The sequence below is a fragment of the Caballeronia sp. AZ7_KS35 genome, from assembly GCF_023631045.1.
GTDB classification, from domain to species: domain Bacteria; phylum Pseudomonadota; class Gammaproteobacteria; order Burkholderiales; family Burkholderiaceae; genus Caballeronia; species Caballeronia zhejiangensis.
On the sequence record NZ_JALQDV010000039.1, the window covers coordinates 114176 to 169588 of the forward strand.

A 55413-nucleotide genomic window follows, 5' to 3' on the forward strand; every position below is an offset into this window, starting at 1 on the left:
CTCTTTCTGGCGACGCGCCTCGTGCTGATGACGCCAGGTCCGGGCCGCATCGAAGAGGTGCACGAACTGCCCTTCTCACGGAACTACGTTCGCAGCCGCGATGCGCGTGCCGTCAAATCGTCGCCCGCGTTCATCGAATGGCGGGAGCGGCTGACGCGCCGCCTGCATCGCACCGAGACGGAGGCGGCGTGAACCGGCCCGCTCACGATGTCCCGCTGCCGAACGCCCCAAGCGCATCGCCAGCCACGCGACGCGTCACCCGCACGAAGCATCGCGCGCGCTATCGCGGAATGCCGGGCGCGGGGCCGACCGCGCTGCCCAGCGCGCTGTGCGTCGCGACGCTCGCGGCATTGTGGTGGGCGGCCACGCATTTCCACTGGCTGCCGCCGCTCTTTCTGCCTTCGCCCGAGGCGGTCTGGCAGGCGTTCATCGACGCGTTGCACGGACGGCTTCAGGGCGGATTGCCGCTCTCGGAGCATCTCTTGTGGAGCGCGATCCGCGTGTTCGGCGCGTTCGCGCTCGCGGTTGTCACGGCGGTGCCGGTCGGAATTCTGATGGGCGTGAGCCGCATCGCGCGCGGCGTGCTCGATCCGCCGCTCGAGTTCTATCGGCCGCTGCCGCCGCTCGCGTATCTACCGCTCGTCGTCATCTACTTTGGTATCGATGAAACCGCGAAGATCGTCGTCATCTGGCTCGCCTGCTTCGCGCCGATCGCGATGGCCGCGCGCGCCGGCGTCAGGAGCGCGACTGCCGAGCAGGTGAACGCCGCGTGGTCGCTCGGCGCGAACTTCGGGCAAGTCGTGCGGTTCGTCGTGCTGCCCGCCGCGCTGCCCGAAATACTGACGGGCCTGCGCATCGCCGTGGGCTTCGGCTGGACCACGCTCGTCGCCGCCGAAATGGTCGCCGCGACCGCCGGCCTGGGTCAGATGGTGCTCAACGCGTCGAGCTTTCTGCGCACCGACGTGGTGGTGATGGGCATCGTGCTGATCGGCGCGATCGCGTGGATTTTCGACTTCGGCATGCGCGCGCTGGAGCAGCGGCTCGTGCCGTGGAAAGGACGCTGAGCCGCAAGGGCCTGGCGTCGCGGCGAACTTGGAATCGGCTGGACTCCTGATCCAGTAAGGGTTCCCTATCCGGCAATAAGGAAAATTAATTATTGACGTACTGCTGCTGAAAGGCAGAATCTCTCGGAAACAATCCTAATAAGTATTTCAGCGGCGCGACACGCTGAGAACAGATTTCCTTCCGCCATGCGTTGACGTGGTCTCTATACATGGAGAACAAAATGAGAAGGATACGAGGGATGGTCCTGGCTATTTCATCAGGAGTATTGATCAGTGCATGCGGCGGCGACGCCGGCTCCGATGTCTCAGGCCAGAGCACGAAAAGCATCGCAGGACAGCCGGCTTCACAGACCGAATCGACGACCAAGGGCTACGCGTTGTCGACCGTCATCTGGAGTCGCGTTCCCATCGGCGTGTGCTGGGACATGAACAACGCGGATTTCGCGCGCTTCGCGTCGGCACGAAACTGGAGCCGCCTCGCAGTTCAGGAAACCTGGGAACAGCATTCGGGCGTGCGTTTCACAGGCTGGCAGCAATGCACGAATGACCCCAATTACTTCGGGATCCGAATCAGCGTCGATGACAGCGCGCAGAGCGGGCCGCATACTTTCGGCCTCGGCGCGATGCTGAACAACGCGGTCGGCGGAATGGCGCTCAACTTCACGTTCAGGAACTGGAGTCGAAGTTGCCAGGGACGCGAAGAATACTGCATACGCCGCATCGCCGCGCACGAATTCGGTCACGCGCTGGGCTTCGCGCACGAGCAGAACCGGCCCGACACGCCTTCGACCTGCAACGAGCCCGCGCAGGGCACGAACGGCGACACGACGATCGGCGCGTGGGATGTCGCTTCGATCATGAATTACTGCAATCCCGAATGGAACGGTGACGGCAAGCTGAGCGCCACCGACATCGACATGGTGCAGAAATACTATGGGCCGCCGCCTTCCACTCAGACGGTGTACACGCTGACGCGTGCGCAGGCGCCGGCGCGGATTACCGCCTACGAGTTTCCTTCGCGCGCTGTGAAGGCGTCGATCGATCTTTCGCTGGGCGGCGACTATCAGCGCGTCGATCAGATGTTCGCAAGCGCCGACGGCAAGCGGCTGCACGTGCTGATGGAGCGAAATTCGACGTCCGTCGATCTCGCCACCATCGACACCGCGAGCAACAAGGTCGTGCGCGTCACGCCCATCGGTCCGATGTTGACGACGTTCACCGGCTATGGTTTTCAGCCCGCGTTGACCGGAAATCAGGTCTATCTGTGGAACAAAAATATCATCGACGTCGTCGATACGGATTCGGGAACGCTCGTCAGAAAGCTCGTGCTGCCGAAAGAATTCAGCGTCATCAAGATCGCGACGGCCGCCAATGACAGCGAGCACATCTTCGCGCTCGCGAACGAGCGGGGAACGAGGCTGGAGGTGCTGCGCATCGAATCGGCGAGCGGCTTCATCAGGGGCGGCTATCCGGCCGGTTCGGCGCCGGCGGCGCCGCGCGATGAGTTCACCGTCACGCCGGATGCGAAGAAAGCGTATTTCGTCGGATTCGCGTCGCCGAATGCACAGGGCAATCTCACGGAGATGGACCTGGAGAGCGGCTTCACGCGCGTGCTGACCGATCTGCCGGAGAAGAATCCGAAGTTCATCGCGGCGATCAACAATCAGCAAATTCTCTTCGCCGATGACAATGCCAACAGCCCGAGCTCGGTCATCCTCTACGACGTGACGAGCAGAAGCAAGACGACCGCGCTGAGTTCGTCGAAGTCGATGGCGTATCTCCAGTACGAGCCGAAAACGAAATCCATTCTTCTGGAGCAGGACGGCGTCTGGTCCGTCAATCAGTTGAGGCAGCGCGCGGACGGAAAATACAGAGACGTCGATCTCGGCCTGCGATCGTTCAGCAGCGGTTCGGCGTATGGCGGCGTCGCTCCGTTCGTGCTCGTGACGCGTTGATGTTCAAGGCGGCGCGCCAGTGGCATGATTGTCGGGTCGACCCGATCGTGCAGCGCTGGCCCGGAGGTGGCACATGTCCGTCTTTCTCGAAGTCGAGCACGTCACGACCTATCGCTACAACACGCCGGTGGAATTCTCGCCGCATCGCGTGATGTTCCGGCCGCGCGCCGCGCACGATATCCGCGTGCTGTCGGCGACGCTCGCGGCCGCTCCGCACAGCACGCAGTACTGGATGCACGACGTGTTTTCCAATTCGGTCGCGGTCGTCGAGCCGCGCGTGCCCGCCGACACGCTCGAACTGCGCGCGCGTTTCGTCATCGAGCATTTCGGCATCAGGAATCTGGAGTTGCCGGTCGCGCCCGAAGCCGAGAATTATCCGTTTCAGTACGCCGACGAGGACCGGCTCGATCTGGCGTCTTTCCTGCCGCCGCAGTATCCCGACGATCAGCCGATGCTGCGCGACTGGGTCGCGCAGTTTCTGCCCCGGCGCGGCGTCACGCACACGCGCGACATTCTGGGGAACATCAACGCCGCCATTCGCAGCGACTTTCAGTATCAGTCGCGCGACGCGATGGGCACGCAGCGTCCGTCGGAGACACTGAACCGGCGCAGCGGCACCTGTCGCGATTTCGCGCTGCTGATGATGGAAGTCGTGCGCGGACTCGGACTGGCCGCGCGCTTCGTGTCCGGGTATTTGTACGATCAGGCGCTCGACACGCCCGCTGCGCCGGCCGTCCGCAACACGGGGCTGCAGCAGGGCGCGCGACAGATCGAGAGCCGCGACGAGCCGCTCGTCGTCGGCGCGGGCGCGACGCACGCGTGGCTGCACGTCTTTTTGCCGGGCGCGGGCTGGGTGCCCTACGATCCGACGAACTCGCTCGTCGGCGGCACCGATCTGATCCGCGTCGCGTACACGCGCAAGCCCGAACAGGCGGCGCCGGTGTCCGGATCGTGGTTCGGCGCCGCGGAGGACTTCGCCGGGATGGACGTCAGCGTCAGCGTGCGGCGCATCGAGCCGCCGAGCGAGCCGTTGGCGTCGGCGGCGATCAAAACGGACTGATCCCCGACATGCCGCCATCGACGGCTAGATCGGCGCCGGTCATGTATTGCGATGCATCCGTCGCAAGGAAAAGGACCGCCGATGCGATCTCGGCGGGGTCGGCCGGACGCTTCATCGGGATGACTTTCGCCCACTCCAGCAATTGCGTCTCCGACATGCCCAAGCTGTCGAAGATCGGCGTGTTCGCGACGCCCGGCGAAATACTGTTGACGCGTATGCCGAGCTCGACGAATTCGGCGGCGAAGCTTTTGGCCAGAGAAACGACAGCCGCCTTCGACGCGCAATATGCGGAGAAATTTTTCGTGCCCTGATTGGCCGCGAGCGATGCCACGAGAACGATCGATGCCGGCCGCGCGAGCGAAGGCAGCGCTTCGCGCACCGTCGCATACACGCCGCCGACGTTGATGTTCAAGACATCGGTGAATTGTTCCAGCGAGGTTTCGCGCACGGGCGTCTGCCGGGAAATGCCGGCGTTGGCGACCAGAACGTCGATCTCGCGCTGAAAATGCTCGACTGCGGTTTTGTAGAGACGCTGCATGTCGGCCGGACTGGCGGCGTCGGCCACGACGCACAGCGCATTCTCGCCGAGCGTTTGCGCGGCCTGACGCAGCTTCTCCTGGTTGCGTCCGCTGATCACGACGCGGGCGCCCTCCGACACGAACCGTTGCGCGGTGGCGAACCCGATGCCCGAGCTTGCGCCGGTCACGACCGCCAGTTTTTTATCGAGCAGCATCGTTTCATCCTTGCAGGTTGATGACGAGGGCGCGACCCGAGCGAAGCGCGCGCGTCGAATGCCCCGAGCCTTTCAGATCGCCTGCGACGAACACCGAGCCTTCCGCGAAGCGCCGCGCGATGTCCCCGTCCTGCACCGCGATTTCAAGCTCGCCTTCGAGGACGACGACATACTGGCGCGACGGCGGATTATGACGATCGAGAAAATAGCCTTCGTCGAACTCATGCACCAGCACGCTCTCGCATGGCTGCGGCGGCGATAGCGTCACCGAAATGCCGTTGAACGGCACGGCGACGGTTTCGAACACGCGAATGGTCCTGAATGCCGAGTGCCCGTCGGCGTCGGTGTAGATCTCAGCGCAGTCCATGACGTCTCCTTGTCGACGATCCGCTTCGAAAATGTCACGCCACCGCTCCCTGGCCCATGCGTTCGCGCACCGCGCCGCAATGTTCGACGAGCTTGCCGCGCGTGGCGACGAATCGTTTGAGCGGCGTATCGATGTCGTAGAACCAGATGTTCGCGACGAACCCGTACAGCGCGGCATCGATGCTCGCGGGCGCGTCGCCGAACATGAACGGACCGTCGCCGAGCAGATTCGCTATTGCCTGGAGACTCGCGATGCCGCGTGCATACACGGCGTCCGGCTCGTATCTGCCGATGCCCTGATATCGATAGCGTTCGAAGTTGTATTTGCGCGCGCCTTCGAGCGCGTCGGCGCCGATGTCCGGATGCTGCGTCAGGAGCGCATCGCGAAACTGCGGCCAGTAGCGGTCGTCGCGCCAGCGCGAGTACGACATCACCCAGTAAAGATCGTCGAGCGTGCGGCGGACCAGCAGATCGAGATCGCGCTGCGCGGCGCCCAGCGCGTCGTCCAGTTCGATTGCGTGCTTGCTCTTCAGATGCGCGATGATCGCATCGCTGTCGCCGATGGTTTCATCGCCGTCGACGAGATACGGCAACTGCCCGCGCGGCGCGGCGCTCGTGTCCAGCACGTGACGATGCTCGAATGGCAGGGCCGCGAGCTTCAGGAACGCGAACACCTTCAATCCGAACGGATTGTTGTCTTCGAGGCCGAACAACTGAGGATACGAATAGAGCGTGATCATCGACGTCTCCGTGCGTCCTCCAGCAAGGACGCGCCAAGTTCGTTACGATTCCCGGTTGGCCTTGCATCTTCCCGTCACGCGTCGCGCCGCTTCCGCGCGCCGCCACACACGAAAAATACTATGCCCACGCCGCCTCATGCCATCGGTTTTACACTCGATCCGCTCGATCGCGTATCGGAGAAGCGCGACGATGAAACCTACGTCGCCGGCCTGCGCGACGATCCCGCCACGCGCTTTCTGCTGTTCGTGAACAACGTGCCGCTGTTCAAGCGCGCGAACGGTCACGATCCGCTTTTCGTCGCCCAGGAAATCGCGGCGCTCGGCGCGCCCGCGCAGACGGTTCTTCTCGGCCGCGACGCCGACCGCCGCGCGCTGTTCGCCCATTCCTTCGATGCAGAAACGCCGAGCCTCGCCGATGTCGAAGCGGTCGAACTGCGCCCCATCGCGATGCAGGGTCTCGTGTCGCCGCCGCTCGTCAGCGCGCTCGGCGAAGCGCGATCGATGCTCGACTGGCATCGCCGGCATCGCTTCTGCGCGAACTGCGGCCATCCGACCGATTCGGCGGGCGCGGGCTGGCGGCGCATCTGTCCGAACTGCAAGGCGCAGCATTTTCCGCGTGTCGACCCCGTGGTCATCATGCTCGTCACGGAGGGCGAACGCTGCCTGCTCGGGCGTCAGCCGCAATTTCTGCCGGGGATGTATTCGTCGCTTGCGGGCTTCGTCGAGCCGGGCGAGACTTTCGAGCACGCGGTGTATCGCGAAGTGCTGGAGGAAGCGGGCATCCGCTGCACGGACGTGCGCTATTTCGCGTCGCAGCCGTGGCCGTTTCCTTCATCGTTGATGATCGGATGCTTCGCGCGCGCCGTCACGACCGATATCACCATCGACAGGAACGAGCTCGAAGATGCGCGCTGGTTCACGCGCGAGGAGATCCGCGCGATGCTCGACGGCACGCACGAACAGGGACTTTCCGCGCCGAAGCCCTTCGCGATCGCGCATCATCTGCTGAAGGCGTTCGCGACGCGCGAGGTGGACTGAGTGGGCAGCTTCGCGGCGCGGCTCCGGCGATCGGTGCAGAATCCGAACCTGTGTTGCGCGGGGCGCGGCGAGAGCATTCATCAGACATCGGGTGAACGACATGAACATGAAAGGCGGCATGCATATCTGGCTGATCCGGCATGGTGAGACCGAGTGGAGCAAGTCGGGCCAGCACACCGGCACGACCGACATTCCGCTCACCGACGAAGGACGCAGACAGGCGCGGGCGCTCGCGCCGGTGCTCGCGTCGCAGTCTTTCGACTTAGTTTTGACGAGCCCGATGGGCCGCGCGATCGAAACCTGCCGGCTCGCGGGTCTGGGCGATCGCGCGACGGTGGAGTCCGAGCTTCACGAGTGGAATTACGGCATCTACGAAGGCCGCACCACGCCGGAAATCCGTGAAGAGGCGCCGGACTGGTCGGTGTGGTCATCGCCGATTCCGGAGGGCGAAAATCTCGCGGATGTCGGCAGGCGCGCGCAGGCGCTCATCGACAAGCTGCTCGCGACGAATGCGATGAACATCGCACTTTTTTCGCACGCGCATTTTTCGCGTGTGTTCGGGGCGCAGTGGGCGACGGGATCGCCGGCTCTTGGGGCGCATCTCGCGATGGATACCGCCGCGATGAGTGTGCTCGGATTTGAGCGCGACGTCCGCGCCATTGTTAAGTGGAATCTCTTGCCTTTTTGATGTTTTTTGCGATAGGTCCCGTGATCGTGTCGGCCTTTTCTTTCGCCGGATCCCGTTTTCGTGTCGGTGCATTAGGACAGGGGCAACGCCAATAGACCGACACCAACACGGGATCCGGCGAAGAACCATAAAAACCATCATCAGCAAAAAGCCCATACCAACGGTGCCTGCGAAGTTCCTGCGATCCGCCATCAAAACCCCGTCTCCCGCTCTACTTGACGTTGAGCTGAACCGATGCGATCAGTTCCGACAAACCGAGCCAGAGAATTTGCACGCCGATACAAAAGATGATGAACGCGAAAAGGCGCATGGCAATCTGCGTTCCGACGGCGCCAAGCAGGCGCTCCAAATGCCCCGCGAATCGCACGCACACATAGATGCTCGCGCACAGAACGACAAGCCCGACGCCCACGCCGGCGAGATGCACCGGCTGCAGCCCATGACGCGGCGAGCCCGTGCCGAGCGCGATGGCGACCGCGATCGCACCCGGCCCGACGGTGATCGGCAGCGTCAGCGGATAGAACGCCTTCGCACGCAGCGACGCGCCGCCGCGCGGCGTGGGCGCGGGTTCGGCGCCGTCGTCGTCATCGGGCGTCTGAAGCAGGCTCCAGCCCGCCATCGCGACGACGAAACCGCCCGCCACGCGCAACACCGGAATCGAGATCCCGAAAAACGTCAGCACATAAGCGCCGATCAAAAGCGACGCGAGCAAGATCACGAAACTGTTGATGCAGATGCGCCGCGCGAGCTCGGCGCGATCGGCGTCGCCGATATGCGGCAGCATGCTCAGCACGACGAGCGCCGTCGCGGGAGGATTGATGATCGGGAACAATCCGGCGACGATCACAAGGACCGTCTTGGCGAATTCGTTGAGCATGCGCGTCGTTGTCCGTCGTTCGTTGGCGTGCTGCAAGCCCGGACATTGTGCACGCTAAGCCGGCGCGCGTGCGCGCAATGACGGTCCGATCAGACGAACGGTGCGGTGAGAATCAGCGTGCATTCGGTGAGAAACGAGCCGATCCCGACGCCGATCAGCACGCGCGCGACGATCGTCCATACGCGCCGATCGACATTGCCCGCGCAGCGCCACGCGAGCGTGCACCACAGCAGATACAGCGCCGAGCACACGGCGAATACGCCGAGCATGCCGGGCCAGAACCAGACGGTGATCAGCAGAAATGTTTCGGGAGTGACGCCGCTCGTCCAGAGGTCGAGATAGACGAACCACCACGCGAGGTGGATCGGCACGCCCAACAGCCACCAGACTTTCCAGAAGCGTTCTTCTCCGCGCCAGGCCTTGCGCAACATGCGTCGTCGTGAGTGGAAAGAGGCACGCATTTTACTCCACGCGTTGCGCGCCCTTTCCGCGCCTTCAGGCCGACAGGCTGCGGCGTTTCGCTTCCATGCGCGTGATGAGCCGCTGCAGCACGTTCTCCGCGGCGGCCGAAAGCCGCACGAAGCGAAAGCCGACGACGTAACGCACATCGCCGCGCGGCGTCGTCACGGAGCGCGGCGACACGAGTTCGAGATCGACGGGCAAGGCCGCGCCCGGACCGAGATGAAGCACGACATCGCGGAACACGGTGCCGCGCTCCGTTTCCGCGAGACGCGGCGTGTCCATGCGCAGCGCGATGCCACCGAGCGACAGGTCGTGCACTTCGTGGCGGAACGCTTCGCCGTCGGCGAATGCACCTTTCGCGTAGAAGGGTTCGAGAACCGGCGTCGGCACGCGGAAGTATTCGCGACGCTGGAACTGATAGAGCTTCTCGGGGAACGGCACTTCGAACGCCTGACGTCCTTCGTGGGTCACGGCGCGCGCGGCGAGCGTCGTGAATTCGACGCGCACGCCGTCCGGCGCACCCTTGAAATACAACTGCCGCGCTTCGAGCAGCACACGATTGTCCGCCTCGACGCCGCCCCAGTCGAACACGATGCACGCTTCGCGCGCGTCGGTTTTCAGCAGTTGCGTAACGATCTGTCCGCGCCCGCTCGTCACGGTGAGCATGTCGCCCCGCTGCACGAGCGTTCGCAGAACGATCGATATTTCGGATGGCGTGTGTCGCGCGAAGCGCTCATGATCTTCCGCGAATTTTTCGATGTCTGTCGTTTGCGGCAACGGCTCGGCGAGCATGATGGTCCAATCTAGTTATCAGTTTGGGACAGCGAGCGACGACTACCTGCTTTGCCTTATGTTGCCCGAAAAAAAACGGCTTCAGTACATCGGTAACGACTAGATTTTCACGGCAATTCAGCGTTTTGCAGAGCAGCAAACCATTTGTCTTACGGATAACTTTCTAAAAAAGAGAAGGCCGGGCGCGAACACCCGGCCTTCTCGCGCTTCATGCGACACGCGTCACGCGAGCGTATCGAGTTCGCTTGCGAGCGCGCGGCGTCGGATCGGCGCGAGCGCAGCGCCCATGCGTTCGCCCTGCGCCTCGCTGATGAGGCTCATCAGGATTTCGCCGAAGCGCGGTTCGTCCACGCCCGAGATGATGTACTGCCACCGATACGCATCGACCAGTCCCGCATGCACGCGCGCCTCTTCGTCGGCGGAAAGCGCGCGGTCGAGTTGCGATACGAAGTAATGCGCGTCGGCGGCGGCTTGCGCCTGCATCATCCCGTCGATGGCCGCGACTAGCTCGATCAGATCGCCGATCGCGGCATCGCGCGCGTCGTCGTCGAGCCGCGCGTCTTCGCGCATCCACTCGAGTTCGTCGATGATCGCGTGCTGCGACTCCTCCTTCCAGTGGAACAGGAAGATGTCCTTGAATAGCGGCGACAAGCTCGCGTCGCTTTCCATGCTCTGCCGGTAATGCACCTGCGTGACGATTTCGACGCAACACGTCAGCGCGAGAATCGACCACGTCGATTTGCCGAGCACGAACGCGGCAACCTCGTCGGCCTGCGCGATGAAGCGATAGCCCGGCGGCAGCGTTTGCGCGGCGAGCGCTTCCACGCGGCGAAACAATTCCTGATGCTTCAGCTCTTCGTCGGTGAACCGCACGATCGCTTCGAGCGCGGTCTGATCGCCGAGCGCATGATCGCGGCCGACCTCGAGCATCTTCGCGCCGACGAAACGCTCGATCATGCCGAACATGTTGGCGTACGTGCGGCCCTGAACCTGCGACATCAGACGGCGCTCGCGCGCGTCGAGGAACGGCAGACGATGCACTTCGGATAGTCCGTCGGGCATGAACTTGTGCGCGGGATCGAAATGACGGCCGCGCAATACGTCGCGATCGATATCCCAGCGGATGCGGCGGGACACTTCGATGCACTTCGCATAACGTTGCTGCGGGGTGATTTTCCTGGATTGAGACTCGTGCTGAACGGCTTCCATGTGCGAACTCCGGAACGACTCTGCGTCGATGACTCTGATGAATGCGCGCCCTGCAATCCGCGCGCTGCGTCGAACAGGTCTGCGTAGGGTCGTGCGCCGCGTCACCGTTCTGCGAATCATTCTCTGCAACGGCCCGCTCTCGCACATGAGGCGCATGTCCCGGCTGGGCACCGGGACACGGCATTTGGCGGCAATGAAGGGGGACGCAGGTCCCGAAGCGCTCAGGCGGCGGGCGCGTCGAAGCCCGCGCGGCGCGCGAGCACGATGGCCTGCGCGCGGTTTTCGACTTCGAGCTTCGCGAAAATGCTGGTGATGTGATTGCGCACGGTCTTCTCGCTCAACGCGAGTCGCGCGGCGATCTGCGCGTTGTCGCGCCCGCCCGCGAGCAATTCGACGATATCGCGCTCACGCGGCGTCAGCGCGGAGAACGCCGGATCGCTCACGTTCGATGACGGCAGAAACCCCCGCACTTCCTCGCGCCAGCGTTGCCACGCAGGCTCGGATTCGAGCGTGATGTGATTTTCGCTATCGAGCGGCACGAAGCGCGCGCCGGCAATCTGCCCGGCGAGCAGGCGGCTTTCGTCGAACGGCACGCGCGCATCGCCGCTCGCGTGCAGCACGAGCGTCGGACATTGCACGCGCGGCAGCAGCGCCACCACGTCGATCTCGTTGAACACGCGCATGATGCGCGCGGCGTTGCGCGGCGTGGTCGTCAGACGTTCGAGTTCGTTGAACCAGTGATGCTGCTCCGGCGTGCCGCCGGGAATGAACTGCGTCGTGAAGAACTGGCGAAACGCCGGATTCTGCTTGCCCCAACCGAGTTCGGCGAGCTTCACGAGCATTTCGGCTTCCTCGTGCAACGCCGGATCGCACGAGCGTTTCAAACGGCCGCGCGCGTAGCCGCCATGCAGCACGAGATGCGTGACCCGCTCCGGATGCGCGACCGCATACGCGATGGCAATCGACGCGCCCTGCGAAATTCCCAGCAGCGGAAAGCGTTCGAGGCCGCTCGCATCGGCGACGGTTTCGAGATCGCGCAGCCAGGCGTCGAAGGAAATTTCGCCGACGTCGCGATCGGAGAGACCGCAGCCGCGCTGATCGTAGCGAATCAGCGTGTGACGGCCGCACAGTTCGAGCATCAGATGGTTCCAGACCGGGCTCGTGAAATCGAGCTCCAGATGACTGAGCCAGTTCGCCGCCTTGATGAGCGGCGGGCCGGAGCCGCACGTCGCGTACGCGATGCGCACGCCGTCGCTCGCCGTGCAAAGGCGGATATGCTGCCGAGGCGTGGACGGGCGCGGCATCATCGGAACGATGTGTAAGTAGGGACTACCTAAAAAATCGATGCACGCGCGGCGGCTCGCGCGATCGCTCATGCTTGCGCGTAAAGCTTTGGAAAGTCAAGGAATAGACAGTCAGGGACGGCGCGCGCCGCGCATCTGGCTCGTCAGGTCGCCGTGATGCATGATGAGCGCGCGCAGCGACGGCCACATATGCATGTAATGCACCATGAAGCTGTCGCGCGACTGAAGCTGATACGGCGTGTTGATGGTCGCGCAATCGAGCAGATGGCACGAGTCGGCAAGGCCATGCCGTGCGAGCACCTTGATGAACACGTCCTGGTCGCCGCCGCTCGCATAGGTCGACGATTTATCCGCGATCGCGCCGATGCTCTGCTCGATTTCCGTCAGCACGTCGAGGTTTTGCGGCGTGTTGCGAAAACCCATGATGCCCGAGTTGAACTGCCAGCTTACGTCCGTCGCGAGCACGCGATCCCGCTTCTCGCATAGCGGTTCGAGCCGCCGGCTCTGATCGGCGACGAGCACGTCGGCATCGATCCAGAAGACCCATTCGTGTTCCGGCAAATGGCGCAGCAACACCCAGGGCTTGATCCAGTTGCCGCTCGCGCCCGCGCCCGCTTCGGCCGGCACGTCGCGATAGAGATGCAGCGCGTAGCCGTGACGCTCGCAATAGCGGCGCACGTTGCGCTCGGCGATCGCGCCGTATTCGCGGATATTCGGCGTATGAAGCATCGCGAGCGCGATGGACGCGCTTCGGTTCGACGCTTCGTAGCGTGTTTCATCGGCTTCCGGCTGCGGCAAGGCGAGATACGGCAGGCCGCGCGCCTGACACTCGTTGATGTGCTCCGCGAACAGATCGCGCAAGTCGGCGAAGACCGGCTGATTCTTCGGCGCATCGGGCATATCGGCGAGCGCAAGAGAGAACGCGGGCCATTCCGCCCATATCGGCGACACGTTCAGCGCCGCGAGCACAACGGGATGATGGCCTTCGATCGCCTCAGTGAACGGCCGAGGTCCTAGCGCACTCAGCAGCTGCGCTTCGCTCGCGAGCGCCCTGCCGAACCTGGCGCCCTCGCAGATGCGTTGAACCCGCTCGCGCGCGGCCGCCGTGTTGCGCCAAAGCTGAAACGCCGCCATGACGTCGCCGGGGTCATCGTCACGATACGAGACGATCCAATCGCGGTTTTCCCCGCGCATGAGCGTCTCGCACGGAATGTCGCGTAACAGCAGGCAATCCTGCGTGATCAGCAACACGAGATCGCCCTCGGCACACGCGCGCAGCTTGCGCAACAACACCTGATACTTCAACAGCATCCGCAGATGTGCCCAGCCGATCGCGGCCGTATCGACATACTCGTGCGGATAAGCAAGACGCGCGCAATAGCGGCGATGATTTTCGAACGACGCGCGCGCGGTGTCGTCGGCAAAAAAACTGATGACGTGAGTCGTCATGGCGATGCTCCAAAATGCCGCGTGTCGGGGATTTTGGTCCCGTCATCGGCGCGCGGGCAAGCGCAAGGACACTTTGTTTCGTCGTCGATTGTGACGGCTGCGAACGTTTCGCTCAGCGCTTCGCGCGCAGCGGCAGCGTCGCGATGAACTGATCGACCGCCGCGAAAAGCGCCGCACGCCGCACGCCGTCCTGCGCCTGAATCGACAGACCCGCGAACAATGTCATGCACAGCGCGGCGAGCGCCTGAACATCGGTGCGCGTGTCGAGCTCGCCATTTTCGACGCCCTGCGCGAGCCGCGCCGCGACGATCGACGCGACCTTGCGCCGGCGCTTCTGCATCTCGGCGCGCAATTGCGCGTGCTCGCCGCCGACGGACATCGCGCCCAGAAAGATCATGCAGCCACGCGGAGTCTTCCTGCCGGTGAACAATTCGACGCTCGCGCGGAACATCGCGCGCAGGCCGTCGCGCACGGATTCGTGCGCCTGCAACTGCCTGAGCGCCGCGCCGCCTTCGGCTTCCGTGTACAGCTCGACCGCCTCCCGATACAGATCTTCCTTGCTGCCGAACGCGGCATAGAGGCTCGGCGAATTGATGCCCATTGCTTCGACGAGATCGGCCATCGAACAGGTGTCGTAGCCTTTCGCCCAGAACAGTTCCATCGCGTTTCGCAACGCCGCTTCGCGGTCGAATGCGCGCGGCCGGCCGCGCGCCCTGTGCTGCGTCTCGTGCATTTCCGACGACATGTCTCACTCCTTTTCGATGCCGGCGATTAGTGCGTCCATCGAAATTCTGAATTATGTGTCGATCGTAACAAAATAACTGGACGCTGTCGCGCGCCGATGCTTAAATATCTGTATCGATCGTCACATAAACATCGGAACCATCTCAGGAGTGTCGCCATGAAATCGACTTTGTCCGCGCTCGCAGCCGCTTTGCTGCTGGCAAGCCCGCTGGTGTCGTTTGCGCAAGCCACGGAAACGGCTGCATCGCCTGCGCCGTATTCGGTGTTCGTCGATCAACCCACCGGCTTCACGTTCGTGAAAATGCCGTCGGGCTGGAAGTTCGTCGGCGCGGTCTCGCAGGAAGAGGCGCAGCATGTGCCGGCGAACGTGTTGACGTCGGTGTTGCCCGCGGATTCCGCGCGCAAGATCGACACGGCGTCAGTCAGATAGGCGTTGGGCTGGAAACCGCATCGATTTCGATATCGAGCAAAGCCGAGCTCATCGACTTGCCGTGCGCGTCGAGCGCGAGCGAACGCGTGACGCCGCCGCCGAGCGCATCGCGCAAAACGAAATTGAACGCGTGCAAGAGCGGCAGTTCGTAACGCACGACATCGCCCTTCACGACATCGGCGAGATGCGCTTTCACGCGCTCGGGCGTCAGTTGCGCGCGCAGATGCGCGTAGTGCTTCGCGTCGAAGCAGATCACCGACACGTTCGACGTGTTGCCTTTGTCGCCGGTGCGGCCGTGCGCCAGTTCACGCAGTTTCATCGCTTGCCTCCACGAATTCGAAAAGGGGCTTCACGTGTTCGCGCGCGAGCAGCACGGACTGCACCGCGATGACTTCCCGCGTCGCCTTCGTCACGCCGCCGCCGCCCGCCGGGCCGTTGGTATAGAGCGTTTCGATCTCGTTGCCGATGCGCGCCGCCTCCTTCGCGCTCGACGTGCGTCCCGCGACGCGCACGCGCACTTCATACGGCTCTTCGGCGTTCGATGCGAGCGCGTCGCCGTAAAGCGAATTGACGCCGATGAGGTCGAAGCGCAGTTCGCTCGTATCGATGCACATGATCGACAGCCGTTCGCGCGCGATATCGAGCGCGAGCCGCGCGCGTGCGACCGCGCCCGGACCGCCGTAGGAAATCTGACCTTCGCCGATATAGCCATCGACATAGGCGACCGATGTCTTCAGCGTATCCGTGCGCGCGTGGCCGCGTCCGCCGGTCACGCGCACGCGGTCGCGCGCTTCCTGCGCGACGCGAACTTGCGTGAAATCCGCGACGACGTCCGGCTGAAAATAACGCGCCGGATCGTGAATCTCATAGAGCAGTTGTTCCTTGCACGTCGCTTCGGTCACGCAGCCGCCTGCGTGCGGCACCTTCGTCACGATGACAGAACCATCCGCGCTCACTTCGCCGATCGGGAAGCCGAGACGCGCGAGATCGTTCACGTCCTTGTAACCGGGATCGGCAAAATAGCCGCCCGTCACCTGACCCGCGCATTCGAGCAAATGACCGACGACGGTCGCCTGTCCGAGCGTCGTCCAGTCGTCCATCTTCCAGCCGAATTCGTGGATGAGCGGCGCGGTGAATAGCGACGGATCCGCCACGCGGCCGGTCAGCACGATGTCCGCGCCCGCCGCGAGCGCAGCGACGATCGGCGCCGCGCCGAGATACGCATTCGCCGACACGATGCGGTCCGCGTACGCGCTCACATCGTCGCCGGATTCCTCGAAGCGCAGACGCGAACGCAAAACGACATCGAGCACGTCGTCGCCGGTGACGGCTGCGATTTTCAATCCGTCAAGGCCGAGCTCGCGCGCGATCCTCGCGGTCTTCTTCGCCGCCGCACGCGGATTCGCCGCGCCCATGTTCGAGATGATCCGCACGCCATTTTTCGCCGCGACGGGCAGCACGGCGCGCATGCGCGTTTCGAGCAACGGGTCGTAACCGAGTTCGGGATCGTTGCGGCGCGACTGCTGCGCGATCGCGATCGTGCGTTCGGCAAGGCATTCGAACACGAGATAGTCGAGCGCGCCGTGCTCCGCGAGTTCGACGGCAGGCTCGATGCGATCGCCCGAATAACCCGCGCCCGCGCCGATTCTGATGATGTCTTTCATGGTGCTTTTCCTTTACAGCGGGAACACGCCCAGCACGACGCACGCGATCGTCATGACGACCGACGCGCCGAACAGCAGCGGGAACGTGAACTTCTGATGATCCGCGAGATCGATGCCGCACAAGCCGACGACGAGAAACGTCGCGGGCGTGAGCGGGCTCACGGGAAAGCCGGTCGTCATCTGCCCGAGGAGCGCCGCCTGGCCGACATGCACCGCCGGCACGCCGAGTTGCGACGCCACTTCGGCGATCACCGGCAACACGCCGAAATAGAACGAATCGGGATCGAAAAGCATCGAGAGCGGCATCGACAGCAGGCCGAGCACGACCGGAATGTGGCCGGCAAAAGCGGGCGGCACGAAACCGACCGCCGCCTGCGCCATCGCCTTCAACATGCCGCTGCCTTGCATGATGCCGGTGAACACGCCCGCCGCGAGCAGAATGCCGGCCATCATCAACGCGGCGCGAGCGTGCGCGTCGATGCGCTTTCGCTGCATGTCGACGTTCGGGTAATTCACGATCAGCGCAATGCACAGCCCGACCATGAACATGATGGCGGGCGGAATCTTTTCGCCCATCGCGACCATCGTGCCGAGCACGACGACCGTCAGCACGATGTTGAACCAGAAATTCTTCGGGCGGCGCAGCGACTGTTCTTCGGGCGTCAGTTCGCGCTTCGGAAGCGGAATCGCGCCGTTCGCGCTCGAATAGCCGAGACGCTTTTCCTCGCGGCGGCCGAGCCACCACGCCATGCCGAACACGAACACGAGCCCGACGGCCTGCACCGGAATCAGCGGATTGAACAGCGATGAAATCGGCAGATGCAGCGACGCCGATGCGCGGATCATCGGCCCGGTCCACGGCAGAAAGTTGATGCCCGCCGCCATCGAAACGGCCGCGGCGAGCACGCGCTTGTCCATGTTCAGGCGATCGTAGAGCGGCAGCATCGCGGGAATCGTGACGAGAAAGCAGACGGCGCCCGAGCCGTCCAGATGAATCAGCAGCGCGAGCAGCGTCGTGCCCATCACGATGCGCGTCGGTTTCGTGCCGACCGCGCGCAGGATGCGATCGATGATCGGATCGAGCGTGCCCGCGTCCGTGATCGTGCCGAAGTAAAGGATCGCGAACACGAACATACCGACGACCGGCGCGAGGCTCTTCAATCCGTCGATGACGAACCTGCTCGTCGAAAGCCCGAAGCCGCCGATCAGCGACGCCACGATCGGCACGATGATGAGCGCGACGAGCGGCGACATCCGTTTGGAAAGGATCGCCCCGAGCAGGACGACGATGGTGGCGAGGCCGAGCATCGGCAGCATGAACGTGTCTCCGAATTGTCTTTTGATGCGGTCTAGAGTAAGTTCGGAGCGGCAATTACACAATTGAAACGATTTGATCGCAGCTATCACGGACCATAATGGATCTGAATCTTCGCGATATCCGCGCGCTCGTCGCCGTGGCCGAGGCGGGCAGTTTCACGCGCGCCGCCGAACGCCTGCATTTGTCGCAACCCGCGCTGACCGTGCAGATACGCCGCTTGGAGGAAGCCGTCGGCGCGCGGCTTTTCGACCGCAACAGCCGCAACGTCGCGCTGACGCCGACCGGACGCGAACTGCTGCCGCTCCTGCGCAAGTCGTTGCGCGACATGGAGAACGTGCTGCGCGATGCCCGCGCGATGGGCATCGGCGAAAGCGGCACGATCCGCATCGCGTGCCTGCCGACGTTCGCGGCGAGCGTGTTGCCTGAGTTGATCATCGGCATGAAGCGCGAGGTGCCGCGCGTCGCATTTCAGATTCGCGACGTCGTGGCGAGCACCGTGAATGCGCTCGTGCGCAGCGAGGAAGCCGATATCGGGCTGACCGGCGGCGATGTGGCCGATCCGTTGCTTGAAGTGCTGCATGCGGGCGTGGACCGGCTCGTCGCGGTGTGTCCGAAGGCGCATGCGCTCGCGAAGAAACGCCGCATCGCGCTCGACGAGCTCGCGCATTCGCCGCTCGTGCTCACCGCGCCAGGCACGAGCGTGCGCGCGGTCGTCGACGCCGCGCTCAGCGAGACGCGCGAAACGCTCGAGATAGCGTGCGAGCCGACTTACATGATGACCGCCGTCGCGATGGTGCGCGGCGGCCTCGGCGTGACGATCCTGCCGGAAACCGCGCGCGAGGTGCGCGCGGAACCGGGGCTCGTCGCGAAACCGATCGACCATCCGGCGTTCGTGCGGCCGATCGCCATCGTGAAGAAGCGCGGCAGGACGCTGCCGGCAGTGACGGAACGCTTCGTCGAAAGCATGCGCGAGGCGATGACATCGCCCCGCTGATACAGGCTTACTTTTCCATCGTCGCCATGTCGATCACGAAGCGATACTTCACGTCGCTCTTCAACATGCGCTCGTAAGCCTTGTTGACTTCGTCCATGCGAATCATCTCGATGTCGGACGTGATGCCGTGCTTGCCGCAGAAATCGAGCATTTCCTGCGTTTCCGCGATGCCGCCGATCAGCGAGCCCGCGAGCGAGCGGCGCTTGAAGATCATGTTCATCACCGAAGGCGACGGATGCGGATGCTCCGGCGCGCCGACGAGCGTCATGGTGCCGTCACGCTTGAGAAGCGACATGAACTGATCGAGATCGTGCGACGCGGCGACCGTGTTCAAGATGAAATCGAAGCTGTTCGCGTGCGCGGCCATCTGATCCGGATCTTTCGACACGACGACTTCATGCGCGCCCAGACGCTTCGCATCCTCGATCTTGCCCGGCGACGTGGTGAAGAGCACGACATGCGCGCCCATTGCGGCGGCGATCTTCACGCCCATGTGACCGAGACCGCCGAGACCGACGATGCCCACCTTGTGCCCCTTCTGCACGTTCCAGTGGCGCAGCGGCGAGTACGTGGTGATGCCCGCGCACAGCAACGGTGCAACGGCCGCGAGTTCGAGGTTCTCGGGGATGCTCAGCACGAACGCCTCGTCGACGACGATGTTCGTCGAATAGCCGCCGAAGGTCACGCCGCCCGACTTCTTATCCGGCGAGTTGTAGGTTTGCGTAAAGCTTTCCGGGCTCTCGCAATATTGTTCGAGTCCTTCCTTGCACGCATTGCAGACGCGGCATGAATCGACCATGCAGCCGACGCCCGCCAGTTGCCCGACCTTGAACTTCGACACGTCGGAACCGACTGCCGCGACGCGACCGACGATCTCATGGCCCGGCACGACCGGATAGTTCGTGCCGCCCCATTCGTTGCGCGCCATATGCAGGTCGGAATGACAGACGCCGCAGAACAGAATGTCGATGCGGACATCGTTCGGACCGACATCGCGGCGTTGAATTTCGAGCGGACCGAGCGGCTTGTCGGCTGCGGATGCTGCATAGGAATACGCTTTCAGCATGGTTTGCTTCCCTCTTTGATTTGCATCTGTGAACAGGACCGGCGCTTGCTCCTGCCGGAGAAGCGCGGCTATTGAATCAGACGTGCTGGATGGTCTTTGTGTGCGGCAGCGAACGTTCGCCATCATGCTCCGCCACGCGTTGCGAGCGACTTGCCGATCGCGCCGGTAGTTAGGCGGAGACGCGCAACGTCAGTACTGTATGCCTATCGGGGATTATCTGCCGAAACGACCGCGCGCCAGGCGCGTCGCCGGAGAATTTGACAATCGGCGCCGTGAGGATCGACCTCGCGGCGGAAGCATTTCGAGAGACCAGAACGATGAAAGCGAAAGCCATTACGGCCAGCATCGGCATGCCGGCCGGCGCGGTCAGCGCCGAGTTTCATATCGATACGGGGCGGCTCAGGATCTTCGAGCGCGGCATGCTGCGCGTCGAATTGTTTCCGCCGCAATCGTGGTTCACGGTGGCGTCGGTGGCGGGAAACAGCCGCTGGGGCACGCGGCCGCTGGAAGCGGATATGCGTCTCGTCGTCGAGAGCTTTATCCTGCAGCGCTTCGGCATGAAGGCGTATCGGGGCGAGACTTCCAGCGCGCAACGCGTATTCGATTCGCGATCCGAATCTTTAGCGGATCATCTCTGACTGCGCGCGGGCGGCTGATAGCCCGGAACCTGATGCAGCGCGCAATCGCACGCTGCGGAGAGCGCCGCCAGCCGCTCGATGTTCTCGCGCAAGTCGGCCTGCGTGCGCGCAATCGTTTCACGCAGCGCTTCGACCCGCGGCATGATCTGTTCCGCGATCACGCTGCTTTCTTCTTTCTTCCCGAGCCACGCTTCGGCGTCTTCGCGCGCTTCGCGCAGTTCCATCACCGAGACTTCGGTCTGTGCCTGAAGACGCGCATAGGTTTGCGCGAGTTCGCCGAGCCCCATCGATTCCATGCGTTCGACGAAATCGCGCGTCGAATGCATTGCGAGTTCACCGGCGTCGTAAGCCACGAACTGGGCATCGTCGATTGAAAGCGAGATGCGGCCTTCGGGCGTGGCGAATTCGAGCTTGATCGGCATGATGCGTGGATGTCTGTAATCGAAGAAGTGACCGGATTCTAGAAAGCCGCGCATAAAGCGACATTCAGAACAAGATGAAAGCCATATCGCGCGCGTGAAATGGAGCATTAACGTCATTGCGATTCGTTCGAGCGCGCGAAACGATGCACGGCGATTAATTCGAATTCCGCCACATTTGGCGCGATGGAAATTTATCGACAGTTGCAAAACCCGCCCTCGACGCCGTGCGATTTTCAACTTGAAAAGATGCATTTCTTAAACCAACAATGGATCCATCTTTCGCGCTGGCCACCCCACTTCGCCAACCGAGATCTGACGCGCCCCATGGATGAGAAAGACGAAATACGCAAATCCGAAGAGTTGCGCAGCTTTCTGTTTCTGACCGTCGTCATGGTTCCCGTGCTCACGGTCATGATCATCGCCACTTACGGATTCGCGGTCTGGTTCTATCAGATGCTGATCGGCGGACCGCCACATCATTAACGAGCGTCGCGACTATTTGAATTAAATGGAGCTCAAACCCGTCGATATCAACGATCGTTACGCCGACAAGACCGACGAGTCTTGCGAGTTTCACATAGCCGGCGTCGTTGTATTCGGCCGTATAGAAGCGCTGCAACGAATTACGCGCGCGCTCGCGGCTTTGCCTGGCGCGCAAGTTCACGGATCGAGCGCCGACGGCAAGATCGTTCTCACGCTCGAAAGCGATCGCTCCGCTTGCGTCGCCGAACAATTGCAGGCGGTGCAATCCATTCCCGATGTCATCAGCACCGCGCTCGTCTATCAGCATCACGAAGCCGCCGATCCGCTCACCGAGGACATCGACGATGAAACTGACTCGTCGCGCGTTCATTAAGCAGACGGCCGCCACCACGGCGGCCGCATCCGCGGGCATCACGCTGCCCGACATGCACGCCGTCGCGCAGAGCGACGACATCGCCTGGTCGAAAGCGCCCTGCCGCTTCTGCGGAACGGGATGCGGCGTGCTCGTCGGCGTGAAGGGCAATCAGGTCGTCGCGACACAGGCCGACCCGCAGGCGGAAGTCAACCGCGGACTCAACTGCGTGAAGGGCTACTTCCTCTCGAAGATCATGTACGGCCAGGACCGTCTGACGACGCCGCTCATGCGGATGAAAGACGGCAAATACGACAAGAACGGCGAATTCCTGCCCGTGTCGTGGGATGTCGCGTTCAACGTGATGGCCGAGCAGTTCAAGCGCGTGCTGAAGGAGAAAGGGCCGACGGCCGTCGGCATGTTCGGTTCGGGGCAATGGACCGTCTGGGAAGGCTACGCAGGCGTCAAGCTGATGAAGGCGGGATTTCGCAGCAACAATATCGATCCGAACGCGCGGCATTGCATGGCATCGGCCGTGACGGGCTTCATGCGGACCTTCGGCATGGACGAGCCGATGGGCTGCTACGACGACATCGAAGCCACCGACGCCTTCGTGCTGTGGGGCTCCAATATGGCCGAGATGCATCCGGTGCTGTGGTCGCGCGTGACGGCGCGGCGGCTTTCGAATCAGGACGTGCGCGTCGTCACGCTGTCGACGTTCGAGCATCGTTCGTTCGATCTCGCCGATCAAACCATCGTCTTCACGCCGCAATCCGATCTCGCGATCATGAATTACATCGCGAACTACATCATCAAGAACGGCAAGGTGAACCGCGATTTCGTCGACAAGCACACGAACTTCAAGAAGGGCAACGCGGACATCGGTTACGGGCTGCGGCCCGACCATCCGCTGCAAAAGGCGGCGAAGAACGCGGGCGATCCGAACGGCTCGCAGCCGATCACCTTCGACGAATTCGCGCAGTTCGTCTCGCGCTACGACGCTGCCTACGTGACGAAAATTTCCGGCGTGCCGAAGAACAAGCTCGACCAGCTCGCGCAGTTGTACGCGGACCCGAAGACGAAAGTCGTGTCCTTCTGGACGATGGGCTTCAATCAGCACACGCGCGGAACCTGGGCCAACAACATGGTCTACAACCTGCATCTGCTGACGGGAAAGATATCGACGCCGGGCAACAGCCCGTTCTCGCTGACGGGCCAGCCGTCCGCGTGCGGCACGGCGCGCGAAGTCGGCACGTTTTCGCATCGGCTGCCCGCCGATATGGTCGTGACCAACCCGAAGCATCGCGAGGAAGCGGAGCATATCTGGAAGCTGCCCGCGGGCACCATCCCCGACAAGCCGGGCTTTCATGCCGTGCTGCAAAACCGCATGCTCAAGGACGGCAAGATCAACGCTTATTGGGTGATGGTCAACAACAACATGCAGGCTGCCGCGAATATCAACAACGAAGCGCTGCCGGGGTATCGCAAGGATTCGAATTTCGTCGTCGTGTCGGATGTGTATCCGACGGTCACGGCCGTCGCCGCCGATCTGATCCTGCCATCCGCGATGTGGGTCGAGAAGGAAGGCGCCTACGGCAACGCGGAACGGCGCACGCAGTTCTGGCATCAGCTCGTACAGGCGCCAGGCGGCGCGCATTCGGATCTCTGGCAGATCGTGGAATTCTCCAAGCGCTTTAAGGTCGAGGAAGTCTGGCCCGCCGAACTGCTCGCGAAAAAGCCCGAATACAAGGGCAAGACGCTCTACGACATCCTGTATCGCAACGGCCAGGTCGACAAGTTTCCCGCTTCGCAAGTCGATTCGAAATATCGCAACAACGAGGCTGCGGCGTTCGGCTTCTATATCCAGAAAGGTTTGTTCGAGGAATACGCGAGCTTCGGACGCGGCCACGGCCACGATCTCGCGCCGTTCGACATGTATCACCAGGCGCGCGGCATCCGCTGGCCGGTCGTCGATGGCAAGGAAACACGCTGGCGTTACAAGGAAGGCTCCGATCCGTATGTGAAGGCCGGCGCCGACTGGCAGTTCTACGGCAATCCGGACGGCCGCGCGGTGATCTACGCGCTGCCTTACGAGCCGCCCGCCGAATCGCCGGACAAGGACTATCCGTTCTGGCTCGCGACGGGCCGCGTGCTGGAGCACTGGCATTCGGGATCGATGACGCGCCGCGTGCCCGAGCTGTATCGCGCGTTTCCGAACGCGGTGTGCTTCATGCATCCCGACGACGCCAAAGCGCTTGGCCTGCGACGCGGCGTCGAGGTGCGCGTGATATCGCGGCGCGGCGAGATGCGTACGCGCGTCGAGACGCGCGGCCGCGACAAGCCGCCGCGCGGGCTCGTCTTCGTGCCGTGGTTCGATTCAAGCCAGCTCATCAACAAGGTGACGCTCGACGCCACCGATCCGATCTCGTTTCAGACCGACTACAAGAAGTGCGCGGTCAAGATCGTGCGGGTCTAGGGTCCGGGAGCCGACGCCATGCGTACGTTGACAGCCATCGTCATTGCATCGCTTCTTGCGCTGGCCGTGCTCGCGATCGCGCAGCCCACGGTGCCCAGTCTGCCGTTCCACGATTCGCTGCGCGGCACGGCGCCGCTCGATGAGGAACCGAAAGCCCCGCTCATCGCGCCGACCGAAAACAAGGACGTGATACGCGGACTCAACTACGCACAGCAGCCGCCGACGATCCCGCACAAGATCGACAACTATCAGCTCGACAAGAACGCCAACCGCTGTCTCGGGTGTCACGCGCGCAGCCGCGCCGAGGAAAGCGGCGCGGTGCCGGTGGCGGTGTCGCATTACATGGATCGCGAGGGCGGCGTGTCCGGGCATCTGTCGCCGCGACGCTACTTCTGCACGCAATGCCACGTCCCGCAGGCCGATACGAAACCGCTCGTCGGCAATACGTTCGTCGCCGTCGAAGACGTCAGGCAGCAGCCGGACAAAACCAAGAAGCGATAGACGATAAACAAGCGACCATCATGTGGGCACTGATCAAGCGCTACTGGATCACCATTCGCCGGCCGAGCCTCTATTACAGCCTCGGCTTTCTGACGCTGGGCGGCTTCGTCGCCGGCGTGGTGTTCTGGGGCGCCTTCAACACGGCGATGGAGCTGACCAACACCGAAGTCTTCTGCACCGGCTGTCACGAGATGCGCGACAACACCTACGCCGAACTGAAGAACACGATCCACTTCAGCAACCGCACGGGCGTGCACGCGAAGTGCTCGGACTGCCATGTTCCCCACAACTGGACCGACAAGATCGCCCGAAAGATGCAGGCGTCGAAGGAAGTGTGGGCGAAGATTTTCGGCGCGGTGAACACGCGCGAGAAGTTCCTCGACAAGCGGCTCGAACTGGCCGAGCACGAATGGGCGCGCTTCAAGGCGAACGACTCGCTCGAATGCCGCAATTGCCACTCGTTCCAGTACATGGACTTCACGCGGCAAAGCCCGCGCGCGCAGCAGGCGCATCAGCGCTTTCTGGAGACTGGCGAGAAGACGTGCATCGATTGCCACAAGGGCATCGCGCATGAACTGCCGAACATGGCGAAGGCGCAAGAAATCGACGACAGAAGGAAGCAGTAAACAACGCCAAGAGAGGAAACATTCATGCTCAGCGCCCGGCAACTCGACGTGATGCGCGGCAGCCGCACGATCGTCGCCGGCGTGAATCTGTGCGTCGATGGCGGCGCGGCGTTGCTCATCCACGGCGCGAACGGCAGCGGCAAGAGCTCGTTGATCGCCGCGCTCGCGGGTCTGTTGCCGCCCGCCGCGGGGAAGGTGTCGTGGCGCGGCGTGAACGTGCGCGACGATCCGGCGCGCTTCAGACGCGACCTCGCGTATCTCGGCCACGCCGACGGCTTCAACGGCGAACTGACGGTCGCGGAAAACCTGCGCTTCGCGGCGTTGCTCGGCGCGAACGCCTTGCACGCGAACGAGCGCGACGTGCTCGAGCGCGCCGGTTTGCAGCCGCTGATGCACGCGCGCCTGAACCGGCTGTCGGAAGGTCAGCGGCGGCGCGTGGCGCTCGCACGGCTCGTGCTCGCGGCCAAGCCGCTGTGGCTGCTCGACGAACCCACCGAAGCCGTCGATGACGCGGGCGCGCTCTGGTTCGCCGCATGCATCGACGATCATCTGCGCGAAGGCGGCGCGCTCGTCGCGACGACGCATCGCCCGCTTGCCGTCGATGCCGCGCGCGCACGTCATCTGCATCTCGAACGGAGCGCGGCATGATCGCGCTGACGCTTCGGGTGATCCGGCGCGAGCTGCTCTTGAACTGGCGCTCGCGCACCGTGACGCTTTCCGTGCTGCTCTTCTTCGTGCTGGCGTCGAGTCTGTTTCCGCTCGGCGTCGGTCCCGATCCGAAGCTGCTGCACGCAATCGCGCCGGGCGTGCTGTGGGTCACGGCGCTGTTCGCGGCGCTGCTTTCGGCTGGCCAGCTCTTCAGCAACGATTTCGCGAGTGGCGCGCTCGAACAGATGCTGCTTTCGCCGCAGCCGCTCGCGGGCATCGTGCTCGGCAAGATCGCCGCGCACTGGATCACGACCGGTCTCGCGCTCGTCGTGCTCGCGCCCGTCGTCGCGCTCGAATACGGGCTCGATGCGCGCACGATCCTCATGCTGATGGCGTCGCTCCTGATCGGCACGCCGCTGCTTTCGCTGATCGGTTCGATGGGCGCGGCGCTCACGCTCGGCGTTCGCGGCGGCAGCGTCGTGCTCGCATTGCTGATTCTGCCGCTCTACGTGCCGGTGCTCGTATTCGGCGTCGGCGCGGCCGATCCCGCCGCGAGCGCCGCATGGGCGAACGCGAATTTCTCGCTGCTCGCGGCGGCGTTGTGCATCGCGCTATGGCTGTGTCCGTTCGCGAGCGCGGCGGCCCTGCGCATATCGATGGAATAGCGCCTATGAACTGGTTCCGCTACGCGTCCGCCCGCAACTTCGAACGCTTCGCCGCGCGCGCGACGCCGTGGTTCGCGTTCGCGTCGGTCGTGTTCATCGCGATGGGACTCGTGATCGGCCTCGGCGTCGCGCCCGCCGATGCGCTGCAACGCGACATCTACCGCATCATGTTCGTGCATGTGCCCGCCGCGTGGATGTCGATGCTCATCTACTTCGTGATGGCCGCGTACAGCGCGCTGCATCTCGCGATGAACGCGCGCCTTTCCGCGATGATGGCCCGCGCGCTCGCCCCGACCGGCGCGTCGTTCACGGCGATCGCGCTGATTTCGGGCGCGTTGTGGGGCAAGCCGACGTGGGGCACATGGTGGGTCTGGGACGCGCGGCTCACGTCGGAGTTGATCCTGTTCTTCCTGTACGTCGGCTATCTCGCGCTGCACGCGGCCATCGACGGCACCCGCCGCGCCGATCGCGCGTGCTCGGTGCTCGCGCTGATCGGCGTCGTGAATGTCCCGATCATCTATTTTTCCGTGCAATGGTGGTACACGCTGCATCAAGGACCGTCGCTCGGATTCGGCAGCGGCGTCGCGATGGAAACGTCGATGGCTTGGGGCATCGTCCTGATGACGGCGGGATTCTGGTCGTATGCGATCGCCGTGGCGTTGGCGCGCGCGCGCGTCATCCTGCGCGCGGCCGAACGCGTGCGCGCGAGCGACGAGCGTCCGTCGCGAATCGAGGAGCGTGCCGCATGAACACGCTCGCATCCGTCCCGAAGATGCTCGCCGCGAATCCGCTGCTTTGCGCCGCGTTCGCGATCACTTTTCTGCTGATGGGCGCGGAGGCGTGGCTCGTCCACCGCGCGCTGCGCCGATGAAAGCGCGCCATCGCCGCTTCGCGTTCATCGCGCTCGGCCTCGCGAGCGCCGCGCTCGCGTGCGCGTTCGTGCTCAACGCGTTCCGCGCCAACGTGATGTTCTTCGTCAGCCCGAGCGAGATCGCGTCGCACGAGGAAACGCGCACGCAGCGCTTCCGGCTCGGCGGACTCGTCGAACGCGGATCGCTCTTGAAGCACGCCGACAGCCGCACGGTGAGCTTCGTCGTCACGGACGGGCGCGCGTCGATTCCTGTCGTCTACACGGGCGCGCTGCCCGATCTCTTTCGCGAAGGCAGCGGCGTCGTCGCGCAAGGCACGCTCGGCGCCGACGGACGTTTTCACGCCGACGAAGTCCTGGCCAAGCACGACGAAAAGTACACGCCGCCGCCACTCGAACGCGCGCTGCGTGAAGCGCGCGCATCGGCGGACGGGAACGCGGGAGCGCGCCGATGATCCCCGAGATCGGCCATTTCGCGCTCATCCTCGCGATGCTGCTCGCGCTCGTCGCGGGCATCGTGCCGATGCTCGGCGCGCGACTTGCCATCGAAGGATGGATGCGCGTCGCCGCGCCCGCCGCGTGCGGGCAATTCGGCTTCGTCGCGATCGCGTTCGGCTGTCTCGCGGCGTCGTTTCTCGACGACGATTTTTCCGTGATCTACGTCGTCGGCAATTCGAACTCGGCGCTGCCGGCCATTTACCGGTTCACCGCGGTCTGGGGCGGTCACGAAGGCTCGCTGCTGCTGTGGGCGCTGCTGCTCACGCTCTGGATGAGCGCGGTCGTGTGCTTCGGCAAGCGCCTGCCGTTGCCGTTCGCGGCGCGCGTGCTCGGCGTGATGAGCTGGATCGACGCGGGCTTTCTGCTTTTCATGCTGCTGACGTCGAATCCGTTCACGCGCATCATGCCGCCCGCGATGAACGGCCGCGATCTCAATCCGCTGTTGCAGGATCCCGGCATGGTGATTCATCCGCCGCTGCTGTACATGGGCTACGTCGGCTTTTCGGTGGCGTTCGCGTTCGCCATCGCCGCGCTGCTCGATGGCAAGCTCGACGCCGCCTGGGCGCGCGCCTCGCGCGCGTGGACGCTCGCCGCGTGGATGTTCCTGACGCTCGGCATCATGCTCGGCAGCGCGTGGGCGTACTACGAACTCGGCTGGGGCGGATGGTGGTTCTGGGATCCGGTCGAAAACGCGTCGTTCATGCCGTGGCTCGTCGGCACCGCGCTGATTCATTCGCTCGCCGCGACCGCCAAGCGCGGCGCGTTTCGCGCGTGGAGCGCGCTGCTCGCGATCTGCGCGTTCTCGCTCTCGTTGCTCGGCACGTTTCTCGTGCGCTCGGGCGTCGTGACATCGGTGCACGGCTTCGCGTCCGATCCGGCGCGCGGCGTGTTCATCCTCGCGTTGCTCGCGCTGTTTTCGGGCGGCGGTCTCGCGCTGTTCGCGTGGCGCGCGCCGCGAGCCGTGTCGGCGGTCGCTTTCGAGCCCGTATCCCGCGAGGCGTTGCTGCTGTCGAACAATCTGCTGATGCTCGTCGCCGCTGCATCGGTGATGCTCGGCACGCTCTATCCGATGGTCCTCGACGCGCTCGATCTCGACAAGATTTCCGTCGGCGCGCCGTACTTCGACAGCGTGTTCGTCCCGCTGATGACACCCGCGATCTTTCTGATGGGCGTCGGGCCGCTCGCGCGCTGGAAGGCCGCGCGTCTGCCGCAGCTTGCCGTGCGGCTGCGCTGGGCCGCGCTCGTGAGCGTGGCGAGCGCGTTCGTGCCCGGCGTGTCGCGTCCGTTCGTGAGCCTCGGCTTGCTGCTCGCCGCGTGGACGTTCGCGACGATCGCGACGAGCGTGATCGAGCGCATCATCAAGGGACGGCAGCGCGTGCGGCTCGCGACCGTCGGCATGTGGCTCGCACACGCGGGCGTCGGCGTGTTCGTCGTCGGCGTGACGATGGTGAAGGGCTTTCCCGTCGAACGCGACGCGCGGCTCGCGCCCGGCGAGAGCGTCGATGCGGGCGGATATCGCTTCCGGCTCGGCGACGTGCGCGCGATCGACGGACCGAACTATCGCGCGACGCGTGCGACGATCGCGGTGACGCGCGACGGCAAAGCTATCGCGACACTGCATCCGGAGAAACGCGAATTCCTCGTCTCCAACACGCCGACGACCGAAGCCGCGATCGATCGCGGCGTGCTGCGCGATCTGTACGTCGCGCTCGATCAGCCGGCGGGCGGCGGCGCGTGGACCGTGCGCATCCAGATCAAGCCGTTCGTGCGCTGGATCTGGGGCGGCTGCGTGTTGATGGCGCTCGGCGGCCTGCTCGCGGCGGCGGATCGGCGTTACGCAAAGCTGCGCGCGCCGCAACGGGCCGCCGCCGTTGCGATTGCCGTGGAACCGCCGCGAAGCATCGGCGAGACAGGACGATGAAGCGCTTTCTGATTCCGCTCGCCGTGTTCGGTCTGCTCGTCGCGGTGCTCGCGGCCGGATTGCGCCACGATCCGCGTCGCCTGCCTTCCGCGCTCATCGGCAAACCCGCGCCGGAGTTCGATCTGCCGCGTCTCGATGCCGCGAACCGGACGATGTCGTCGCACGCGCTGCGCGGACAGGTGTGGATTCTGAACGTGTGGGCGTCGTGGTGCGAAGCGTGCCGCGATGAGCATGCCGTCCTGATGGATTTCGCGGCGAGCGGCGCGGCGCCGGTGTACGGCCTGAACTACCGCGACGAACGTGCGCCCGCGCTGCAATGGCTGAAGGCGGCGGGCAATCCGTACGTGACGTCGTTCGTCGATCGCGACGGGCGCACCGGCATCGACTATGGCGTGTACGGCGTGCCGGAGACGTTCGTGATCGATCGCGCGGGCGTCGTGCGCTATCGGCAGGCGGGACCGCTCACGCGCGCGTCGATCGATGGCGTGATTGGTCCGCTCGTCGGCAAGCTGCAAAAGGAGAACGCGCGTGATTAGGCGGCTCGCGTGGATGATCGCTGCGTGCATCGGGTGCGCTCAGGCGCAGCAATCGCCCGATGACGAACGCGCGCGCCATCTCGCGGAGCATTTCCGCTGCGTCGTGTGCCAGAACCAGAGCCTCGCCGATTCGACCGCCGATCTCGCCGCCGATCTGCGCGCGCGCATTCGCGAGCAAGTCGGGCAAGGCGCGAGCGACGAGCAGATTCAGGCGTACATGGTGCGCCGATACGGCGACTTCGTGCTGTATCGGCCGCCCGTGAAGCCCGTCACGTGGGCGCTGTGGTTCGGGCCGTTCGCCGTGCTCGCGGCGGGCGCGGTTGCGATGGCGCTGCATATCCGGCGCGCGCATCAGACCCGAAGAAAAAGGAGCATGAGCCGATGATCCCGTTCTGGCTGATCGTTGCCGCGATGCTCTTCGCCGCGCTCGCATGCGTCGTGCCGCCGCTGTTGCGCGCGCGCGTCGCGAATCAGCGAACGACGCACGCCGCGCTCGCCGGCTTGCTGGTCGCGCTCGTGCCGGCGTCCGCGCTGACGCTTTACATGCGTGTCGGCGATCCGGCGGCGCTCGCGATTCAAGCGGCGGCGGGTTCATCGGTGAGCGAACACGCGGACACGCCCCGGTCGATGGAAGCGGCCGTCAGTCTTCTGGCCGCGCGGTTGCGGCGCAATCCCGACGACGCCCAAGGCTGGACGATGCTCGCGCGTTCGTACATGGTGCTGACGCGCGCCGACGATGCCGCGCAGGCGTATCGGCGGGCGGTTGCGCTGAATCCGCGCGATGCCGAATTGCTTGCCGATTACGCCGATGCCATCGCGAGCGCGACCGGCGGCGATCTCAACGACGCGGCGCTGAAGGTCATCCACTCGGCGCTCGCGCTCGACGCGACGCAGCCGAAAGCGCTGGCGCTGGCTGCATCGGCGGCATTCGACCGGCGCGAATACACGCAAGCCATCGGATACTGGGAGCGTTTGAGGCAGGTGCCGGATCTCGCGCCGCAGATCGCGCAGCAGGCGCAGAAGAATATCGACGAAGTGCGGGCGATCGCGGACGGCACCGGTTCGGCGTCGATCGAAGTCCGCGTGCAGTTGAGCCCTGAGTTCGCGTCGCGCGTCCGTCCAACGGATACGGTCTTCGTCTACGCGCTCGCCGACGATGGCTCACGCATGCCGATCGCGGTCCAGCGCCTGAGCGCGAACCAGCTTCCTGCGACGGTTTATCTCAACGATTCAATGTCGATGACGCCGAACCGCCGCCTCTCGGATTTCGAGCGCATCGACATCGCTGCGCGCGTGTCGGCGTCCGGGAAAGCGCGGCCATCGCCCGGCGATCTGAGCGGATCGAGCGGACGGGTATCGACGAAAGATGCGGGCGTGATTGAACTGACGATCGGCGAAATCGTGCGCTGAAGTCGCGATTCAGCGCGCTTTGGCGACGGACGGTTGAATCGACTTGGCGTTGTCGGCGATTTCGAGGCCCCACTCGCCTTGCTCGTACCAGTCTTCGCCAAGCAACTCGGCCGGATGCTGCGCCCGGCTCGAACCGTTTCCGCAACGCATGGCGTCCGTCGCGCAATAGTGATCGCAGCCCCAGCAATTGCGCTCGGGATGCTTTGGGTTCAGGGGAAAGCGCTTCGACATCGTGCGGTACTCCGTGGATTGCGGCGTGCGAGCCAATCGGCATCAAGCCTAAGATCGGCCCCGTTCCGAGCCAATAGGAACGGGACGATCGGTCACGGCTCGCAGCGAAACACGATGTTTCCGCTTCTCAGCACGCCGCCGGGGACGATTTCGTCGCGCCCGTCAACAGGAGTTCGATCAGATCGCGCACGTTGCGGATCGCTGCGCCGAACGGCAGTTTTTCGCGCCCGCGGAAGAACAGTCCATTGCCGACGTCGCCCCGCAATGCCGCGGCAAGCCGCGTATCGATGCAGAAATGCCCGAATTTCTCGATGCCATCGCGCAAGCCGCACGCGCTCAGGCATTCGAGCGCCGACGGACACGTCTGTTTGCGCGCGCCGATTTTCGTTCGAATGCGTTCTTCGTTACGCAGATAGCGCATGAGCCACGGCGTCTTGACGGCGCGCGCGGGCAGGCCGGTCACGCTGATGAACTCGACGATATCGTCGGGCTCCGCCTCGACCAGCACGCGCTTGAACTCCGGATGCGCGTCGCCTTCCTCGGTGACGGCGAACGGCGTGCCGACCTGCACGCCGTTGGCGCCGGCCGTGAGCCACTTGCGCACGGCTTCATGGCTGTTGATGCCGCCCGCGACGATCACCGGCACGTCTTCGCGCTTGAGTCCGAGCGCCGCAAACGATGCATCGAGTTCCTTCAGAACGCGCTCGAAGCCGAAGCGCTCGTCGTTCATATCGGCGACGTCCGCGACGCCGAGATGGCCACCCGCGTGTCCGGGATGCTCGATCACGATGGCGTCGGGCAAGCGGCCTTTCTTCATCCATTTCTTGAGGACGAGCGTGACGCCGCGGCTATCGGAGAGAATCGGAATGAGCGCGATATCGCAACCTTGCGTGAGATCGGGCAAGTCGAGCGGCAGGCCCGCGCCCATCACGATGGCATCGGCGCCCTCTTCGCACGCCACGCGCACGTAATCGGCGTGCGCGCTCACGGCTTTCATCACGTTCACGGCGATCATGCCGCGTCCTTGCGACAACTCGCGCGCCGACTTGATCTCGCGCGCGAGCGCGATGAGGTTGGCGCGCTCGAGCGTCGGCCGCGAGTGGTCTTCGCGGCACATGGCGAGCAAGTCTTCGTGATGATGACGCAAGTCGATGCTCGCGATGGTGCCGACCGCGCCTTCTCGCGCGACGCTGCCCGCGAGCCGATGCGCGGAAATGCCGACGCCCATGCCGCCCTGCACGATCGGCAGCAGATTGCGGCCGCGAATCGTGAGCGGCGCGAAAGAATGATCGTGAGAGGTCATGGGCAAATCAGTTTGATGTGAATTCATGGTGTACAGCTTGATGTGATCCGAGCTTCGATGCAGCGCGACGACCGTTCAAACGGCTTCCGTTGCCTGCACCGCATCGTGCCCGACCGCGTAGATCGCGACCTGCACGCGGCTCGTGAGATTGAGCTTGCGCAAAATGTTGCGCACGTGGATCTTCACCGTGCTTTCCGCGAGCATCAGCGAGCGCGCGATTTCCTTGTTGCTTGCACCGTGCGACAGTTCGCGCATGATGTCGCGCTCGCGCGTAGTGAGTGGATCGGCGGCGACCGCTGGAGCGGGAACCGGCGCGGCCTTCGGTGCACGCATGCTTGCGATGAGCTTCGCCGTCATGTCGTCCGCGATGACGGGCTGGCCCCCCGCCGCCTTGCGGATCGCGCTTGCGAGCGTCTCCGTTTCGATGCTCTTGAGCAGATAGCCGCACGCGCCATCGCGCAATGCCAATGAAAGTTCGTCGAGATCTTCGGATACGGTCAGCATGACGACCGCCGTTTCCGGTACGTCCTGCACGAGCAACTTGAGCGTTTCGAGGCCGGATAGTCCGGGCATGTTGAGATCGAGCAAAATCACGTCCGGGCGAAATTGCTTGGCGCGCTTGAGACCTTCGAGCCCGTCGGACGCTTCGCCGACGACTTCGAAGTCTGACTGCCGTTGCAGGAGCGCGTGAACGCCTGAGCGAAATAACGCGTGGTCGTCGATCAACAGAATGCGGATGGTCATGACACAACTCGAAGCAACTCTCGAAGCGAGCGCGCGTGACCATATTCAGACAGCCTGACGCGCCGGGGCGGGCAAGACGAGTTCGACGCGCGCCCCGCATGCTGGCGCTCCGGTCAGCCGCAGAATTGCGCCGAGCCTTTGCGCGCGCTCGCGCATGATATGAAAGCCGATATGCGTCTCGCCAAGGACGGCCATCTCCTTTGGATCGTAGCCCTGACCATCATCTTCGACAAGGAGGCTAAAGTCACGACCATTGACGATCGTCACGAAAACGCGCTGAGCTTCCGCGTGTTTGCGAATGTTCGACAGCGCCTCCTGCAAAATGAAAAGCACTTGCAACTGCTGATCCGGCGGCAAGGGCAAGCCGCCTTCCTCCCGATAATCGAGCGATGGCGCAATGCCCGTTTGCATGCCAAAGCGTTCGACGGATTCGTTTACCGCCCGCCTCAGATCGCCGGTGCCGAGCCTGGTGCGGAAATTCATCAGGAGTTCCCGCACGTCGTCGTAGCTTTCCGCCAATCCGCCTGTAAGCATAGGCACGATCTCGCGGATTTCGTCCATGCGTTCTTCGCGCGTGGCCGCATCCAGAAGATGTACCTGCATCTTCATGAAGTTCAGGCTTTGCGCGATGCTGTCATGCAAGCCCTGCGCAACGAGATTTCGCTCCTCCGACACCGCAAGCTGCCGCGCCAATGCCGCAAGCCGTCGGTTCTTGAGCGCTGTGCCGAAGTGCGTGCCGAGTGTTTCGAGCAAGTGCGCTTCGGTTGCGGGAATAGTCCGCTCGCCGCCGAAGTGCAGCGAGAACGCGCCGAGCTTCTCGCCTTGCGAAACGATGCTGAACGCCGCGACGCTCGCGAAACCCGCGCGTTGGCATGAACGCTGCGCGCATGCGCAGGCGTCTGCGGCGAAGCAACTTTCATCCTGAAGCAGCGCGGCCGGCAATCCTTCCGAGCCGATCAGACGCACTTGACCATCTTCGGTGAAGAGACGAACCGCCGCGCCGTCGGCGTCGAATTGACGCATGAGGCGTGCAAGAAAGCCTCGGCACAGCGCATCGACGTCATTCGGCTGATTCACGAACGCCGCCATTTCATAAAGGGCCGTCAGTTCGCGGTTCTGCGCGGCCAGCTCGGCGGTCTTCGCTTCGACCCGGCCCGCAAGGTCGCGATAGAGCGTCTGCAATTCCGCGGCCATGCGATTGAAGCCCGCGGCAAGATGTCCGAACTCGTCCTGCGTTTCGACGGGCAGACGCGCATCGAACTCGCGTGCCTCGATGCGCGCAAGCCCGTCCTGCAAGCGCTGAACGGGCACGACGATCCACAAGAAGAGCAAATAGACGATCGCCGCGGTGCCGATACACGCCATCGCCGCAAGCGCCATCTGCGACGTGCGCAGCCACGCGGTCTTGCGTGCGTTCTCCCGCTCGATCAAGCCGACGAGGTCGTCGGCGCCAGTGACGAAAGTGCGCAATTGCAGCAGATAGCGCGCCACCGCCTGTGGGTCTGCGCTCGCCATGCCCTCGCGAACATCGGGTTCGAGTCGCGAATGCCACGCGTTCGCGACGTGATCGAACTGTCGGCGCACATCGACATCGTCTGGAAGGAAGAGCGGGCGCGCTGGATCGCCTTTACGCAGGCGGTCGAGCGTTGCGTTCATCTGCTCGATCTGCAGTTGCAGCAACGGCGATGGCGCCTTTTCACCCTTCAATAGCGCAATCGCGACTGCGTTCGCGCGCATGCGCAGGCTGCCTGCGTCGTTGATCGCGGCGCCTGCACCCTGCAGTTGCCATGAGAGCCAGAGTGTCCCGCCGATCATCGCGAGCACGAGAACCAGCGACACCATCGACAGCGTGACGATGCGTGTGGTTAGACGTTCGCGAAACGACGACAGGAACATGCTTCTCGATCAAGGGAATCAGCGGCTGCGGACCAATTGCCAGGCCCGTCCAAGATAGCCGAGCGAAGCGAAGCCGCTCCACACATGCACGAGACGCGTGAACGGGAATATCACGAAGAGACTCATGCCCATGAACAAATGTATACGGAAGAGCAGCGGCGCATCTGCGACATAGTGCGCGGCATCGGCTCTGAACGTGAAGATGTGCTGGGCCCAGGTCATGAGCCGCACCATCATCGAGCCGTCCATGTGACCGGCCGATACGCCAATCGTCGATAGACCCAGGAGCAGCGTGATCAAGATCCACAGCAACAACACGCGGTCGCCGACTTTCGTCACGGCGGACAGGCGCGCGCTCGTCAAGCGTCGATGCAGCAGGATCAGCAAGCCTGCGAGGCATAACGTGCCCATTACACCCCCAGCGATCATTGCGAATACCTGCTTGACGCTATGCTCGACGCCGAGCGCGTCCCATACGGCGACCGGCGTGAGCAGGCCGACGAGATGCCCGAAGAACAGCCCGAGAATCCCGACGTGAAACAAGATGTTGCCAAGTCTGAGATTGCCGCGATCGACGAGTTGGGTGCTATCCGCCTTCCACGAATATTGCTCGCGTTCGAAACGCACGAAGCTGCCGAAGAGAAAGATGCTGGCGGCGATATACGGATAGATACCGAAAAAGAAGGAGTTGAGCATGTTCATCGTGCGTCCTTTGCGGCAAGAGCGGCCGCGCCGGCAGTCATTGCGCCGCGCGGATGAAAGCGAATGGTCTGCGTATCCTGGCGCATGTGCGGTGCGAGCAGCGGCTCGACGCCGTCCGCGCCGGGACCGAAGGTTTCGAGCATTTCGTCCATGTCGCGCACGGGCGGCTGCGCGAGCGGACGCGGGTCGACCGTCGCGAGCTCGCGCAACACCGCGAAAACCGTGGCATACGGGCTCTCATTGCGCGCGAGACGTTCACCGATGGCATCGAGCACATGAATGGCGTCATTGAGCAGCGACTGCGCGCGGGCCGGCTCGATCGCGCCCAGCGCTTCGAGAAAAAGCGGCACGTAGTCGGGCAATTCGTTCGTTTCGATATCGAGGCCGAGACCGCGATACTCGTCGAGCAGATCGACCATCGCCTGACCGCGATCGCGGCTTTCGCCATGAACGTGTTCGAACAGATGCAGCGAATGCGACGGATTGCGGTCGAACGTGGCCACGTATGTAAGTTGCACTTCGATCAGCGGACGCTTCAGCGACGCGATGAGCGGTGCAAGGCGCGTTTGGGCCTGCGGCCAGTCGTGCAACGCGGCTTCGATTTCTGGCAGCGCGTCAAGAAGCGCGGGCTCGGGATAATCGAGCAGCGCGGAAAGTATGGAATATAGCGACATGTGTGATCCTCGGTCAGCCTTCCTGCAGTGCCTTCTTGCGCGACTTCGGCAACGCCGCGTAACTTACTTCGCCGTGCGTTCGCGATCCGAAAAGCGATCCGTCCGATACCCCCGATGATCCGCAATTGCCGAACGAGAAACCGCAACTGCCCTTTTCGTCAAAGCTGTCCTGCGCCATTTCCTTGTGCGACGACGGCACGACGAAACGGTCTTCGTAGTTGGCGATCGCCATCAATTGATACATCTCTTCCACTTGCGACGCGGTGAGGCCGACATCGTTCAGCACGGCGTCATCGTTCACGTTGTTCACGTTCTGCGCACGCTTGAACGCGCGCATCGCGAGCATGCGGTTCAGCGCGGAGACGATCGGCGCCTCATCGCCGGCGGTGAGCAGGTTCGCGAGATAGCGCATGGGAATGCGCAAGCTCTTCACGTCCGGAATCACGCCGTTCATGCCCATGTGACCGGCATCCGCGGCCGACTGGATCGGAGAGAGCGGCGGCACGTACCAGACCATAGGCAGCGTGCGGTATTCCGGATGCAACGGGAACGCGACCTTCCACTCGCACGCCATGCGATACACCGGCGAGCGCTTCGCCGCGTCGAGCCAGCTTTGCGCGATGCCCTGACGGAGCGCTTCGGCCTGAACTTGCGGGTCGTGCGGATCGAGGAACAGATCGAGTTGCGACTGATAGAGATCCGTCGTCGCTTCGACCGACGCAGCCTCGGCAATGCGGTCCGCGTCGTACAGCATCACGCCGAGATAGCGGATACGGCCTACGCAGGTTTCCGAGCACACCGTCGGCTCACCCGCTTCGATACGCGGATAACAGAACACGCACTTCTCGGCCTTGCCCGACTTCCAGTTGAAATACATCTTCTTGTACGGGCAACCGGACACGCACATGCGCCAGCCGCGGCACTTGTCCTGATCGACGAGCACGATGCCATCGTCTTCGCGCTTGTACACCGAACCCGACGGGCACGACGCCACGCATGCCGGATTCAGGCAGTGCTCGCACAGTCGCGGCAGATACATCATGAAGGTGTTCTCGAATGTCGAGTACATCTCCTTCTGCACGTTTTCGAACAGAGCGTCGCGTCCGCGCGAATCGAATTCGCCGCCGAGATCGTCTTCCCAGTTCGGGCCCCAATGGATCTTGTCCATCTTCTTGCCCGTGATCGCGGACACCGGGCGCGCCGTGGGCGGCGTTTCCGAAAGCGGCGCGTTCTGCAGGCGCTCGTAGTCGTATGTAAACGGCTCGTAGTAGTCGTCGATGGCAGGCAGATTCGGATTCGCGAAAAGGTTCGCGAGCACTTTCAGCTTGGGCCCTTGGCGCGGCTCGAGGCGTCCGTCGCTTTTGCGAATCCAGCCGCCGTTCCACTTCTCCTGGTTCTCCCACTGCTTCGGATAGCCGATGCCCGGCTTCGTCTCGACGTTGTTGAACCACGCGTACTCGACGCCATCGCGCGATGTCCACACGTTCTTGCACGTCACCGAACACGTATGGCAGCCGATGCACTTGTCCAGATTCAGGACCATCGCCACCTGGGCGCGGATCTTCATGATGCTGCTCCTTCCTTCAGCGGGCCTTCGAGCCAGTCGACTTTCTTCATCTTGCGCACGATCACGTATTCGTCGCGGTTGCTGCCCACGGTGCCGTAATAGTTGAAACCGTAAGCCTGTTGCGCATATCCGCCGATCATGTGCGTCGGCTTGAGCACTGTGCGCGTGACCGAGTTATGGATACCGCCGCGCATGCCGCTCGTCTCCGCGCCCGGCACATTGATGATCTTTTCCTGCGCGTGATACATGAGGCACATTCCGCGCGGCACCCGCTGACTGACGACGACGCGCGCCGTCAGCGTGCCGTTCACGTTGAACACTTCGACCCAGTCGTTGTCCCTGAGACCGGCTTCCTTTGCTTCCGCTTCCGAGACCCACACATGCGGGCCACCGCGCGACAGCGTGAGCATGCGCAGGTTGTCCGTGTACGTCGAGTGAATGCCCCATTTCTGGTGCGGCGTGATCCAGTTCAGCACCAGTTCGTGCTCGCCGTTAGGCTTTGCACCGAGCATCGGCGCAATGGTTTTCGTGTCGATCGCGGGCTTGTAGACGCACGAGCCCTCGCCGAAATCGAGCATCCAGCGGTGATCCTGATAGAACTGCTGACGCCCCGTGAGCGTGCGCCATGGAATCAGTTCGTGAACGTTCGTGTAGCCCGCGTTGTAGCTGACTTCTTCCGACTCGAGCCCGGACCATGTGGGCGCGGAAATGATCTTGCGCGGTTGCGCCTGAACGTCGCGGAAACGGATCTTGTCGTGCTCGCGGCCGAGCGCGAGGTGCGAATGATCGCGTCCCGTGATCTTCGAGAGCGCTTCCCACGCCTTCACCGCGACGTGGCCGTTCGTTTCAGGCGCAAACGTGAGAATCATCTCTGCGGCGTCGATGGCCGTCTCGAGACGCGGACGTCCCTTGCTCTGACCGGATAGATTCCCGAGCTCTTCGACTTCGTACGCTGTATTCCAGTTGATGCCCTTGCCGCCGTTCCCTAGTTTCTCCAGCAGCGGACCGACCGACGTGAACTTCTCGTAGATCGCGGTGTAGTCGCGCTCGACGACCGTCATCGAGGGCGCGGTCTTGCCCGGGATCAGGTCACATTCGCCGCGACGCCAGTCCTTCGGCTCGAACGCCTGGCCAAGTTCGCCCGGCGTGTCGTGCATGAGCGGCGTACAGACGAGGTCCGTGCGCGTGCCGAGATGCTTTCCGCCGATTTCCGCAAACTTCTTCGCGATGGTCTTATAAATTTCCCAGTCGCTCTTGCTTTCCCATAACGGTTGCACCGCTTCTGACAACGGATGGATGAACGGATGCATGTCCGACGTGTTGAGGTCGTTCTTCTCATAGAACGTCGCGCTCGGCAGCACGATGTCGCCATAGAGGCAAGTCGTGCTCATACGGAAATCGAGCACGGTCAGCAGATCGAGTTTGCCTTCCGCCGCGTCGCGCACGTTCACTTCGCCGGGTTTGATCGCGTCGGTTTCATCGCCGAAGAGCGCGTTCTGCGTACCGAGAAGATACTTCAGGAAGTATTCGTGTCCCTTGCCGGAGCTGCCCAGAATATTCGACCGCCACACGAACATGTTGCGCGGGAAGTTCGCCGGATTGTCGGGGTCGTCGCATGCGAAATCGAGCTTGCCCGACTTGAGTTGCTCCACCGTGTATTCAATCGGATCGCGACCCGCGCGCTTCGCGGCGTCGACGATATCGAGCGGATTCGCACCGAGTTGCGGCGCCGAGGGCAACCAGCCCATGCGCTCGGACTTCGCGTTCATGTCAAGCATCGAGAGATTCTCGTAACGCGACTTGTCGGCGGTCGGCCCGAGAATTTCGTCGACGGCGACTTTCTCGTGACGCCATTGGCTCGTATGGTTATAGAAGAACGACGTGCCGTTCATCTGGCGCGGCGGACGCGACCAGTCGAGTGCGAACGCGAGCGGCGCCCAGCCGAATTGCGGACGGAGCTTTTCCTGGCCGACGTAATGCGCCCAGCCGCCACCGCTCTTGCCGACACAGCCGCACATCATCAGAAGGTTGATGATGCCGCGATAAATCATGTCGTTGTGATACCAGTGATTCAGCGCTGCGCCGACGATCACCATGCTCTTGCCTTGCGTACGGTCCGCATTGTCGGCGAACTCACGCGCCACCTGGATCACGAGATGGCGTGGCACGGTCGTGTGCTTTTCCTGCCATGCGGGCGTGTACGGGGTGTCGTCGTCATAGGACGTCGCAACGTTCGCGCCACCGAGGCCCTGATCCACGCCGTAGTTCGCCATCTGCAAGTCGTACACGGTCGCAACGCGCGCGCCCGTGCCGTCTGCGAGCGTGATGCGCTTCACCGGCACGCGACGCGCGAGCAGTGCGTCATGCTCCGCGCCGAAGTATGGGAAGCTCACCTCTGCAATCTCGTCATGAGCGTCGATCAGCGACAGGCACGGATCGATGTCGCGACCCGAACCGCCGTCCTTCTGTTCGAGGTTCCAACGGCCGACTTTCGCGCCGTCGTTGTGATTCGCCTCGCCCCAGCGGAACCCGATCGTGCCGTTCGGCGCGACGATCTTGCCGCTCGTCTCGTCGATGACGAGCGTCTTCCATTGCGGATTGTTCGCTTCGTCGAGATCGTTCTGCAGTTGCGATGCGCGCAGGAAATGATCGGGCACGAGCGTGCCTTCGTGTTCGCGCAGCACGACGAGCATCGGCATGTCGGTATAGCGCTTCACGTAGTCACGAAAGTACGCTGACTTGCCGCTCGCGTGGAATTCCTTCAGCACGACGTGGCCCATCGCCATGGCGAGCGCGGCGTCCGTGCCCTGCTTCGGCGCGAGCCAGATGTCGCCGAACTTCACCATTTCGCCGTAATCCGACGACACCGCGACCGTCTTCGTGCCCTTGTAGCGCACTTCGGTGTAGAAGTGCGCGTCGGGCGTGCGCGTCTGCGGCACGTTCGAGCCCCAAACCATCAGGTACGTGGAGTTGTACCAGTCGGCGGATTCGGGCACGTCGGTCTGCTCGCCCCAGATTTGCGGCGATGCGGGCGGCAGATCACAGTACCAGTCGTAGAACGACAGGCATGCGCCGCCGATCAGGCTCAGATAGCGCGCGCCGGCCGCATAGGAAACCATCGACATCGCTGGAATCGGCGAGAAACCGATCACGCGGTCAGGCCCGTACTTGCCAATGGTGTACGCATTCGCCGCCGCGATGATCTCGCTCGCGGTGTCCCAGTCGGCGCGCACGAAACCGCCGAGGCCGCGCACGCTCTTGTAGCGCTTTGCCTTCACGGGGTCTTCGCAAATGGACGCCCACGCCGCGACCGGATCGAGCGTCTTGCGCGCTTCGCGCCACATTTCGATGAGACGGCCGCGAACCATCGGATGCTTCACGCGCTGCGCGGAATACACGTACCAGCTATACGACGCGCCGCGCGGACACCCGCGCGGTTCGTGATTCGGCAAATCGGGGCGAGTGCGCGGATAATCCGTCTGCTGCGTTTCCCACGTGATCAGGCCGTTCTTCACGTAGACCTTCCACGAGCACGAGCCCGTGCAGTTCACGCCATGCGTGGAGCGCACGATCTTGTCGTGCTGCCAGCGGCTGCGATAGCCGTTTTCCCATTTGCGGTCTTCGTTCACGACCGCGCCATGTCCATTCGAGAACGTGGACTTGATGCGCGACATGAACTTCAGCCGATCCAGAAAGTGACTCATCCGTTTCTCCGGGCGTGGCGGCCATGCGCCGCCATGAATACGTTGATTCGAGTGTAGGGACGCGATCGCCGCGCGCCCATTCCCCGAAAGGAGGCGTCGACGCGCATCAGACGGACTAGTGCGCGTACTCCTTTCGGACTAGGTCTATCTCCGCGCACGCGGACGAACTTGAGGCCCGACTACGCGCCCCGCGTGCCGGAGGGTTCAGCAAGGCATGTCCGCATTGCGGCGTGCGTAGCAGAACCACGTCACCGCCGCGCACAGCGCATAGAAGGCGATGAAGCACCAGAGCGCGGTGTCGGGCGAGCCGGTCATGCTCATCGACGTGCCAAAGCTGCGCGGAATGAAGAAGCCGCCGTACGCGCCGATTGCACCGGCAAAGCCGAGCACCGCCGCCGATTCTTTTCCCGCTTCGTGCAGCGCCTGCTTTTTCGCCGAGTCGGATTCGCCTTCGGCTTCGCGCTGCTTCTGCGTCAGGAAGATCACGGGGATCATGCGGAAGGTCGAGCCGTTGCCGATGCCCGTCAGCGCGAACAGTGCGATGAACATCGCGAGGAAGCCGGCGAAGTTGCCGCTCGCGCCGTCGTGCGGCAGAAACGCCATCACGCCGAACACCGCCGCGATCATCGCGATGAAGGTCCACAGCGTCACGCGCGCGCCGCCGAGGCGATCCGAGATCCAGCCGCCGACCGGCCGCGTGAGCGCGCCAGCGAGCGGCCCGAGGAACGCGTAAGCAGTGGGATTGACCGATGGGAACTCAGCCTTCGTCAGCAACGCGAGGCCCGCCGAAAAGCCGATGAACGAACCGAACGTGCCGATGTACAACAGGCACATGAGCCAGTTGTGCTTGCGCCGGAATATGACGGCCTGTTCGGCGAACGAGGCTTTTGCATCGGCGATGTCGTTCATCCCGAACCAGGCCGCGAGCGCCGAGATGACGATGAACGGCACCCAGATGAAGCCCGCATTCTGCAGCCAGATGCTGTGCTCGACGCCGTTCACGTCGTAGGACTGGCCTGCGCCCGCGAATGCGCCGAACACGCTCGCCGAGATCACGAGCGGCGTCACGAACTGAACGATCGACACGCCCAGATTGCCGATGCCCGCGTTCATGCCCGTCGCGAAACCCTTCTTCGCCTTCGGGAAAAAGAAGCTGATGTTCGCCATCGACGAACTGAAATTCGCGCCGCCGAGGCCGCACAGCAACGCCAGAACGAGCAGCGTCGGATAGCCCGTCGACGGATCGCGCAGCGCCAAGCCCATGCCGAGCGCTGGAATCAGAAGACTCGCGGTGGAGAACGCTGTAAAGCGGCGTCCGCCGAATATCGGCACGAGAAACGAGTAGAAGATGCGCAGCGTCGCGCCAGAAAGCGGAGGCAACGCGGTGAGCCAGAACAACTGGTCCTTCGTGAAGTGAAAACCACCCTTATCGAGATTGACAACGACGACGCTCCATAGCGACCACACGGCGAACGCCAGCGCGAGCGCGGGAATCGAGATCCAGAGGTTGCGGCGGGCGACCGATTCGCCCGTTGCGCGCCAGAAGGCGGCGTTCTCGGGATCCCAGCGAGTGAGCAGATAGCGTGAAGACATGGTTAGTGCTTGGGTTGAAACGTGAAGTGCATGCAGATGAGACTGACCGCGGTCGCGCCGAACATCAGCATGAAACAGGTGGTACGCACGCCGGTGAGGTCGACGAGCAAACCAAAGAGAATCGGCAACAGGAAGCCGGCAAGTCCGCCCGCGAGGCCGACGATGCCCGACACGGCGCCGATGTTCGTCGAGAACTCGTCCGACACGAACTTGAACACCGACGCCTTGCCGACCGCCATCGCAACGCCGACGACAAACATGAGCACCGTATAGGCGACCGGTCCCATTTCGATGTGGAACGTGCGCGGGCCGTCTTTCGCGTGGACGACGAAATCCGTCACCGGATAGCTCAGCAGGAAGAAGCACGCGAGCGCGACCCACATGACGATCCAGGTCGTGCGATACGCGCCGAAGCGGTCCGACATCCAGCCGCCGAGCGCGCGCAGCACGCCGCCCGGCAACGAGAAGCAAGCGGCGAGAAACGCGGCCTGTTCGATGCCGAAGCCGTACTGATTCACGTAGTACTGCGGCATCCACAATGCGAGGCCGACGTAGCCGCCGAACACGACCGAGTAGTACTGCGCGTAACGGAGCACGCGCCGGTCTTTCAGCACGGTCATCTGCGCGGCGAAACTCTGCGTGCTGGCGCTGCGATGCGCGGGATTGGACGCCGACACGAACCAGAAGACGATCGCGGTGAAGAGCATCGCGACGGAATAGACCTTCGGCACGATCGTCCATGTGCCCGCCGCGAGAATCAGCACGGGCGCGACGAACTTGGTCAGCGCCGCACCCGAATTGCCCGCGCCGAAGATGCCCATCGCGAGGCCTTGACGCGACTTCGGGAACCAGCGCGCGACATACGGCGTGCCGACTGAAAACGACGCGCCCGCGACGCCGACGAACAAGCCGAGCACGAGGAATTGCCACAGTTCCGTGGCATAGCCGATCAGCCAGATTGGCACGATAGTGACTGCCATCGTGCAGAAAAAGACGATGCGGCCGCCGAAACGGTCGGTCCAGATGCCGAGCGGCACGCGCAGCAACGAACCCGTGAGCACCGGCGTCGCGGCGATGAGGCCGAACTCGGTATCGGTGAGATGAAGCTGCTTTTTGAGAGGGATGCCGAGAATGGCGAAGACCATCCAGATGGCGAAGCAGATCGTGAATGCGAAGGTGCTTGCGCCGAGCACGCGCCAGGCGCGCGTGTCGGTCGATGCTTTTGTAGCGAGGGTTGATTCGACGACGCTCATCGTCCTTTCCTTGTCGTTGTAACTTTCCCGACAAGGGTAAGGAGCGTCGCGCGAGACGCCTATCCGCCGTGCGGATGCGGCGGCGGTGTGCCGCTAGCTCATGCGGCGTAGTCCGGACGGAGTAGTGCCTGTCGCGTCACGCGTTCTGCGATGCCAGCGCGATGCAACTCGCCGGATCGATCGAAAAATGGATGGTCTCCCGGACCGGCGTTTTGTGCGATGGATGCACACGCGCGAGCACGATCTCTCCGCCGATCATGAAATCGGTCGTGCCGAAGCTCGAAACGCATCCTGTCGCGTAGCTTTGCGTCGAGGTTCGAGAGCGGTTCGAACACCATGCCGGACTTGCGGCGATTCGGCGGCACAAAGGTCTCGTCGCGCGCCGAGAAAACGGTCACGCCGTTCACCGAAATCGATCCGCCGACCGGACGTTCCAGCCCGGCAATGGAGCGCAGCGTCGTCTTGCCGCAACCGCTCGGGCCGAGCCGCGTGGAACGCGATATGGCTGCTTTCATCGCGTCGAATGTCAGTTCCAAGCGTGGCGCCCGGCGAGCGCGCCTTTTTTTAACCACCGCATCGTCAAAGAGTGTCAACCGACGGTGTAACGGTCAACGCCGGACGCAAAACACCGTTATCCGCAATGACGAATTGCCGCTTCGCCTCGTGCAATTTGAGATAGAGCGATGTTCAGCAGATTCGAACTCGCTGCTTCCGCCGCCGCTGGCTTTTGCCGGCGTCGCATCCGCCAAACAATCCGATCAACACCACCAGCGCGGCATGGCAAAAGTGCGCCACTTCGCCTCTTTGCCGGCACCGAAGCTCAAAGAAGTCCAAATGATTAGCTCTGTCCAATCGCGCCGCCTGTCGTGCGCAGCATGTCTTGCCGTCGTCTTCAGCTTCGTTCTTGGCGGATGCGCCAGTCGAACGCTCGAGCAGACCGCGACCAAGCCAGCTTCGCAAACCGACGCTGCCGCTGCCCCGGCGGCACCTGCCGGCTTCTACCGCGTCACAGGCGCGGACACCCTCGCTTCGATCGCAGCCGCCTACGGTCGCGACCCGAACGCGATTGCCGCCTGGAACGGGCTTTCCGCCAGCACTCCACTGACGAACGGCCAACTGCTGCGGGTCGGTCCGCCATCGGCATCGGTTGCCGGCTCGGACGATTCCACGCAGCGGAGTGTGAACGCAACACGCTGCCGATCCGATTCCTTGTCCTGGCCGATAAAGGGCCCAATCCTGAAGCGCTTCCGCGTGGACGGGGTCCGGGGCGTTGTCATCGGTGGCGCAGCGGGAGACACGATCCGTGCGGCGAAAGGAGGACGCGTGGTGTATGCGGGTAACGAGATCGCGGGCTACGGCAGCCTCGTAATACTGAAACATGACAGTCGCTACCTGACTGCCTATGGCCATATCCAAAACGTTCTGACCAAGGAAGGGGCCGACGTAACGAAGGGGCAAGCCATCGCGACGATGGGCGCTCAAACGAATGGTCAGCCATCGCTGCTTTTCGAGGTGAGACGGGATCGTCAGCCAGTCGATCCCCTGCCCTACCTTTCCGACTGCGCTTCGTGATCCGTCGAACGTCAGGTCAGGTTACTTGCTCTCGAACAAAGCGATATGCACCGAATGAACATGCTTCAGCCGCGCATCCTCAGCGCCTTCGCCTGCATCCTGTTGATCGCCGGATGTGCAGCCTCTCTGTCGGAGCTAGGCAATGAGGGCGCTTCGACAAACCAACCGGCGAGCGCGTCGAGCTTTCCGGTTCAATCCGCAAACGACGATTCCGTTTCGACCGAAATCACTTCATCCGACCGGCCGGACGAGACACCGACCGCGCGCGCGTACCATCAAGCCGGGATTGCATCCTGGTACGGGCGAACGTTTCACGGTCGACGCACCGCCAGCGGCGAGCGCTTCGACATGTATGCCATGACAGCGGCACATCGCACGCTACCGCTCGGATCGTGGATCCGCGTCACGCTTCCGGGAGGGAGCCCGTCCGTCCTCGTCCGAATCAACGATCGCGGTCCGGTTTCACGCAACAGAATCATTGATCTGTCATACGGGGCAGCCGCTGCGCTGGGCATTGTCCGGCGTGGTTCGGCCCAAGTCGAACTATCGACCGATTCTGGTTTCCATACTCCGTCGTAGACTGCCGCTCCCATGTCTCGACTCTCACACAAGCGGGCAGCGTCCCCCCGCCTCCCGCTCACCAAGGCAATGCTCCTGCCATTGCCGCCTATGCACCGCAACTCATGACGCGCCGGTCCTGCATCTTCCTGTTCGTGCTGACCTACCTTCTGGGTTGCGTCCTGGCTGCGATGGACACCAAGGGGAGTCCGATCGACGTGATGCAGGCGACCATGTCCGCATGGAGCGCTTCGAACCGCGAAGCCGTTGCCGATGCGAGCCAGCGACGGCGCGATGAAATCGAGCGATCGAATGCCATTCGGGAATCCCGGCCTCTCGCCGGGCTTTAGCGAGAAGAACCGAAGAAGGCGCCTGGGCCGTGGCTTCACCCGGGCACGCGGCTCGGCTTCACCACGTGAGACGATCGAACCCGGCGAAGTTATCGCGGCGATCCATCGCGCGCGGCTCGAACACGCTTTGACGTCGCTTTATCACACTCGCAATTCCATCCCTTCGTTGTAGACTCGCCTGCTCCTTTCGGAGTAGGCAAAAAGTTCCGCCTTCGCGCGACACTCCGTCGCATCAACTTGATCTGAAACAAAATTTCAACCATTCGCGTCATCGCGAAAAATCGCGCGTGGCATGATCTTGACGCGGCGCAAAGCCGTGCAACGGCGTTCTTCCCGGGACGCTTCGATCATCGAAACCAGCGAATGCAATGAATGAAAATACCCAACGTTTAGCAGTGCCATTGTTATCGGGGTTGATAGCCAGTCTTTGTCTTTCGGGATGCAAGCTGGAGGTGTTGGACTCGAAAGGCGTGATTGGCGCAGCGGAATCGTCGCTGATCGCCACCGCGACTTACGCCATGCTTCTCGTCGTAGTCCCGGTGATCCTGCTCACCCTGTTCATCGCATGGCGCTATCGCGCGTCCAACACGAAGGCCACGTATGCGCCGAAATGGGCGCATTCCACGGCCATCGAAGTCGTGGTCTGGGCGATTCCCGCAGCCATCATCCTGTACCTCGGCATCCTCACGTGGAAAACCACGCACGAGCTCGATCCGTACAAGCCGCTGCAATCCGAAGTCAAGCCGATCAACGTCGAAGTCGTGGCGCTCGACTGGAAGTGGCTGTTCATCTATCCGGATCTTGGCGTCGCGTCGGTGAACCAGCTCGCGTTCCCGGTCGGCACGCCGGTGAACTTCCGCATCACGTCCGATTCGGTGATGAATTCGTTCTTCATCCCGCAACTCGGCAGCCAGATCTACGCGATGGCGGGCATGCAGACGAAGCTGCACCTGATGGCCGATCACGCAGGCGACTACGCAGGCATCTCGGCGAACTACAGCGGCAAGGGCTTCTCCGACATGAAGTTCCGTGCACTGGCCATGTCCAACGAAGACTTCGACGCGTGGCTGAAACAGGTCAAGAACGCGCCCGAGAATCTGAGCATGGACGTCTACGCCGGCGTCGCGCGTCCGAGCGAAAAGGTCGCGGTGCGCTACTTCTCGACCGTCGATCCGAAGCTCTTCAACAACATCGTCGCGAAGTACAACTACGGCAACTCGGTCGTAGGCGCAAATTGTGTAACCAAGGGGTAAGCCATGTTCGGCAAACTAACGCTTGAGGCGATCCCGTACCACGAGCCAATCATCATGGGGGCGACCGTCTTCATGGCGGTCCTCGCGCTCGGTACGGTCGGCCTTATCACTAAACTCGGCAAATGGGGCTGGCTCTGGCGCGAGTATCTGACTTCGGTCGATCACAAGCGCATCGGCGTCATGTATCTGGTCGTCGCCGGGCTGATGCTCGTGCGCGGCTTCGCCGACGCCGTCATGATGCGCGTGCAACAGGCCATCGCGCTCGATGGGCCCGGCTATCTGCCGCCGCATCACTTCGACCAGATCTTCACGGCCCACGGCACGATCATGATCTTCTTCATGGCCATGGCGCTGCTGGTCGCGTTCTTCAACCTCGTCGTGCCCCTGCAGATCGGCGCGCGTGACGTGGCGTTCCCGTTCATCAACTCGCTGTCGTTCTGGATGACGGCCGTCGCCGCCATTCTGATCAACCTGTCGCTGTTCATCGGCGAGTTCTCGACGACGGGCTGGCTCGCGTATCCGCCGCTCTCCGAGACGCAGTTCAATCCGGGCGTCGGGGTCGACTACTACATCTGGGCGTTGCAGTTGTCCGGCGTCGGCACGCTGCTCACCGCGGTGAACTTCTTCGTGACGATCGTGAAGATGCGCGCGCCCGGCATGACGTGGATGAAGATGCCGGTCTTCACGTGGACGGCGTTCTGCTCGAACGTGCTGATCATGGCGACGTTCCCGATCCTGACCGTCGCGCTCGCGCTGCTGGCGCTGGACCGTTACCTCGGCATGCACTTCTTCACGAACGACGGCGGCGGCAACCCGATGGTCTACCTGAACCTGATCTGGGCCTGGGGTCATCCTGAGGTCTACATCCTGGTTCTGCCCGCCTTCGGCATTTACTCGGAAGTGGTCGCGACGTTCTCGAAGAAGCCGTTGTTCGGCTACAAGACGATGGTCTGGGCCACGTGCTGCATCATGGTGCTGTCGTTCCTCGTGTGGCTGCACCACTTCTTCACGATGGGCTCGGGCGCTAACGTCAATGCCTTCTTCGGCATTATGACGATGGTCATTTCCATCCCGACCGGCGTGAAGATCTTCAACTGGCTCTTCACGATGTACCGAGGCCGCGTGCAGATGACTTCGCAAATCCTCTGGACCATCGGCTTCGTCATCACCTTCACGCTGGGCGGCATGACGGGCGTGATGCTCGCGATTCCCGGCGCGGACTTCGTGCTTCACAACAGCCTGTTCCTGATCGCGCACTTCCATAACGCGATCATCGGCGGCGTGGTGTTCGGTTACTTCGCCGGCATTTCGTACTGGTGGCCGAAGGTGTTCGGCTTCAAGCTCGACGAAAAGCTCGGCAAGAGTGCGTTCGTGTGCTGGTTCGTGGGCTTCTTCGTCGCGTTCGTGCCGATCTACATCCTCGGCTTCATGGGTGCGACGCGCCGCCTGAATCACTACGACGACCCGTCGTGGCAGCCGTTCTTCATCGCCGCTGCCGTGGGCGTGGGCATCATCGCGCTGGGCGTCGTGTTCCAGGTCGCGCAGATCGTGGTCAGTATCATCCGCCGCAATCAGCCTGCGTATCGCGATGTCACCGGCGATCCGTGGGGTGCGCGCACGCTCGAGTGGTCCATCAGCTCGCCGCCGCCGGTCTATAACTTCGCGAATCTTCCCGCTGTGCGCGAACTCGACGACTTCGCCGATGCCAAGGAACACGGCCGCATCGATACGCGTCCGTACCGCGACATCCACATGCCGTCGAATACGAGCGCGGGTCTGGTCATCGGCCTGTTCGCGCTGGCCTTCGGTTTCGCGGCTATCTGGCACATCTGGTGGCTCGCTGCTGCAAGCATGGTCGGCATCTTCGCGACGGCTATCGGTTACAGCTTCCGTGATAACGCCGGCTTCATCATCCCGGCCGCGACCGTGAAGTCGACCGAAGAGCGCAATCGTCCGCCGAAGACGCCTGCGAAGGCCGGCTCGGCTCGCGAACTCGAACTGGAGGCAATGTAATGTCGCAATCGACTCTATCCGCGCAACACGCGCATGGCCATGAGCACGAGCACCAGTCGCATTCGGTGTTCGGCTTCTGGGCCTATCTGATGACCGACTGCGTGCTGTTCGCGTCGCTCTTTGCAACCTTCGCGATGTTCGCGATGCAGACCGCAGGCGGCCCGACGCCCAAGGATCTCTTCAACCTGAAGGACGTCGCGTACGAAACGGGCCTGCTTCTCACGAGCAGCCTGACCTTCGGTCTCGCGATGATCTCGGCGACGCGCCGCAAGTCGGGCGCGGTGCTCGCGTGGCTGTTCGTCACGTTCCTGATGGGTGCGGGCTTCCTGTTTCTGGAAATGCAGGAGTTCGCGCATCTGATCGCTGAAGGCGCGGGTCCGCAACGCAGCGCGTTCTGGTCGGCGTTCTTCACGCTCGTCGGCACGCACGGTTTGCACGTGTCCATCGGCATGATCTGGCTGGTCGTGTTGGCCGTGCAGATCGCACGCAATCCGCAAATGAACGAACGCGAATTGCGCCGTCTCGCTTGCCTGAGCCTCTTCTGGCACTTCCTCGACATCGTCTGGATTTGCGTGTTTTCCTTCGTCTACCTTGGGAGCGTCGTCTGATGGCACATGCTCATACCGAAACAAGCGATTTCCCGCACGTCACCGTGCGCGGTTATCTCATCGGCTTCGTGCTGGCTGTCGTGCTAACTGTGGCGTCGTTCTGGGCCGCGACCTCGGGCGCGTTCAAGGGCGAAAGCGCGATCGTCGCGCTCGCCGTGCTGGCCGCGGTGCAGGTGATCGTGCATGTGGTGTTCTTCCTGCACGTCAACTCGTCGAAGGGACAGCGCTGGCATGCGATCTCGTTTGCCTACACCATTCTCATGTCGCTGATTCTTATCGTCGGCACGGTTTGGGTGATGCATAACGTGCACATGCTGATGATGGCGCGCTAATCGCTCGGCTTCATCGCGTGATCTAAGGCGGACCTGCCGGTCCGCCTTTTTTTCGTCCGTCGAAAAGGCGGTATCTGCACGAATTCATCATTCGTTGAAGAATCTTGACAATTCGCGGAACGAGGAAGAATATCTGTCCATAATTTGATTCACGAATCCACAATATGGACAAGGAGACGCGATGACCGCGCCGAAACCCGCGGCGGATGCCATGACGCCGTATCAACTTCCCTTCCCTAAAGAAGCGCAAAAGGAAATCGTCGTGCCGAGCGCGATTCCCGCCGACGAGCGCGAATGGGTGCCGCAGGCCGAAAACGTCTGGTTCCGTCCGCTGTGTCTGAACGTGTCGACCGGCTACTGGATGAACCTCCTGCGCGTGCGCAAATCCGGCGTGCTGTCGCGTCATCGTCATCCGCAGGCGGTCCACGGCATGGTGCTCAAAGGCCGCTGGCGCTATCTCGAACATGACTGGGAAGCGACCGAAGGCAGCTATGTCTTCGAGCCGCCCGGCGAAACGCACACGCTCTATGTTCCCGAAGACGTCGAGGAAATGATCACGTACTTCCAGGTGAACGGCGTGATGTTCTATTGCGACCCGTACGGCAACTACACCGGCTACGAAGACGTCTTCACCAAAGTCGACATGTGCCGCAAGCATTACGAATCGGTCGGACTCGGTGCCGACTTCGTCGATCAATTCATTCGCTAGCATCCACCCAAACTCAACCCTCTAACAGACTCGACAGAGCATTCGGAGGAGACAACATGCTGGAAAAATCACCGCGCCTGAAGCGCATTCAGTGGGTCGCGCTCACTTTTCTGACGCTCGCGGGCATCGTGAATTATCTCGATCGCAGCACGCTCTCGATCGCGAATCACTCCGTCACGCAGGAGCTCGGCCTCTCCGCCTCGCAGATGGGCCTGCTGCTCTCCGCGTTCTCGTTCGCGTACGCGTTCTCGCAGTTGCCCATCGGCGTGATGCTCGACCGCTTTGGCGCGCGCATCATGCTCGGCCTCGGCATGTTCGTGTGGTCGGTCGCGCAGTTGTTCGGCGGGCTCGTCACGAATCTGCATCAGTTTCTCGCGGCGCGCATCGCGCTCGGCATCGGCGAGGCGCCGCAATTTCCGGCGGGCGCAAAGGTCGTGTCCGAATGGTTCGCGCAACGCGAACGCGGCAAGCCGACGGGCATCTTCGTCACGTCATCGACCATCGGACCCGCGCTCGCGCCGCCCATCCTCACCGTGCTTCTGCTGTCCTTCGGCTGGCGCAACATGTTCGTCATCATGGGCGCGCTCGGGATTGCGGTGTCGATCGGCTGGTACATCGTCTATCGCAACCGGAAGGACGTGAAGCTCGAATCGCAAGAACTCGCGCATCTGACCGAGGGCGAACCGGCGCAGCGCAAGGAACGCAACATGACGTTCGCGGAATGGCGCGGCCTTTTCGGCAAGGCGACGACGTGGGGCATGATCTTCGGCTTCATGGGCGTGATCTACATGGTGTGGCTGTATCTCACGTGGCTGCCCGCGTATCTCGAACACGAGCGTCATCTGACGATCGCGAAGACCGGCTGGGTCGTGACGATTCCGTATCTCGCGGGCACGCTCGGCATGCTCTCGTCGGGCTTCATCGCCGATGGTTTGATGGCGCGCGGCGTCGCCCCGATCCGCAGCCGCAAGTGGCCGATCTGCTCGGGACTCATCGGCGCGGCGCTGTTCACCGTGCCCGCCGCGTTCACGCCGAACCTGACGCTCGCGATCGCCTATCTCTCGGCCGCGATGTTCTTCGTCAACATGGCGAGCGGCGCCGCGTGGGCGCTCGTTTCCGTTGCCGCGCCGCGCCACATGGTCGCGTCGCTCGGCAGTATCCAGAACTTCGGCGGCTACTTCGGCGGCTCGTTTGCGCCGTTCATCACGGGCCTCGTCGTCGACAAGACGCATTCGTTCGTGAACGCGTTCCTGATCAGCGCGGGCGTCGCGTTCGCTGCTGCGCTCGTCTACATGTTCGTCGTGCGCGCGCCGATCGAGGACGCGGAGCGCCAGACCGAACCCGTTCCCGCCGTATGAATCGCACCGATATGACTTTTCAAGCTGATCTCTTCAAGGGCAAGACCGTCGTCGTGACCGGCGGCACGCAGGGCATCGGCGCGGGCATCGCGCAGCAATTCGCGGCGCTCGGCGCGCGCGTGATCGCCGCCGGCCTAGCGCCGACCGACGCGCCCGGCATCGAAGTCGTCGAACTCGATGTCGCCGATGCCGCCAGCGTCGCCGCGCTCTTTGCGCGTATCGATTCGCTCGACGTGCTCGTCAACTGCGCGGGCATGATCCGGCGCGGCGACGAGCACGACATCGAAACATTCGAGCGCGTGATCGCGGTGAATCTCAACGGCACGATGCGCATGTGCGCCGCCGCGCGTCCACTGCTCGCGCGCAGCAAGGGTTCGATCATCAATACGGCGTCGATGCTGACGTTCTTCGGCGGCGGACTCGTGCCCGCGTACAGCGCGAGCAAGGGCGGCGTCGCGCAACTGACGAAATCGCTGGCGATCGCCTATGCCGCCGAGGGCATCCGCGTGAATGCCGTTGCGCCCGGCTGGATTGCGACGCCGCTCACGCAAGCGCTGCAGAACGACGACGGCCGCTCGCAAGCGATCCTCGACCGCACGCCGATGAAGCGCTGGGGCTTGCCGGAAGACGTCGCGCGCGTGACGGCGTTTCTCGCGTCACCGGCGGCGTCGTTCATGACGGGCGCGATCGTACCCGTCGATGGCGGCTATCTCGTGGCATGATTCCCGCATCATGCCCTCAGACACCGCTTCCCTCGACGCCGCCAAGGCCACCGGCACCGCCGCCTTCTCGAAGTTCATGGCGGTGCTGCAACTCATTGCCGATGCCGGCGAACCGCCGACCATCGCGCGTCTCACCACGGCGAGCGGTTATCCGCGTCCGACGGTCTATCGCATCGTCGGCGCGCTAATCGCGGAAGGCCTGGTCGTCGAAAGCGTGCGCGGCGGATGTTACGCGCCCGGCCCGCGGCTGATGTCGCTCGCGAGCCGCAGTTGG

Annotated in this window: 60 protein-coding genes (2 of these 60 only partly in view); 34 read left to right on the forward strand and 26 right to left on the reverse strand. The window is 63.1% G+C overall.

Annotated elements, in window-relative coordinates; translation table 11 throughout:
* The 4 genes from NCT05_RS24610 to NCT05_RS24625 all read left to right on the forward strand — a co-directional run.
* On the forward strand, window positions 1-192 hold the end of the coding sequence (locus tag NCT05_RS24610; RefSeq protein ID WP_250503380.1) for a taurine ABC transporter ATP-binding protein. The gene continues 588 nt to the left of window position 1, outside the view; only the last 192 of its 780 coding nucleotides appear in the window; its start codon lies off the left edge, out of view; it ends in the stop codon at window positions 190-192.
* The gene (locus tag NCT05_RS24615; RefSeq protein WP_175982627.1) at window positions 189-1064 is read left to right on the forward strand and encodes an ABC transporter permease subunit; all 876 of its coding nucleotides are present in this window, start codon (window positions 189-191) and stop codon (window positions 1062-1064) included. The genes NCT05_RS24610 and NCT05_RS24615 overlap by 4 nt, the downstream gene beginning before the upstream one ends.
* 266 nt (window positions 1065-1330) lie before the next feature.
* Window positions 1331-3019 carry an ATPase gene (locus NCT05_RS24620; protein WP_250503381.1) on the forward strand — a complete coding sequence of 563 codons (1689 nt, stop codon included), beginning with the start codon at window positions 1331-1333 and terminating at the stop codon, window positions 3017-3019.
* Between the two features lie 73 nt (window positions 3020-3092).
* The gene (locus tag NCT05_RS24625; protein WP_008349015.1) at window positions 3093-4079 is read left to right on the forward strand and encodes a transglutaminase family protein; all 987 of its coding nucleotides are present in this window, start codon (window positions 3093-3095) and stop codon (window positions 4077-4079) included.
* On the opposite strand, the gene NCT05_RS24630 is transcribed toward NCT05_RS24625, so the two are convergent.
* From NCT05_RS24630 to NCT05_RS24640, 3 genes are read right to left on the reverse strand one after another with little or no spacing between them, the layout of a single operon-like run.
* Window positions 4066-4812 (reverse strand): SDR family NAD(P)-dependent oxidoreductase, encoded by a 747-nt coding sequence (locus NCT05_RS24630; protein ID WP_250503382.1) that lies wholly within the window; start codon window positions 4810-4812, stop codon window positions 4066-4068. The two genes, NCT05_RS24625 and NCT05_RS24630, sit on opposite strands and share 14 nt — an antisense overlap.
* Window positions 4813-4816: 4 nt before the next feature.
* Window positions 4817-5179: a cupin domain-containing protein gene (locus NCT05_RS24635; protein ID WP_008349017.1), complete on the reverse strand. Its 363-nt coding sequence runs from the start codon at window positions 5177-5179 to the stop codon at window positions 4817-4819.
* A 34-nt stretch (window positions 5180-5213) separates the two neighbouring features.
* The gene (locus tag NCT05_RS24640; protein WP_175982630.1) at window positions 5214-5918 is read right to left on the reverse strand and encodes a glutathione S-transferase family protein; all 705 of its coding nucleotides are present in this window, start codon (window positions 5916-5918) and stop codon (window positions 5214-5216) included.
* Between the two features lie 120 nt (window positions 5919-6038).
* Between NCT05_RS24640 and nudC the strand changes: the two genes are divergently transcribed.
* Entirely contained in the window at window positions 6039-6956 is a 918-nt protein-coding gene (nudC, locus tag NCT05_RS24645) for an NAD(+) diphosphatase (RefSeq protein ID WP_250503383.1), read from the forward strand.
* A gap of 100 nt (window positions 6957-7056) precedes the next feature.
* Entirely contained in the window at window positions 7057-7644 is a 588-nt protein-coding gene (locus NCT05_RS24650; protein WP_033536518.1) for a histidine phosphatase family protein, read from the forward strand.
* 211 nt (window positions 7645-7855) lie between these two features.
* Here the strand turns inward: NCT05_RS24650 and NCT05_RS24655 are convergent, their stop codons facing one another.
* From NCT05_RS24655 to NCT05_RS24685, 7 genes are all read right to left on the reverse strand, one after another.
* A complete protein-coding gene (locus NCT05_RS24655; protein WP_008349021.1) occupies window positions 7856-8521 on the reverse strand; it encodes a MarC family protein in 666 nt (221 codons plus the stop codon).
* Between the two features lie 89 nt (window positions 8522-8610).
* The gene (locus NCT05_RS24660) at window positions 8611-8952 is read right to left on the reverse strand and encodes a hypothetical protein (protein WP_008349022.1); all 342 of its coding nucleotides are present in this window, start codon (window positions 8950-8952) and stop codon (window positions 8611-8613) included.
* Window positions 8953-9016: 64 nt separating this feature from the next.
* The gene (locus NCT05_RS24665) at window positions 9017-9775 is read right to left on the reverse strand and encodes a flagellar brake protein (protein ID WP_250441250.1); all 759 of its coding nucleotides are present in this window, start codon (window positions 9773-9775) and stop codon (window positions 9017-9019) included.
* Window positions 9776-9997: 222 nt separating this feature from the next.
* On the reverse strand, window positions 9998-10984 hold the full coding sequence (locus tag NCT05_RS24670) for a hypothetical protein (protein ID WP_175982634.1): 987 nt from the start codon (window positions 10982-10984) through the stop codon (window positions 9998-10000).
* 221 nt (window positions 10985-11205) lie between these two features.
* Window positions 11206-12291, reverse strand: coding sequence for an alpha/beta fold hydrolase (locus NCT05_RS24675; protein ID WP_033536494.1), 1086 nt, complete (start codon window positions 12289-12291; stop codon window positions 11206-11208).
* Window positions 12292-12399: 108 nt separating this feature from the next.
* Window positions 12400-13737, reverse strand: a complete 1338-nt coding sequence (locus NCT05_RS24680; protein WP_250503384.1) for a glycosyltransferase family protein — start codon at window positions 13735-13737, stop codon at window positions 12400-12402.
* Window positions 13738-13849: 112 nt separating this feature from the next.
* On the reverse strand, window positions 13850-14482 hold the full coding sequence (locus NCT05_RS24685; protein ID WP_250503385.1) for a TetR/AcrR family transcriptional regulator: 633 nt from the start codon (window positions 14480-14482) through the stop codon (window positions 13850-13852).
* Window positions 14483-14638: 156 nt separating this feature from the next.
* Here NCT05_RS24685 and NCT05_RS24690 point away from each other — a divergent pair, with 156 nt between their 5' ends.
* Window positions 14639-14911 carry a hypothetical protein gene (locus NCT05_RS24690; RefSeq protein ID WP_175982636.1) on the forward strand — a complete coding sequence of 91 codons (273 nt, stop codon included), beginning with the start codon at window positions 14639-14641 and terminating at the stop codon, window positions 14909-14911.
* Here NCT05_RS24690 and NCT05_RS24695 read toward each other — a convergent pair.
* The 3 genes from NCT05_RS24695 to NCT05_RS24705 are packed head-to-tail and all read right to left on the reverse strand — an operon-like array spanning window position 14904 to window position 17892.
* Window positions 14904-15230, reverse strand: a complete 327-nt coding sequence (locus tag NCT05_RS24695) for an AtuA-related protein (RefSeq protein WP_250436884.1) — start codon at window positions 15228-15230, stop codon at window positions 14904-14906. The two genes, NCT05_RS24690 and NCT05_RS24695, sit on opposite strands and share 8 nt — an antisense overlap.
* Window positions 15217-16575 carry an acyclic terpene utilization AtuA family protein gene (locus NCT05_RS24700; RefSeq protein WP_250436886.1) on the reverse strand — a complete coding sequence of 453 codons (1359 nt, stop codon included), beginning with the start codon at window positions 16573-16575 and terminating at the stop codon, window positions 15217-15219. Before NCT05_RS24700 ends, NCT05_RS24695 begins: the two co-directional genes overlap by 14 nt.
* A gap of 12 nt (window positions 16576-16587) precedes the next feature.
* Window positions 16588-17892 (reverse strand): CitMHS family transporter, encoded by a 1305-nt coding sequence (locus tag NCT05_RS24705; protein WP_250481978.1) that lies wholly within the window; start codon window positions 17890-17892, stop codon window positions 16588-16590.
* Between the two features lie 98 nt (window positions 17893-17990).
* Between NCT05_RS24705 and NCT05_RS24710 the strand changes: the two genes are divergently transcribed.
* Complete coding sequence (locus NCT05_RS24710; protein WP_250503386.1) at window positions 17991-18887, forward strand: LysR family transcriptional regulator; 897 nt, start codon at window positions 17991-17993, stop codon at window positions 18885-18887.
* Between the two features lie 7 nt (window positions 18888-18894).
* On the opposite strand, the gene NCT05_RS24715 is transcribed toward NCT05_RS24710, so the two are convergent.
* Entirely contained in the window at window positions 18895-19953 is a 1059-nt protein-coding gene (locus tag NCT05_RS24715) for an NAD(P)-dependent alcohol dehydrogenase (protein WP_008349042.1), read from the reverse strand.
* A gap of 317 nt (window positions 19954-20270) precedes the next feature.
* Between NCT05_RS24715 and NCT05_RS24720 the strand changes: the two genes are divergently transcribed.
* Window positions 20271-20591, forward strand: coding sequence for a hypothetical protein (locus NCT05_RS24720; RefSeq protein WP_250457612.1), 321 nt, complete (start codon window positions 20271-20273; stop codon window positions 20589-20591).
* On the opposite strand, the gene NCT05_RS24725 is transcribed toward NCT05_RS24720, so the two are convergent.
* A complete protein-coding gene (locus NCT05_RS24725) occupies window positions 20582-21013 on the reverse strand; it encodes a hypothetical protein (RefSeq protein ID WP_250503387.1) in 432 nt (143 codons plus the stop codon). The two genes, NCT05_RS24720 and NCT05_RS24725, sit on opposite strands and share 10 nt — an antisense overlap.
* A 324-nt stretch (window positions 21014-21337) precedes the next feature.
* Here NCT05_RS24725 and napE point away from each other — a divergent pair, with 324 nt between their 5' ends.
* From napE to NCT05_RS24790, 14 genes are read left to right on the forward strand one after another with little or no spacing between them, the layout of a single operon-like run.
* Window positions 21338-21496 carry a periplasmic nitrate reductase, NapE protein gene (napE, locus tag NCT05_RS24730; RefSeq protein WP_008349047.1) on the forward strand — a complete coding sequence of 53 codons (159 nt, stop codon included), beginning with the start codon at window positions 21338-21340 and terminating at the stop codon, window positions 21494-21496.
* Between the two features lie 25 nt (window positions 21497-21521).
* On the forward strand, window positions 21522-21869 hold the full coding sequence (locus NCT05_RS24735; protein WP_008349049.1) for a chaperone NapD: 348 nt from the start codon (window positions 21522-21524) through the stop codon (window positions 21867-21869).
* Window positions 21841-24324, forward strand: a complete 2484-nt coding sequence (gene napA / locus NCT05_RS24740) for a periplasmic nitrate reductase subunit alpha (protein ID WP_250503388.1) — start codon at window positions 21841-21843, stop codon at window positions 24322-24324. The genes NCT05_RS24735 and napA overlap by 29 nt, the downstream gene beginning before the upstream one ends.
* Window positions 24325-24342: 18 nt before the next feature.
* The gene (locus tag NCT05_RS24745; protein WP_008349053.1) at window positions 24343-24825 is read left to right on the forward strand and encodes a nitrate reductase cytochrome c-type subunit; all 483 of its coding nucleotides are present in this window, start codon (window positions 24343-24345) and stop codon (window positions 24823-24825) included.
* Window positions 24826-24845: 20 nt separating this feature from the next.
* Window positions 24846-25451 (forward strand): NapC/NirT family cytochrome c, encoded by a 606-nt coding sequence (locus tag NCT05_RS24750; protein WP_250503389.1) that lies wholly within the window; start codon window positions 24846-24848, stop codon window positions 25449-25451.
* Window positions 25452-25475: 24 nt separating this feature from the next.
* Entirely contained in the window at window positions 25476-26099 is a 624-nt protein-coding gene (gene ccmA, locus NCT05_RS24755; protein WP_008349058.1) for a cytochrome c biogenesis heme-transporting ATPase CcmA, read from the forward strand.
* On the forward strand, window positions 26096-26764 hold the full coding sequence (gene ccmB, locus NCT05_RS24760; protein WP_008349060.1) for a heme exporter protein CcmB: 669 nt from the start codon (window positions 26096-26098) through the stop codon (window positions 26762-26764). The genes ccmA and ccmB overlap by 4 nt, the downstream gene beginning before the upstream one ends.
* Window positions 26765-26769: 5 nt before the next feature.
* Window positions 26770-27513, forward strand: a complete 744-nt coding sequence (gene ccmC / locus NCT05_RS24765) for a heme ABC transporter permease CcmC (protein ID WP_250503390.1) — start codon at window positions 26770-26772, stop codon at window positions 27511-27513.
* Entirely contained in the window at window positions 27510-27635 is a 126-nt protein-coding gene (locus NCT05_RS36830; protein ID WP_284507567.1) for a hypothetical protein, read from the forward strand. Before ccmC ends, NCT05_RS36830 begins: the two co-directional genes overlap by 4 nt.
* The gene (ccmE, locus tag NCT05_RS24770; protein WP_175982644.1) at window positions 27632-28087 is read left to right on the forward strand and encodes a cytochrome c maturation protein CcmE; all 456 of its coding nucleotides are present in this window, start codon (window positions 27632-27634) and stop codon (window positions 28085-28087) included. The genes NCT05_RS36830 and ccmE overlap by 4 nt, the downstream gene beginning before the upstream one ends.
* Window positions 28084-30051, forward strand: coding sequence for a heme lyase CcmF/NrfE family subunit (locus NCT05_RS24775; RefSeq protein WP_250503391.1), 1968 nt, complete (start codon window positions 28084-28086; stop codon window positions 30049-30051). Before ccmE ends, NCT05_RS24775 begins: the two co-directional genes overlap by 4 nt.
* Window positions 30048-30587, forward strand: a complete 540-nt coding sequence (locus NCT05_RS24780; protein WP_250441239.1) for a DsbE family thiol:disulfide interchange protein — start codon at window positions 30048-30050, stop codon at window positions 30585-30587. The genes NCT05_RS24775 and NCT05_RS24780 overlap by 4 nt, the downstream gene beginning before the upstream one ends.
* Window positions 30580-30972 carry a cytochrome c-type biogenesis protein gene (locus NCT05_RS24785; RefSeq protein WP_008349071.1) on the forward strand — a complete coding sequence of 131 codons (393 nt, stop codon included), beginning with the start codon at window positions 30580-30582 and terminating at the stop codon, window positions 30970-30972. Before NCT05_RS24780 ends, NCT05_RS24785 begins: the two co-directional genes overlap by 8 nt.
* Window positions 30969-31997 carry a tetratricopeptide repeat protein gene (locus NCT05_RS24790; RefSeq protein ID WP_250503392.1) on the forward strand — a complete coding sequence of 343 codons (1029 nt, stop codon included), beginning with the start codon at window positions 30969-30971 and terminating at the stop codon, window positions 31995-31997. The genes NCT05_RS24785 and NCT05_RS24790 overlap by 4 nt, the downstream gene beginning before the upstream one ends.
* A 9-nt stretch (window positions 31998-32006) precedes the next feature.
* Here the strand turns inward: NCT05_RS24790 and NCT05_RS24795 are convergent, their stop codons facing one another.
* The 11 genes from NCT05_RS24795 to NCT05_RS37260 all read right to left on the reverse strand — a co-directional run bounded on the left by NCT05_RS24795 (window position 32007) and on the right by NCT05_RS37260 (window position 46119).
* Window positions 32007-32228 carry a DUF3079 domain-containing protein gene (locus tag NCT05_RS24795; protein WP_250503393.1) on the reverse strand — a complete coding sequence of 74 codons (222 nt, stop codon included), beginning with the start codon at window positions 32226-32228 and terminating at the stop codon, window positions 32007-32009.
* 127 nt (window positions 32229-32355) lie between these two features.
* Window positions 32356-33531: an NAD(P)H-dependent flavin oxidoreductase gene (locus NCT05_RS24800; protein ID WP_008349076.1), complete on the reverse strand. Its 1176-nt coding sequence runs from the start codon at window positions 33529-33531 to the stop codon at window positions 32356-32358.
* A 75-nt stretch (window positions 33532-33606) separates the two neighbouring features.
* Window positions 33607-34275 (reverse strand): response regulator, encoded by a 669-nt coding sequence (locus tag NCT05_RS24805; RefSeq protein ID WP_175982649.1) that lies wholly within the window; start codon window positions 34273-34275, stop codon window positions 33607-33609.
* Between the two features lie 45 nt (window positions 34276-34320).
* On the reverse strand, window positions 34321-36171 hold the full coding sequence (locus NCT05_RS24810; protein ID WP_250503394.1) for a type IV pili methyl-accepting chemotaxis transducer N-terminal domain-containing protein: 1851 nt from the start codon (window positions 36169-36171) through the stop codon (window positions 34321-34323).
* Between the two features lie 18 nt (window positions 36172-36189).
* Entirely contained in the window at window positions 36190-36873 is a 684-nt protein-coding gene (narI, locus tag NCT05_RS24815) for a respiratory nitrate reductase subunit gamma (protein WP_008349085.1), read from the reverse strand.
* On the reverse strand, window positions 36870-37547 hold the full coding sequence (gene narJ, locus NCT05_RS24820) for a nitrate reductase molybdenum cofactor assembly chaperone (RefSeq protein WP_250503395.1): 678 nt from the start codon (window positions 37545-37547) through the stop codon (window positions 36870-36872). The genes narI and narJ overlap by 4 nt, the downstream gene beginning before the upstream one ends.
* 13 nt (window positions 37548-37560) lie before the next feature.
* Window positions 37561-39114 (reverse strand): nitrate reductase subunit beta, encoded by a 1554-nt coding sequence (gene narH, locus NCT05_RS24825; RefSeq protein ID WP_250458177.1) that lies wholly within the window; start codon window positions 39112-39114, stop codon window positions 37561-37563.
* A complete protein-coding gene (locus NCT05_RS24830; RefSeq protein ID WP_250503396.1) occupies window positions 39111-42818 on the reverse strand; it encodes a nitrate reductase subunit alpha in 3708 nt (1235 codons plus the stop codon). Before NCT05_RS24830 ends, narH begins: the two co-directional genes overlap by 4 nt.
* Before the next feature lie 204 nt (window positions 42819-43022).
* Window positions 43023-44411, reverse strand: a complete 1389-nt coding sequence (locus tag NCT05_RS24835) for a NarK family nitrate/nitrite MFS transporter (protein WP_034472401.1) — start codon at window positions 44409-44411, stop codon at window positions 43023-43025.
* A 2-nt stretch (window positions 44412-44413) separates the two neighbouring features.
* Entirely contained in the window at window positions 44414-45664 is a 1251-nt protein-coding gene (locus NCT05_RS24840; protein ID WP_250503397.1) for an MFS transporter, read from the reverse strand.
* 98 nt (window positions 45665-45762) lie between these two features.
* Window positions 45763-46119 carry a hypothetical protein gene (locus tag NCT05_RS37260; protein WP_350029570.1) on the reverse strand — a complete coding sequence of 119 codons (357 nt, stop codon included), beginning with the start codon at window positions 46117-46119 and terminating at the stop codon, window positions 45763-45765.
* Here NCT05_RS37260 and NCT05_RS37265 point away from each other — a divergent pair.
* From NCT05_RS37265 to NCT05_RS24900, 11 genes are all read left to right on the forward strand, one after another.
* On the forward strand, window positions 46001-47236 hold the full coding sequence (locus NCT05_RS37265) for a peptidoglycan DD-metalloendopeptidase family protein (protein WP_502800896.1): 1236 nt from the start codon (window positions 46001-46003) through the stop codon (window positions 47234-47236). The genes NCT05_RS37260 and NCT05_RS37265 overlap by 119 nt on opposite strands.
* A gap of 54 nt (window positions 47237-47290) precedes the next feature.
* Window positions 47291-47815: a septal ring lytic transglycosylase RlpA family protein gene (locus NCT05_RS24855; protein ID WP_502801105.1), complete on the forward strand. Its 525-nt coding sequence runs from the start codon at window positions 47291-47293 to the stop codon at window positions 47813-47815.
* A 104-nt stretch (window positions 47816-47919) separates the two neighbouring features.
* Window positions 47920-48144 (forward strand): hypothetical protein, encoded by a 225-nt coding sequence (locus tag NCT05_RS24860; RefSeq protein ID WP_008349097.1) that lies wholly within the window; start codon window positions 47920-47922, stop codon window positions 48142-48144.
* A gap of 368 nt (window positions 48145-48512) precedes the next feature.
* Window positions 48513-49397, forward strand: a complete 885-nt coding sequence (gene cyoA / locus NCT05_RS24865; RefSeq protein WP_008349099.1) for a ubiquinol oxidase subunit II — start codon at window positions 48513-48515, stop codon at window positions 49395-49397.
* A 3-nt stretch (window positions 49398-49400) separates the two neighbouring features.
* Window positions 49401-51410, forward strand: a complete 2010-nt coding sequence (gene cyoB / locus NCT05_RS24870; protein WP_250503399.1) for a cytochrome o ubiquinol oxidase subunit I — start codon at window positions 49401-49403, stop codon at window positions 51408-51410.
* Window positions 51410-52018 (forward strand): cytochrome o ubiquinol oxidase subunit III, encoded by a 609-nt coding sequence (gene cyoC, locus NCT05_RS24875; protein WP_250503400.1) that lies wholly within the window; start codon window positions 51410-51412, stop codon window positions 52016-52018. The genes cyoB and cyoC overlap by 1 nt, the downstream gene beginning before the upstream one ends.
* Window positions 52018-52350: a cytochrome o ubiquinol oxidase subunit IV gene (cyoD, locus tag NCT05_RS24880; protein WP_008349105.1), complete on the forward strand. Its 333-nt coding sequence runs from the start codon at window positions 52018-52020 to the stop codon at window positions 52348-52350. Before cyoC ends, cyoD begins: the two co-directional genes overlap by 1 nt.
* A 181-nt stretch (window positions 52351-52531) precedes the next feature.
* Window positions 52532-53059 (forward strand): 2,4'-dihydroxyacetophenone dioxygenase family protein, encoded by a 528-nt coding sequence (locus tag NCT05_RS24885; protein WP_008349107.1) that lies wholly within the window; start codon window positions 52532-52534, stop codon window positions 53057-53059.
* Window positions 53060-53115: 56 nt separating this feature from the next.
* Window positions 53116-54417: an MFS transporter gene (locus NCT05_RS24890; RefSeq protein ID WP_250503401.1), complete on the forward strand. Its 1302-nt coding sequence runs from the start codon at window positions 53116-53118 to the stop codon at window positions 54415-54417.
* Window positions 54418-54428: 11 nt separating this feature from the next.
* Window positions 54429-55139: an SDR family NAD(P)-dependent oxidoreductase gene (locus tag NCT05_RS24895; RefSeq protein ID WP_033536512.1), complete on the forward strand. Its 711-nt coding sequence runs from the start codon at window positions 54429-54431 to the stop codon at window positions 55137-55139.
* Window positions 55140-55149: 10 nt separating this feature from the next.
* Window positions 55150-55413 carry the beginning of an IclR family transcriptional regulator gene (locus tag NCT05_RS24900; RefSeq protein ID WP_175982662.1) on the forward strand. 534 nt of this gene lie beyond the right edge of the window, so 264 of the gene's 798 nt are visible here — the first part of the coding sequence; the start codon lies at window positions 55150-55152; the stop codon falls past the right edge of the window.

Coding starts and splice junctions, on each gene's coding strand:
- NCT05_RS24625 (WP_008349015.1), top strand. CDS start 3,093: ATGTCCGTCTTTCTCGAAGTCGAGCACGTCACGACCTATCGCTACAAC.
- NCT05_RS24630 (WP_250503382.1), bottom strand. CDS start 4,812: ATGCTGCTCGATAAAAAACTGGCGGTCGTGACCGGCGCAAGCTCGGGC.
- NCT05_RS24635 (WP_008349017.1), bottom strand. CDS start 5,179: ATGGACTGCGCTGAGATCTACACCGACGCCGACGGGCACTCGGCATTC.
- NCT05_RS24640 (WP_175982630.1), bottom strand. CDS start 5,918: ATGATCACGCTCTATTCGTATCCTCAGTTGTTCGGCCTCGAAGACAAC.
- nudC (WP_250503383.1), top strand. CDS start 6,039: ATGCCCACGCCGCCTCATGCCATCGGTTTTACACTCGATCCGCTCGAT.
- NCT05_RS24650 (WP_033536518.1), top strand. CDS start 7,057: ATGAACATGAAAGGCGGCATGCATATCTGGCTGATCCGGCATGGTGAG.
- NCT05_RS24655 (WP_008349021.1), bottom strand. CDS start 8,521: ATGCTCAACGAATTCGCCAAGACGGTCCTTGTGATCGTCGCCGGATTG.
- NCT05_RS24660 (WP_008349022.1), bottom strand. CDS start 8,952: ATGTTGCGCAAGGCCTGGCGCGGAGAAGAACGCTTCTGGAAAGTCTGG.
- NCT05_RS24665 (WP_250441250.1), bottom strand. CDS start 9,775: ATGCTCGCCGAGCCGTTGCCGCAAACGACAGACATCGAAAAATTCGCG.
- NCT05_RS24670 (WP_175982634.1), bottom strand. CDS start 10,984: ATGGAAGCCGTTCAGCACGAGTCTCAATCCAGGAAAATCACCCCGCAG.
- NCT05_RS24675 (WP_033536494.1), bottom strand. CDS start 12,291: ATGATGCCGCGCCCGTCCACGCCTCGGCAGCATATCCGCCTTTGCACG.
- NCT05_RS24680 (WP_250503384.1), bottom strand. CDS start 13,737: ATGACGACTCACGTCATCAGTTTTTTTGCCGACGACACCGCGCGCGCG.
- NCT05_RS24685 (WP_250503385.1), bottom strand. CDS start 14,482: ATGTCGTCGGAAATGCACGAGACGCAGCACAGGGCGCGCGGCCGGCCG.
- NCT05_RS24690 (WP_175982636.1), top strand. CDS start 14,639: ATGAAATCGACTTTGTCCGCGCTCGCAGCCGCTTTGCTGCTGGCAAGC.
- NCT05_RS24695 (WP_250436884.1), bottom strand. CDS start 15,230: ATGAAACTGCGTGAACTGGCGCACGGCCGCACCGGCGACAAAGGCAAC.
- NCT05_RS24700 (WP_250436886.1), bottom strand. CDS start 16,575: ATGAAAGACATCATCAGAATCGGCGCGGGCGCGGGTTATTCGGGCGAT.
- NCT05_RS24705 (WP_250481978.1), bottom strand. CDS start 17,892: ATGCTGCCGATGCTCGGCCTCGCCACCATCGTCGTCCTGCTCGGGGCG.
- NCT05_RS24710 (WP_250503386.1), top strand. CDS start 17,991: ATGGATCTGAATCTTCGCGATATCCGCGCGCTCGTCGCCGTGGCCGAG.
- NCT05_RS24715 (WP_008349042.1), bottom strand. CDS start 19,953: ATGCTGAAAGCGTATTCCTATGCAGCATCCGCAGCCGACAAGCCGCTC.
- NCT05_RS24720 (WP_250457612.1), top strand. CDS start 20,271: ATGAAAGCGAAAGCCATTACGGCCAGCATCGGCATGCCGGCCGGCGCG.
- NCT05_RS24725 (WP_250503387.1), bottom strand. CDS start 21,013: ATGCCGATCAAGCTCGAATTCGCCACGCCCGAAGGCCGCATCTCGCTT.
- napE (WP_008349047.1), top strand. CDS start 21,338: ATGGATGAGAAAGACGAAATACGCAAATCCGAAGAGTTGCGCAGCTTT.
- NCT05_RS24735 (WP_008349049.1), top strand. CDS start 21,522: ATGGAGCTCAAACCCGTCGATATCAACGATCGTTACGCCGACAAGACC.
- napA (WP_250503388.1), top strand. CDS start 21,841: ATGAAACTGACTCGTCGCGCGTTCATTAAGCAGACGGCCGCCACCACG.
- NCT05_RS24745 (WP_008349053.1), top strand. CDS start 24,343: ATGCGTACGTTGACAGCCATCGTCATTGCATCGCTTCTTGCGCTGGCC.
- NCT05_RS24750 (WP_250503389.1), top strand. CDS start 24,846: ATGTGGGCACTGATCAAGCGCTACTGGATCACCATTCGCCGGCCGAGC.
- ccmA (WP_008349058.1), top strand. CDS start 25,476: ATGCTCAGCGCCCGGCAACTCGACGTGATGCGCGGCAGCCGCACGATC.
- ccmB (WP_008349060.1), top strand. CDS start 26,096: ATGATCGCGCTGACGCTTCGGGTGATCCGGCGCGAGCTGCTCTTGAAC.
- ccmC (WP_250503390.1), top strand. CDS start 26,770: ATGAACTGGTTCCGCTACGCGTCCGCCCGCAACTTCGAACGCTTCGCC.
- NCT05_RS36830 (WP_284507567.1), top strand. CDS start 27,510: ATGAACACGCTCGCATCCGTCCCGAAGATGCTCGCCGCGAATCCGCTG.
- ccmE (WP_175982644.1), top strand. CDS start 27,632: ATGAAAGCGCGCCATCGCCGCTTCGCGTTCATCGCGCTCGGCCTCGCG.
- NCT05_RS24775 (WP_250503391.1), top strand. CDS start 28,084: ATGATCCCCGAGATCGGCCATTTCGCGCTCATCCTCGCGATGCTGCTC.
- NCT05_RS24780 (WP_250441239.1), top strand. CDS start 30,048: ATGAAGCGCTTTCTGATTCCGCTCGCCGTGTTCGGTCTGCTCGTCGCG.
- NCT05_RS24790 (WP_250503392.1), top strand. CDS start 30,969: ATGATCCCGTTCTGGCTGATCGTTGCCGCGATGCTCTTCGCCGCGCTC.
- NCT05_RS24795 (WP_250503393.1), bottom strand. CDS start 32,228: ATGTCGAAGCGCTTTCCCCTGAACCCAAAGCATCCCGAGCGCAATTGC.
- NCT05_RS24800 (WP_008349076.1), bottom strand. CDS start 33,531: ATGACCTCTCACGATCATTCTTTCGCGCCGCTCACGATTCGCGGCCGC.
- NCT05_RS24805 (WP_175982649.1), bottom strand. CDS start 34,275: ATGACCATCCGCATTCTGTTGATCGACGACCACGCGTTATTTCGCTCA.
- NCT05_RS24810 (WP_250503394.1), bottom strand. CDS start 36,171: ATGTTCCTGTCGTCGTTTCGCGAACGTCTAACCACACGCATCGTCACG.
- narI (WP_008349085.1), bottom strand. CDS start 36,873: ATGAACATGCTCAACTCCTTCTTTTTCGGTATCTATCCGTATATCGCC.
- narJ (WP_250503395.1), bottom strand. CDS start 37,547: ATGTCGCTATATTCCATACTTTCCGCGCTGCTCGATTATCCCGAGCCC.
- narH (WP_250458177.1), bottom strand. CDS start 39,114: ATGAAGATCCGCGCCCAGGTGGCGATGGTCCTGAATCTGGACAAGTGC.
- NCT05_RS24830 (WP_250503396.1), bottom strand. CDS start 42,818: ATGAGTCACTTTCTGGATCGGCTGAAGTTCATGTCGCGCATCAAGTCC.
- NCT05_RS24835 (WP_034472401.1), bottom strand. CDS start 44,411: ATGTCTTCACGCTATCTGCTCACTCGCTGGGATCCCGAGAACGCCGCC.
- NCT05_RS24840 (WP_250503397.1), bottom strand. CDS start 45,664: ATGAGCGTCGTCGAATCAACCCTCGCTACAAAAGCATCGACCGACACG.
- NCT05_RS37265 (WP_502800896.1), top strand. CDS start 46,001: ATGCCGGACTTGCGGCGATTCGGCGGCACAAAGGTCTCGTCGCGCGCC.
- NCT05_RS24855 (WP_502801105.1), top strand. CDS start 47,291: ATGAACATGCTTCAGCCGCGCATCCTCAGCGCCTTCGCCTGCATCCTG.
- NCT05_RS24860 (WP_008349097.1), top strand. CDS start 47,920: ATGACGCGCCGGTCCTGCATCTTCCTGTTCGTGCTGACCTACCTTCTG.
- cyoA (WP_008349099.1), top strand. CDS start 48,513: ATGAATGAAAATACCCAACGTTTAGCAGTGCCATTGTTATCGGGGTTG.
- cyoB (WP_250503399.1), top strand. CDS start 49,401: ATGTTCGGCAAACTAACGCTTGAGGCGATCCCGTACCACGAGCCAATC.
- cyoC (WP_250503400.1), top strand. CDS start 51,410: ATGTCGCAATCGACTCTATCCGCGCAACACGCGCATGGCCATGAGCAC.
- cyoD (WP_008349105.1), top strand. CDS start 52,018: ATGGCACATGCTCATACCGAAACAAGCGATTTCCCGCACGTCACCGTG.
- NCT05_RS24885 (WP_008349107.1), top strand. CDS start 52,532: ATGACCGCGCCGAAACCCGCGGCGGATGCCATGACGCCGTATCAACTT.
- NCT05_RS24890 (WP_250503401.1), top strand. CDS start 53,116: ATGCTGGAAAAATCACCGCGCCTGAAGCGCATTCAGTGGGTCGCGCTC.
- NCT05_RS24895 (WP_033536512.1), top strand. CDS start 54,429: ATGACTTTTCAAGCTGATCTCTTCAAGGGCAAGACCGTCGTCGTGACC.